At 59.4% G+C, this 57671-nt stretch carries 52 protein-coding genes (2 of these 52 only partly in view); 19 read left to right on the top strand and 33 right to left on the bottom strand.

From position 1 onward, the window contains the following. On the bottom strand, window positions 1-1585 hold the 5' portion of the coding sequence (locus R5R33_RS09065) for a serine hydrolase (protein WP_318952377.1). It extends 272 nt beyond the left edge of the window; 1585 of the gene's 1857 nt are visible here — the first part of the coding sequence; its start codon is at window positions 1583-1585; its stop codon lies beyond the left edge, outside the window. A 258-nt stretch (window positions 1586-1843) separates the two neighbouring features. Between R5R33_RS09065 and R5R33_RS09070 the strand changes: the two genes are divergently transcribed. Next, complete coding sequence (locus R5R33_RS09070; protein WP_318952378.1) at window positions 1844-3826, top strand: winged helix-turn-helix domain-containing protein; 1983 nt, start codon at window positions 1844-1846, stop codon at window positions 3824-3826. A gap of 83 nt (window positions 3827-3909) precedes the next feature. Here R5R33_RS09070 and R5R33_RS09075 read toward each other — a convergent pair whose 3' ends face one another. The 7 genes from R5R33_RS09075 to R5R33_RS09105 all read right to left on the bottom strand — a co-directional run bounded on the left by R5R33_RS09075 (window position 3910) and on the right by R5R33_RS09105 (window position 10446). Beyond that, window positions 3910-4917, bottom strand: a complete 1008-nt coding sequence (locus R5R33_RS09075) for a fumarylacetoacetate hydrolase family protein (protein ID WP_318952379.1) — start codon at window positions 4915-4917, stop codon at window positions 3910-3912. 39 nt (window positions 4918-4956) lie between these two features. Further along, on the bottom strand, window positions 4957-5505 hold the full coding sequence (locus tag R5R33_RS09080; RefSeq protein WP_318952380.1) for a VOC family protein: 549 nt from the start codon (window positions 5503-5505) through the stop codon (window positions 4957-4959). 24 nt (window positions 5506-5529) lie between these two features. After that, complete coding sequence (gene hppD, locus R5R33_RS09085; RefSeq protein WP_318952381.1) at window positions 5530-6624, bottom strand: 4-hydroxyphenylpyruvate dioxygenase; 1095 nt, start codon at window positions 6622-6624, stop codon at window positions 5530-5532. Between the two features lie 270 nt (window positions 6625-6894). Next, window positions 6895-8589, bottom strand: a complete 1695-nt coding sequence (locus tag R5R33_RS09090) for a flotillin family protein (protein WP_318952382.1) — start codon at window positions 8587-8589, stop codon at window positions 6895-6897. A gap of 15 nt (window positions 8590-8604) precedes the next feature. Next, window positions 8605-9264, bottom strand: a complete 660-nt coding sequence (locus tag R5R33_RS09095; RefSeq protein WP_318952383.1) for a YqiJ family protein — start codon at window positions 9262-9264, stop codon at window positions 8605-8607. Further along, complete coding sequence (locus R5R33_RS09100; protein ID WP_318952384.1) at window positions 9264-9932, bottom strand: PspA/IM30 family protein; 669 nt, start codon at window positions 9930-9932, stop codon at window positions 9264-9266. The genes R5R33_RS09095 and R5R33_RS09100 overlap by 1 nt, the downstream gene beginning before the upstream one ends. A 58-nt stretch (window positions 9933-9990) precedes the next feature. Further along, window positions 9991-10446, bottom strand: a complete 456-nt coding sequence (locus R5R33_RS09105) for a hypothetical protein (protein WP_318952385.1) — start codon at window positions 10444-10446, stop codon at window positions 9991-9993. Window positions 10447-10863: 417 nt separating this feature from the next. Between R5R33_RS09105 and R5R33_RS09110 the strand changes: the two genes are divergently transcribed. The 9 genes from R5R33_RS09110 (at window position 10864) to R5R33_RS09150 (ending at window position 23344) form a co-directional block, all read left to right on the top strand. Next, window positions 10864-12495 (top strand): TldD/PmbA family protein, encoded by a 1632-nt coding sequence (locus R5R33_RS09110; RefSeq protein ID WP_318952386.1) that lies wholly within the window; start codon window positions 10864-10866, stop codon window positions 12493-12495. A 32-nt stretch (window positions 12496-12527) separates the two neighbouring features. Beyond that, window positions 12528-13859 carry a TldD/PmbA family protein gene (locus R5R33_RS09115; protein ID WP_318952387.1) on the top strand — a complete coding sequence of 444 codons (1332 nt, stop codon included), beginning with the start codon at window positions 12528-12530 and terminating at the stop codon, window positions 13857-13859. Window positions 13860-13888: 29 nt separating this feature from the next. Then, window positions 13889-15520 carry a TldD/PmbA family protein gene (locus R5R33_RS09120; RefSeq protein ID WP_318952388.1) on the top strand — a complete coding sequence of 544 codons (1632 nt, stop codon included), beginning with the start codon at window positions 13889-13891 and terminating at the stop codon, window positions 15518-15520. Window positions 15521-15615: 95 nt separating this feature from the next. Next, a complete protein-coding gene (locus R5R33_RS09125) occupies window positions 15616-16329 on the top strand; it encodes a DUF4159 domain-containing protein (protein ID WP_318952389.1) in 714 nt (237 codons plus the stop codon). Window positions 16330-16335: 6 nt separating this feature from the next. Further along, window positions 16336-17337, top strand: coding sequence for an AAA family ATPase (locus R5R33_RS09130; protein WP_318952390.1), 1002 nt, complete (start codon window positions 16336-16338; stop codon window positions 17335-17337). 14 nt (window positions 17338-17351) lie between these two features. Then, window positions 17352-18272: a DUF58 domain-containing protein gene (locus R5R33_RS09135; RefSeq protein WP_318952391.1), complete on the top strand. Its 921-nt coding sequence runs from the start codon at window positions 17352-17354 to the stop codon at window positions 18270-18272. A 1-nt stretch (window position 18273) separates the two neighbouring features. Continuing rightward, complete coding sequence (locus tag R5R33_RS09140; protein WP_318952392.1) at window positions 18274-19449, top strand: BatA domain-containing protein; 1176 nt, start codon at window positions 18274-18276, stop codon at window positions 19447-19449. After that, window positions 19446-21662 (top strand): hypothetical protein, encoded by a 2217-nt coding sequence (locus tag R5R33_RS09145; RefSeq protein WP_318952393.1) that lies wholly within the window; start codon window positions 19446-19448, stop codon window positions 21660-21662. The genes R5R33_RS09140 and R5R33_RS09145 overlap by 4 nt, the downstream gene beginning before the upstream one ends. Beyond that, on the top strand, window positions 21662-23344 hold the full coding sequence (locus R5R33_RS09150; RefSeq protein WP_318952394.1) for a hypothetical protein: 1683 nt from the start codon (window positions 21662-21664) through the stop codon (window positions 23342-23344). Before R5R33_RS09145 ends, R5R33_RS09150 begins: the two co-directional genes overlap by 1 nt. Before the next feature lie 192 nt (window positions 23345-23536). Here the strand turns inward: R5R33_RS09150 and R5R33_RS09155 are convergent, their stop codons facing one another. Next, window positions 23537-24313, bottom strand: a complete 777-nt coding sequence (locus R5R33_RS09155; RefSeq protein WP_318952395.1) for a ferredoxin--NADP reductase — start codon at window positions 24311-24313, stop codon at window positions 23537-23539. A gap of 121 nt (window positions 24314-24434) precedes the next feature. On the opposite strand from R5R33_RS09155, the gene R5R33_RS09160 reads away from it, so the two are divergent. Then, window positions 24435-25316, top strand: coding sequence for a LysR family transcriptional regulator (locus R5R33_RS09160; RefSeq protein ID WP_318952396.1), 882 nt, complete (start codon window positions 24435-24437; stop codon window positions 25314-25316). Window positions 25317-25352: 36 nt separating this feature from the next. On the opposite strand, the gene R5R33_RS09165 is transcribed toward R5R33_RS09160, so the two are convergent. After that, window positions 25353-26822, bottom strand: a complete 1470-nt coding sequence (locus tag R5R33_RS09165; RefSeq protein ID WP_318952397.1) for a RimK family protein — start codon at window positions 26820-26822, stop codon at window positions 25353-25355. Between the two features lie 221 nt (window positions 26823-27043). Between R5R33_RS09165 and R5R33_RS09170 the strand changes: the two genes are divergently transcribed. Then, window positions 27044-28177 carry a GNAT family N-acetyltransferase/peptidase C39 family protein gene (locus R5R33_RS09170; protein WP_318952398.1) on the top strand — a complete coding sequence of 378 codons (1134 nt, stop codon included), beginning with the start codon at window positions 27044-27046 and terminating at the stop codon, window positions 28175-28177. Between the two features lie 249 nt (window positions 28178-28426). Here the strand turns inward: R5R33_RS09170 and R5R33_RS09175 are convergent, their stop codons facing one another. The 8 genes from R5R33_RS09175 to R5R33_RS09210 all read right to left on the bottom strand — a co-directional run bounded on the left by R5R33_RS09175 (window position 28427) and on the right by R5R33_RS09210 (window position 36211). Continuing rightward, window positions 28427-30133 carry a M28 family metallopeptidase gene (locus R5R33_RS09175; RefSeq protein WP_318952399.1) on the bottom strand — a complete coding sequence of 569 codons (1707 nt, stop codon included), beginning with the start codon at window positions 30131-30133 and terminating at the stop codon, window positions 28427-28429. A gap of 107 nt (window positions 30134-30240) precedes the next feature. Beyond that, complete coding sequence (locus R5R33_RS09180) at window positions 30241-30987, bottom strand: hypothetical protein (RefSeq protein ID WP_318952400.1); 747 nt, start codon at window positions 30985-30987, stop codon at window positions 30241-30243. Window positions 30988-31068: 81 nt separating this feature from the next. Continuing rightward, on the bottom strand, window positions 31069-31479 hold the full coding sequence (locus R5R33_RS09185; RefSeq protein WP_318952401.1) for an ACT domain-containing protein: 411 nt from the start codon (window positions 31477-31479) through the stop codon (window positions 31069-31071). Between the two features lie 25 nt (window positions 31480-31504). Beyond that, window positions 31505-32491, bottom strand: a complete 987-nt coding sequence (locus R5R33_RS09190; RefSeq protein WP_318952402.1) for a hypothetical protein — start codon at window positions 32489-32491, stop codon at window positions 31505-31507. A 180-nt stretch (window positions 32492-32671) separates the two neighbouring features. Beyond that, window positions 32672-33217 carry a hypothetical protein gene (locus R5R33_RS09195; RefSeq protein ID WP_318952403.1) on the bottom strand — a complete coding sequence of 182 codons (546 nt, stop codon included), beginning with the start codon at window positions 33215-33217 and terminating at the stop codon, window positions 32672-32674. 126 nt (window positions 33218-33343) lie between these two features. Further along, on the bottom strand, window positions 33344-34558 hold the full coding sequence (locus tag R5R33_RS09200) for a hypothetical protein (RefSeq protein WP_318952404.1): 1215 nt from the start codon (window positions 34556-34558) through the stop codon (window positions 33344-33346). Window positions 34559-34704: 146 nt separating this feature from the next. After that, window positions 34705-35382, bottom strand: a complete 678-nt coding sequence (locus R5R33_RS09205) for a thiol:disulfide interchange protein DsbA/DsbL (RefSeq protein WP_318952405.1) — start codon at window positions 35380-35382, stop codon at window positions 34705-34707. A 178-nt stretch (window positions 35383-35560) separates the two neighbouring features. Next, complete coding sequence (locus R5R33_RS09210) at window positions 35561-36211, bottom strand: c-type cytochrome (protein ID WP_318952406.1); 651 nt, start codon at window positions 36209-36211, stop codon at window positions 35561-35563. 136 nt (window positions 36212-36347) lie between these two features. On the opposite strand from R5R33_RS09210, the gene yihA reads away from it, so the two are divergent. Next, window positions 36348-37019: a ribosome biogenesis GTP-binding protein YihA/YsxC gene (yihA, locus tag R5R33_RS09215; protein WP_318952407.1), complete on the top strand. Its 672-nt coding sequence runs from the start codon at window positions 36348-36350 to the stop codon at window positions 37017-37019. Between the two features lie 714 nt (window positions 37020-37733). On the opposite strand, the gene polA is transcribed toward yihA, so the two are convergent. Continuing rightward, window positions 37734-40481, bottom strand: coding sequence for a DNA polymerase I (gene polA / locus R5R33_RS09220; RefSeq protein ID WP_318952408.1), 2748 nt, complete (start codon window positions 40479-40481; stop codon window positions 37734-37736). 190 nt (window positions 40482-40671) lie between these two features. Between polA and R5R33_RS09225 the strand changes: the two genes are divergently transcribed. Next, on the top strand, window positions 40672-41097 hold the full coding sequence (locus R5R33_RS09225) for a hypothetical protein (protein ID WP_318952409.1): 426 nt from the start codon (window positions 40672-40674) through the stop codon (window positions 41095-41097). A 12-nt stretch (window positions 41098-41109) separates the two neighbouring features. Here R5R33_RS09225 and R5R33_RS09230 read toward each other — a convergent pair whose 3' ends face one another. Then, a complete protein-coding gene (locus tag R5R33_RS09230) occupies window positions 41110-42054 on the bottom strand; it encodes a metal ABC transporter substrate-binding protein (protein ID WP_318952410.1) in 945 nt (314 codons plus the stop codon). Window positions 42055-42185: 131 nt separating this feature from the next. Here R5R33_RS09230 and znuC point away from each other — a divergent pair, with 131 nt between their 5' ends. Further along, entirely contained in the window at window positions 42186-43007 is an 822-nt protein-coding gene (gene znuC / locus R5R33_RS09235) for a zinc ABC transporter ATP-binding protein ZnuC (RefSeq protein WP_318955716.1), read from the top strand. Further along, complete coding sequence (locus R5R33_RS09240; RefSeq protein ID WP_318952411.1) at window positions 43004-43813, top strand: iron chelate uptake ABC transporter family permease subunit; 810 nt, start codon at window positions 43004-43006, stop codon at window positions 43811-43813. Before znuC ends, R5R33_RS09240 begins: the two co-directional genes overlap by 4 nt. Before the next feature lie 23 nt (window positions 43814-43836). Here R5R33_RS09240 and R5R33_RS09245 read toward each other — a convergent pair whose 3' ends face one another. The 6 genes from R5R33_RS09245 to R5R33_RS09270 all read right to left on the bottom strand — a co-directional run bounded on the left by R5R33_RS09245 (window position 43837) and on the right by R5R33_RS09270 (window position 49084). Next, window positions 43837-44628, bottom strand: a complete 792-nt coding sequence (locus R5R33_RS09245; protein ID WP_318952412.1) for a CPBP family intramembrane glutamic endopeptidase — start codon at window positions 44626-44628, stop codon at window positions 43837-43839. 122 nt (window positions 44629-44750) lie between these two features. After that, window positions 44751-45419 (bottom strand): SCO family protein, encoded by a 669-nt coding sequence (locus R5R33_RS09250; RefSeq protein WP_318952413.1) that lies wholly within the window; start codon window positions 45417-45419, stop codon window positions 44751-44753. A gap of 2 nt (window positions 45420-45421) precedes the next feature. Further along, a complete protein-coding gene (gene cyoE / locus R5R33_RS09255) occupies window positions 45422-46330 on the bottom strand; it encodes a heme o synthase (protein ID WP_318952414.1) in 909 nt (302 codons plus the stop codon). Window positions 46331-46382: 52 nt separating this feature from the next. Next, window positions 46383-47435 (bottom strand): COX15/CtaA family protein, encoded by a 1053-nt coding sequence (locus tag R5R33_RS09260; protein WP_318952415.1) that lies wholly within the window; start codon window positions 47433-47435, stop codon window positions 46383-46385. A gap of 51 nt (window positions 47436-47486) precedes the next feature. Next, a complete protein-coding gene (locus R5R33_RS09265; RefSeq protein WP_318952416.1) occupies window positions 47487-48143 on the bottom strand; it encodes a hypothetical protein in 657 nt (218 codons plus the stop codon). Between the two features lie 104 nt (window positions 48144-48247). After that, window positions 48248-49084, bottom strand: a complete 837-nt coding sequence (locus tag R5R33_RS09270) for an SURF1 family protein (protein WP_318952417.1) — start codon at window positions 49082-49084, stop codon at window positions 48248-48250. A 33-nt stretch (window positions 49085-49117) separates the two neighbouring features. On the opposite strand from R5R33_RS09270, the gene R5R33_RS09275 reads away from it, so the two are divergent. Next, window positions 49118-49342 (top strand): DUF2909 domain-containing protein, encoded by a 225-nt coding sequence (locus R5R33_RS09275; protein ID WP_318952418.1) that lies wholly within the window; start codon window positions 49118-49120, stop codon window positions 49340-49342. Between the two features lie 55 nt (window positions 49343-49397). Here R5R33_RS09275 and R5R33_RS09280 read toward each other — a convergent pair whose 3' ends face one another. From R5R33_RS09280 to coxB, 4 genes are read right to left on the bottom strand one after another with little or no spacing between them, the layout of a single operon-like run. After that, the gene (locus R5R33_RS09280; RefSeq protein WP_318952419.1) at window positions 49398-50291 is read right to left on the bottom strand and encodes a cytochrome c oxidase subunit 3; all 894 of its coding nucleotides are present in this window, start codon (window positions 50289-50291) and stop codon (window positions 49398-49400) included. 42 nt (window positions 50292-50333) lie between these two features. Next, a complete protein-coding gene (locus R5R33_RS09285) occupies window positions 50334-50903 on the bottom strand; it encodes a cytochrome c oxidase assembly protein (RefSeq protein ID WP_318952420.1) in 570 nt (189 codons plus the stop codon). Window positions 50904-50931: 28 nt separating this feature from the next. After that, entirely contained in the window at window positions 50932-52482 is a 1551-nt protein-coding gene (gene ctaD, locus R5R33_RS09290) for a cytochrome c oxidase subunit I (RefSeq protein ID WP_318952421.1), read from the bottom strand. A 24-nt stretch (window positions 52483-52506) separates the two neighbouring features. Next, window positions 52507-53667, bottom strand: a complete 1161-nt coding sequence (gene coxB / locus R5R33_RS09295) for a cytochrome c oxidase subunit II (RefSeq protein ID WP_318955717.1) — start codon at window positions 53665-53667, stop codon at window positions 52507-52509. Between the two features lie 419 nt (window positions 53668-54086). Here coxB and R5R33_RS09300 point away from each other — a divergent pair, with 419 nt between their 5' ends. Together R5R33_RS09300 and R5R33_RS09305 are read left to right on the top strand one after the other, a co-directional pair. Continuing rightward, window positions 54087-55457: an MATE family efflux transporter gene (locus R5R33_RS09300; protein WP_318952422.1), complete on the top strand. Its 1371-nt coding sequence runs from the start codon at window positions 54087-54089 to the stop codon at window positions 55455-55457. Window positions 55458-55635: 178 nt separating this feature from the next. Continuing rightward, the gene (locus R5R33_RS09305) at window positions 55636-56295 is read left to right on the top strand and encodes a hypothetical protein (protein ID WP_318952423.1); all 660 of its coding nucleotides are present in this window, start codon (window positions 55636-55638) and stop codon (window positions 56293-56295) included. A gap of 59 nt (window positions 56296-56354) precedes the next feature. Here R5R33_RS09305 and R5R33_RS09310 read toward each other — a convergent pair whose 3' ends face one another. The 3 genes in view from R5R33_RS09310 to R5R33_RS09320 are tightly spaced (at most 39 nt apart) and all read right to left on the bottom strand, a layout consistent with a single transcriptional unit that may run on beyond the window. Further along, complete coding sequence (locus R5R33_RS09310; protein ID WP_318952424.1) at window positions 56355-57161, bottom strand: hypothetical protein; 807 nt, start codon at window positions 57159-57161, stop codon at window positions 56355-56357. A 19-nt stretch (window positions 57162-57180) separates the two neighbouring features. Beyond that, entirely contained in the window at window positions 57181-57450 is a 270-nt protein-coding gene (locus R5R33_RS09315) for a YheV family putative zinc ribbon protein (protein WP_318952425.1), read from the bottom strand. 39 nt (window positions 57451-57489) lie between these two features. Beyond that, window positions 57490-57671 carry the 3' portion of a M3 family metallopeptidase gene (locus tag R5R33_RS09320; RefSeq protein WP_318952426.1) on the bottom strand. It continues 1867 nt past the right edge of the window, so the window shows 182 of its 2049 coding nt (coding positions 1868-2049); its start codon lies beyond the right edge, outside the window — the gene reads right to left on this strand; the stop codon is at window positions 57490-57492.

Consider the following 57671-nt stretch of genomic DNA (forward strand, 5'->3'; position numbering starts at 1 on the left):
GCAGCCCCGCCACCGTGAACATTGGCCAGCTGCGAAGCTGTACGTCCGCCTTTGCCAGGCCACGCCCAACGAGCTGGCGCGGCAGCCAGAAAATCAGGTATACGACTCCCAGTAACAGGCACAGCAGCCAGGCGGCCAGCAGTATCACGGGGCCTATTGCTTCAACAAAGCTGATTTTCTTCAGAGTCATTGGCCCGTAATGGAGCACGGAACCAGCTAGTGGATCCTGGCCGAGCACCAGCGCCGTGCGACCAGTATCTTGCTGCAAGAATTTACCCTCGCCGCTCGACAGCAACCCTTGTGGCTTACCACCCAAAACCGGCGACAGAAAAATGCTTCGCTCAGCAGCGGAAACCTTCCAGGGGATCAAGCTGGTCACAATCTCGTTTCTTTCCGCTATGGGACTAATCACCCGATAGTAACCGGCCACTGTCGACGGTACCGCGCCACTCGATCCAGTGACCGTATGCGATGTGGTATGGAAGTTTTCGGCCGCGTAGCTGGCCAGCAGTTTATGAATCTGGCCTGCGGCGGGGCCATCGCCATTGGTGAGAACGATATGTCCAAGTGGCCCTTCCGGCTGGTAAGCGATTAAGGCGCCGGCACCGGGTAAGGCCCCCTCATGCCCTAAGTACACCAGTCCTTCATGATGAAACGACGTAACTCCGATCCCCCAATCGATATCCAACCCTGCTGCGGCAGCGCTGGAGCCTGTTGGGACTTCCATCTTACGCACACTGTGACCATCTAGCATTGCGCCATCTGGATGCTGCATAAAGCGGACAAATTGGATCATGTCCTGCAGACTGGAATGCAAACCACCAGCCGCGCGGTTGGGGAGATGCCAATAGGGCTGCTCCCTCTGGCCGCGGTACATGGATGCGGCGCTACTGCGATATTGATCGTCGTAGTAGTAACCGCTGTGCTCCATACCCAAGGGGCCCAAGAACTGCTCCTCAATATATGCCTCATACCCTTTGCCGGTTATTTTTTCGATGATGTAAGCCGCTACGAGCGGCCCGGTATTGTTGTAGGCACTGCGCGTGCCGGGAACCCAACGGGAATACCGGGAGTGTGGATGTCGCTTTAGTGTATCGGCGATCGATTGAGGCTCACCTGCCAGCCCCACTAGCTCGGGGGCATGGGGTGCATCCCAGCCAGTGCTGTGATTGAGCAGGTGCACCAAGCGGACCGGGTGCTCCGCTTCCCAAGGATTCTCGAATTCCACTTCCGGCGCGAGGTCCGCGAGGCGGTCATCCAGCGATAGCTCGCCGGAAGCCACCAGCTTCATGGTTGCCAAGCCCACAAACATCTTGGAAATAGAGCCGACACGAAAAATCGTATCGGGGTCTACCCTCACCTTTTGTTCAATGTCTTTCAGGCCCGGGGTATAACGCCATACGCTGCCATCCGGTTCGAATAACGCCACTGCTGCACCCGGTGTGTTGGTGCGCTGCAGTATCCCGTCTATTTCTTTTTCGAGTTGTTGATACCCTCCCCCGCTCGGCGGTGGGGCCTCTTGTGTATGTGCACCATTGATGGCCAAGAGTGCGATGGAAAATATGCTAATCAGCTTTCGGAACATTGAGTCTCCCCTTTCGTTGATTTGCCACCGGCTCCGGTTCGCCATGTTGCGCGGCGGCTGTGTTTTAATGGCCTATCAATAAAGGGACGATTACTCGTTCACAAAGGAAGATTCATGACGACTTGTGACCCGGTACCCTGGAGGACTGTTCACATACAGTCATAAGTCGTGACCCAATGAATTAATCAAAGATGGAGCCATAGCACAGTGCGAGAGAGCTATCAGGTAGGCGAGTTTTTATACGATAGCCAACGCGGAATGTTGACCAGTGAGGGTGAAGACAGAAGAGTCGAACCCCAGGTAAATGCCCTGCTGAAGCTGCTGGTTGAGCACGCGGGAACGACGCTCAGCCGGGACACGATCAATGCGCATATCTGGTCGGATCGTGTAGTGGGCGACGACGCACTGCGGGCAACAATCAGAAAACTGCGCGACGCGCTGGGGGACAGCGCCAAGGCTCCTCGCTATATCCGCACCGATCCCCTGAAGGGGTATACGCTCATTGCGAGCGTGAGCACGAAGCGAGCAGCCACTCAGGAATCCACATTACTGCAACGCTACCGATGGCCATTCGCGTTTGCCGGACTCGCCGTCCTGGCAGGGGTGGTCACACTCGCTGCTTTCACTTTCGCGGCGCACACAGACAGTCCGCCCAAGATCGAGCTGCTTACCAGGATGAGTGGGTCTGAGGTTAGCCCGGACTATAGCCCTGCAGGCAACCGGTTGGTGTTCTCCCACCGCGCAAACAAGGATGACTACCTGCAACTTTATGTGAAAGACTTGCAGACCCGCCAAGTACAGCGATTGACCTGGGAACCTGTGGATTACGCCAGCGCACTCTGGTCCCCGGATGGAAAGCAGATCGTTTATTCGCGCAGTTCCGGCGAAGAATTACAGCACTTCCTCGCCGCTTTCGATCCCGACCAAGGGATAGTGCATGAACAGCCCCTGCTAGTAGACGCCGATAACAAACGCTACCTTCTGGCCTGGTCTCGGGATGGGAAATGCATCTATTTCAAGGACAATGCTGATCCGGCTTTGCCATTTGGCATCTCAAAGCTTGATCTCGATTCCGGCAAGCTGATCACGGTAACCGCACCCAGTGTACGTGGTCGCGGTGATTTCTTTGCCCGCGAGTCTGCCAGCGGAAAAATGCTGGCGCTATTGCGAGAGGTTGAGCGCGGTAAGCAGGAACTGCTGATAATGGATATAGGGACCGGCAGCCTGCTGCATACAAGGATCCTGCTGCAACCGGCAGACCGATTCGCCTGGGCAGACGACGACGCCAGCCTGGTCCTCTCCAACTTCTCAGGTGAGATGCAGGAGTTCGATCTGCAGTCCAATCAACTCACCATCCGTACCGCACTGGATGGCGGCATCAACGATATATTTTTCCACTGTGGCGATCAGTGCCTGTTCATGCGCCAACACAACGGGAACTTCCTCGATCTTCAGGAGCAACCCAATCCGTTTGAACATCGCCCACTGATGGCATCGCGGATTCTCGACCTGCCCGGTGCGGAAGATTTTCCGGTGTTCCATCGAGATGAGGCGGGCATATATTTTGTCGCCAGGGATAACACCGGCACATCTGTGCGCTACATGGATAAGCTCGGCGAGGCGCGAGTGCTTTTCAACTTGCCTGCCGGCGCAGAACTCGGATCACTGCAGCTGGACGCCAAGGGTGAACATCTCGCGGGCTTGCTGGAAGGACGAGTATTCCTGTTCAACCTCGCGCGCGGTGAGTTTGTCTACCTGACCAGTGGTGCCGACCTCGCCGGGTTCCCCCACTGGTCGCGGGATGGTAGCGGTTTGATGTTTTCCAAAACCGAAAGAGGCAACCCCACTATTTACCGCTACTCTCTGGCCTCTGACACGCTGGAACCGGTGGTACAGGATTACATCGCGATCGTGGAAATAGACCCTGAGAATTGCATTCAAGTGGATGCGCGCAATAACGCCTGGCTTGTTACCCGCAATAAACATCCTGAACTGCTGGCAACGATCACCTCCACCTCTCCCAACCGCTGGCAGGTGCGCGGGGACTGGCTGTACTTCACTGTACACGAAGGTAATCTCGCGGTAATGCAGCGAGTGAATTTTAAAACCGGAAGTCGCGAACGGCGCGAGCTTGCCAGGAATCGCTTTCGCCTCAACTTTGACCTGAATGCCCACGGGGATCGGGCACTGTTTGTGAAGTCCCTGCTGGCGGAGAGCAATCTTGTAAAAGTAACCTGGTAAAGGTCGCTTTGAATCCTTAAACATTAACCCAATAAAAAAGGCGCAGCGGATTTCTCCGCTGCGCCTTTTTTTTGCTAGCTCGCTTAAGCCTGCTCTACGGTTTGCTCGATGCGCCCGAAGATAGACTGGCCTTTCTCATCCAGCATCTCGATCGCGATCTTGTCACCGAACTGCATGAACGCTGTGCTCGGCTTGCCGTCCTGGATGGTTTCGATCATGCGAATCTCGGCGATACAGCTGTAACCGACACCGCCTTCCGCCACCGGTTTGCCGGGGCCGCCGTCGAGCTTATTGGACACGGTACCGGAACCGATGATGGTACCGGCGCCCAGCGGGCGGGTCTTGGCCGCGTGCGCGATCAGCTGGCCGAAGTGGAAGGTCATGTCGATGCCAGCATTCGGCTCACCGAATTTCTCTCCGTTCAGCTCGGACACCAGCGGCAGATGCAGTTTGCCCGCCTGCCAGTGCTCGCCCAGTTGCGCCGGGGTGACACAAACCGGGGAGAAGGCGCTGGACGGCTTGGACTGGTAGAAGCCGAAGCCCTTGGCCAGTTCATTCGGAATCAGGCCGCGCAGGGAAACGTCGTTCACCAGCATCACCAGGCGGATGTAGCCAAGTGCATCTTCCGGGGAAACACCCATGGGAACGTCGTCGGTAATCACCGCAATTTCCGCTTCAAAGTCGATACCGAAGCCTTCGCTCTGCGGCATTGTTACCGGCTCGCGCGGCGCCAGGAAGGTATCGGAACCGCCCTGGTACATCAGCGGGTCGGTCCAGAAGCTCTCAGGCATTTCCGCATTGCGCGCCTTGCGCACCAGCTCGACATGGTTGACGTAGGCACTGCCGTCCGCCCAGTGATAGGCGCGGGGCAGCGGCGAGTGGCACTGGGCCTGATCGAAGGCTTCGCCCGCGATTTCACCGCTGTTGAGTTTTGCATGCAGGGCTTCCAGCTGTACGGATTTTTCCGCCCAGTTGTCCAATGCATTCTGCAGCGTCGGCGCAATTTCTGCCGCAGACGCCATGCGCGCGAGGTCATCACTGACCACCACAAGATGGCCGTCGCGGCCGGATTTCAGGCTGGCTAACTTCACTGTGCCTTCCTCTTGCTCAATTCACGACCCACTGAGTGTTCAGGGATCTAAGGGTTTGAATTCTTGGTCGCCGTGCATCCACGCCGCGTGGCGCGGTGCCTTCTTGGTGCGCGCCCACTCGTCCAGCATCTCTTCGGCCACCCTCTTGAGCTCCTTGTGCATGCCGGGCTTGGCGGTGTTCGCGGCCAGCTCGATGCGGTGCCCGTTGGGATCGAAGAAATAAATCGATTTGAAAATGGTGTGATCGGTGGGGCCGAGCACATCGACGCCGGCATCCTCGAGCTTCTGCTTCATCGCCAGCAGCTCGTCCATGCTCTCCACTTCCAGCGCAATGTGCTGCACCCACTGCGGGGTGTTTTCATCGCGGCCCATATCCGGGGAATTGGGCAGCTCGAAAAACGCCAGTACATTGCCCTGCCCTGCATCGAGAAATACATGCATGTAGGGATCCGGTGCGCCGGTAGAGGGCACCTTGTCTTCGGCGATGGCGAGCTGGAACTCCATGCCGAGGAGATCGCGATAAAACTCGACGGTCTCTTTGGCATCACGGCAGCGGTAAGCCACGTGGTGAATACGTTGAATTGCCATTGCAGGCCTCCAGTGCGCTGCCGATCAGGCCGCGTCTTCTTTGCCTTTGCCGCCGATCACACCGCGCTGCAACTGGTCGCGCTCGATGGACTCGAACAGTGCCTTGAAGTTGCCTTCACCGAAGCCCTCATCTTCCTTGCGCTGGATGAACTCGAAGAATACCGGGCCCAGCATGTTGGCGGAGAAGATCTGCAGCAGCAGGCGCGGCTGGCCACCTTCGGTGGTGCCGTCCAGCAGGATGCCGCGAGATTTCAGCTCTGCGGTGGGCTCACCGTGGCCCGGCAGGCGCTCTTCCAGCATCTCGTAGTAAGTTTCGGGCGGCGGGGTCATGAACTGCATGCCCTGCGCCTTCAGGCGGTCCCAGCAGGCGACCAGGTCGTCACAGGCGAACGCGATGTGCTGGATACCCTCGCCGTTGTACTTCATCAGGAACTCTTCGATCTGGCCGCCGCCACCGGCCGCCTCTTCGTTCAGCGGGATACGGATCTTGCCGTCCGGTGCAGTCATCGCCTTGGACAGCAGGCCGGTGTACTCGCCCTTGATGTCGAAGTAACGAATCTCGCGGAAGTTAAACAGGTCTTCGTAGTACTTGGCCCAGTAGTCCATGCGACCGCGGTACACGTTGTGGGTCAGGTGATCCAGGGTGTGAAATCCGCAGCCTTCGGGGTGCTTGTCGACACCTTCCAGCCAGTGGAAGTCGATGTCGTAGATGGTCTCGCCTTCTTTATATCGGTCAATCAGGTACAGGGTGGCACCACCGATGCCCTTGATGGCGGGCAGACGCAGTTCCATCGGGCCGGTTTCCACGTTTACCGGCTGCGCACCCTTCTTGAGCGCCTCGTTATAGGCCAAGGTGGCGTCCTTCACGCGGAAAGCCAGACCACAGGCGGAGGGGCCGTGCTCGCGGGCGTAGTAGTCGGCGTGGCTGCCTGGCTCGTAGTTGGTGATGAAGTTGATGTCGCCCTGGCGCCACAGCTCAACGTCTTTGGTGCGGTGACGGGCCACTTTGGTGAAGCCCATGGCCGCGAACACGGTTTCCAGGATGCCCTTCTCCGGCGCGGTGAATTCAACGAACTCGAAGCCGTCCAGGCCCATGGGGTTCTCAAACAAATCGGCCATGTGATCCTCCTAATAAGGAATTTTTATAGGACCTGCTACGCGGCTTTTGGCTGCGGAGGTCACCTTGGTTTCAGGTGCAACTAATTTAGTTACGCGTGTAACCAATGTCAAGGTCTGTGCGGCGGGGCTAGTTAGTAATAGGACCGGGGACAGGATGTCGCAGAGAAAATTGGTGACCAGATACAGGATGCTGGTGCCCGTTATACAGATGGGATGAGAGACGGATAGAACGCCGGACCACCTGCGTGGCCCGGCAACATTAAAAAAGAATCAGAGCTGGGGTTCAGTCATTTTGCTGAAGTCACCTACGCCGGCCTCTTTCAGCAGTGAATCCACCAGCGGCGCCATAGCGCGGTGCTTGAGCGCGCTGCCTACAAGTGCTTCCGGCAGGCTCTGGCCCCTGGATTCGCCATCGCTGTCGAGGATGCCGCCACTGGCGCGGCCGTCGATACCATTCAGGCCTTCCACGGAAATAATCTTCATGCCTTCGATCTTCTCCATCGGGCGCACACTCTCGCGAATGATATTCGGCAGCGCGTCGTGGAGGCTGAGGATGCGCTTGAGGGCAATCTGCGCGTCACTCAGGCTGTTCAAAGCCTCGTTCATCAGGCGCTGACCCTCCGCGTCCACCGCATACTTCTCGCGATCAGCTTCCACACGGATACGCACCGCCTCGGCCTCTGCGGATGCCTGCAGGCGCAGGGCCTCGGCCTTGTCTTCGGCCGCAGCCTTTTCCGCTTCCGCCGCTACCTTGATGGCGGTGGCCTGACGCTCGGCCTCTTTCTGCGCCTCAATGATTTCGATGCGCTTGTCACGCTCGGCGACCTCCACATCCTTGGCAGTGCGCACCTGCTCTTCCGCCTTTACCGCCTCGGCGCGGGCGACGTTGGCCTGCTGGTCGGCAAGGGACTGCTCCTTGGATTTCTCGGCCACCGCGATAGCGCGCTCCTGCTCTGCCATTTCCAGAGACTTCTGCTTGGAGATGCGCTGCTCTTCGAGAATTCGTTCGCGCTCGATTTCCTGCTCCTGCAGGCGCTTTTCCTTTTCGATTTCCAGCAGGCGCGTGGCCTGTTCTGCAACAATGCGGGACTGGTCCACTTCGCGCTGGGCTTCGATTTCCGCCTGGCGTGCCGCCTTTTCCTGTGCGGCAAGTTCTTTCGCCATATCGGCTTTCTGGGCTGCCTCGCGGTTTTCTATCTCGCGCTGCTGCTCCAGATGCGCATAGCGCTTCTCTTTTTCGATTTCCAGACGCTGGCGCTCGGCTTCGAGGTTTTTGGTCTCGATCTGGACCCGGGTCTCCTGCTCGACGTCGTTCACTTCCTTGCGACGCGCTTCGATGGAACGGGTCATGCTGGCGAGACCTTCGGCATCGAACACGTTGTCCTGGTTGAAGAACTCCTTGTGGGTTTGGTCGAGGCCGGTCAGCGACACGGATTCGAGTTCGAGACCGTTTTTCAGCAGGTCTTCCGATACTACCTGCTGTACTTTCTGTACGAACTGGCTGCGCTGCTCGTGCAGTTCCGCCATTTCCATTTCCGCGGCCACCGAGCGCAGGGCGTCGACGAACTTGCCCTCGATCATATCCTTCAGCGCATCCGGGTCCAGGGTGCGCAGGCCCAGGGTCTGGGCGGCGTTGGCAATGGCGTCGTTGTCCGGTTTAACCCGCAGGTAAAACTCGGCCAGCACATCCACTCGCATACGGTCCTTGGTGATCAGTGCCTGATGCTCCTTGCGGGAAACGGCGAGGCGCAGGGTGTTCATGTTTACCGCAATGATTTCATGCAGCACCGGCAATACCAGCGCGCCGCCGTTCATGATGACCTTCTGTCCGCCCATACCGGTGCGCACAAAGGAGCGCTCCTTGGAAGCGCGGGTGTACAGGCGCGCGAAAATCGTGCCGATAACAATCAGGCCTACGAGAATTGCCCCCGCCATGATCGCTATGCTGGAAAGATTCTGAATCACTTAACTTTCTCCAATTTAATTGTTTTGTACCAGGTGCTGGCTGGTCGGGCGGGTTACGCGGAATTTGGCTCCGAGTTCTTCCACCAGCAACACCTTGTCTCCCTGTGAAAATGTCTCTCCCGCGTCCGGCTCCACCATCACATAGTGCGTGGTGCCGAACTGGTCGCTGAAGCGCGCCTCTGCCGGTGAGCCTGCGGCGGCCTGGCCGATGGTGATCACCGCCACCCGGCCGATAAACGATTGCCGGCTCACCGCTTCCGTTTCATCGCCCACGGCGAATTTGCGCAGCAGATTGCCGACAAAGCGCACCTGCGGCAGCGCGAGCAGCAATACCGGGATGGCCAGCAGCCAGCCTGGCAGCAGCTTGCCGAACAGAGATTCCACGAACATCTGGATCAGCAGGCCTGTCACCCCGAAGCCAACCAGAAAAGCCACCAGCAGGATCAGTGCGGGCACTTCGCCGAAACGCAACCAACCCAGCAGTTTGGTGAGTACACCACCGGCCTCGGTTTCTGGCCCGTCGAGGTCCACATCCACCTCGGGCAGCAGATTGTCGAGCATGTCGGAAATACCGACGCCGATCAGTGTCATCACGCCTTCGAGTACGGCAATCATCAACATCAGCACCAGCGCGCCGGTGAACAACTGATTGCCGTCTTGCAGCAGGAACGCCATCAGGCCTCCGTCTGGGTTTTGATTTTCGCCAGACGCTCCTTGATGCGATTGGAGCGCGCCAGTTCTTCCAGTTCGGCCAGTTTGCTGGCATCGGCGCTGGACTCGGATGTGGGCAGGCCCGCATTTTCCAGTACGCGATTGAAGGCGCCGGATGCCTGCTCCACCTTGTCGGAAGTCGCGCGACTACTGCCGCTCTGATCGCTGGTGGTGCCGTTGCTCACGTGCTCGCTGGCCTTGATGAAATCGCGCAGCTGCTCGCGCATATCGCGCTTCTTGCCCTGCAGTGCACTGATGTACGAATTCAGCTCGGCAATTTCGCGGTCGGTTTCCGCAAGCGCTTTTTCCAGCACAGGAATCTGCGCCTCGATGTCCATCTGCTTGGCAATCGCCGCTTCCGCCAGGTCATCGCGGCCCTGCTGCACGGCTACCTCAATCTGCTCACTCAACGCGCTGTGACGGGCATTTTCGTCATTGAGGGTTTTGCTGCTCAGGTATTTTGCTGCTTCCGCCTTGCCGAGCTGGTCGCGCACATCGGCGATGGCGTCATCGATTTCGCGGATGGCCTGCTCCATGATGAGTTGCGGGGTGGCATTTTCCACCGAGTCCACCACGGCATTGGCGGATGCGGAAATAATGCGGGAAATACGCTTGATCAATCCTTCTTTCATTTTTTTCCTTCCTCTCGTTGTTAGCGAATTTTTCCTGATTTGATAATTTCTGATGGCGTCAGCGCTGCAGCATATCCGTCAGTCGCTGCCGGATTTTTTCCGCTGCCTGCGCTTCAATCAGGCGCGGTTCACTTTGCAGCGCGATCAGCACTATTTTTTCCATAAACGCCTCCGCTGCTGGCAGCGCCTTGCGCTCGAGTGCAGGACCGATCAACTCTTCATCGGCGCACACCTGGATTGCGGCGGCACCTTCGGTGACGAAATCCAGCAGCGCTTCCACCAGCAGGCTGCGCTGGTTTTCATCGCTGTATCTGGCTTTTACCGGCAGCATGGTTTCGCCGGCGGCGAGATAAGCGCGGGCGAAACCCTCCACACCCACGGATTCACGGGCCATGGCAATGAGTTCGCGAACCTTTTCACTCTGGGTGACGGCACCGTTGCGGTCGATGGACATGAGGTAGGCGTAATCATCCGCGGAAAGGCGCGCCGATATGGACTGTGTCTTGTTGAGCATGGCAATCCCTGACTTGCGATGTATACAAAAGTACACACGCTTTCTACGAGCCGTCAATTACAAACGCTTGCACCACCACAAATAGCACCGCAGCGGTAAATGAAAGTCACAAACGCATGCTTAAGCGGCGTTTTTACTCACCTAAAACGGACAAGCGACCGCGAAAATCACCTGTGAGCAGCGCCCAATTCCCGTGCGTTTGCCGCAGCGCGCGCCGCCGCGGTGCGCAACATCCCCTGTTCCCACAGCTCGGCTCCACCAGCCCTCCACTCAACGACTTGCCGCTTTACAAATGGGCGCAGGCGCGATTTGCTCTCAGGTTCATCCGCTGTGATCCAGCGGGCAAGACAATAAGCTATCGCCCGCCAGTACCCGGTTCCAACGCGGGGAAAACATCCGGGCGTCCCGGGGAGGACAATGAAGAGAAGAAATTTCCTCAAGATCGCCGGTGTCGGAACCAGCGGCATACTGCTGCCGGTCTATGGCGCACAGGTTTCCGCGGCCCAGCTCGCGGGAAACGCGATCGATGTCGGCCATAAGAAAACACTCGCCGATGTTGCTCTGAATACCGCCCGCAAGGCCGGCGCCACCTACACCGATGTACGCATTGGCCGCTACCTGAATCAATTCGTGCTCACCCGCGAGACCAATGTCGAAAATATCGTCAACACGGAATCGTTGGGCGCCGGCATCCGTGTCATTGCCAACGGTACCTGGGGCTTTGCCGCAACCAACGACCTGAGCGCGGACGGCATCGCCAGGGCGGCGCGTCAGGCAGTGGCCGTGGCCAGGGCCAACTCGAAATACCAGACCGAACCGGTGCAGCTGGCTCCCGTAAAAGGTGTTGGCGAGGTTTCCTGGCAGACGCCGATTCAGAAAAATGCGATTGACGTGCCCATCAGCGAGAAAGTCGACTTCCTGATGGAAGTCAACAACGGCGCACTGAAGGCCGGCGCCAGCTTCATCAACTCGTCTCTCTATCTGGTGAACGAACAGAAGTACTTCGCCTCTTCCGATGGCTCCTACATTGACCAGGATATACACCGTCTGTGGGCACCGATGCAGGTGACGGTGGTCGACAAGGACAGTGGCGTGTTCAAAACCCGCAACGGTCTGAGTGATCCAGTCGGACGCGGTTACGAGTATCTGGAGGGCCGCGAGGAAGACAAGATCCACGGCCAGACCACGCTGTACAAAAACTCCTACGACATGGCGGAGGACGCCGTGCTCGCCGCCGAGCAGGCCCGTGCCAAGCTCACCGCCAAATCCATTGAACCCGGCAAGTACGATCTGGTACTCGAGCCCTCCCACCTGATGCTGACCATCCACGAGTCCGTGGGCCACCCGCTGGAACTCGACCGCGTGCTCGGCTACGAGGCGAACTATGCGGGCACGTCATTTGCAACGCTGGATAAGTGGCGCAGTGGCAAATTCAACTACGGCAGCGACAAGGTGAACTTGTTTGCCGACAAGGTTCAGCCGGGCTCCCTCGGGGCCGTCGGTTACGACGACGAGGGTGTGAAAACCAAGCGCTGGGATCTGGTCAAGGACGGCGTCCTGGTGAACTACCAGGCCACCCGCGACCAGGTGCACATGATCGACCAGAAGGAATCCCACGGTTGCTGCTATGCCGATAGCTGGTCAAGCGTGCAGTTCCAGCGCATGGCGAACGTGTCCCTGGCCCCCGGCGAAGAAAAATACAGCGCAAAAGAAATGATCAAGGATGTAGAAAAAGGTATCTACATTCTCGGTCGCGGTTCCTATTCCATCGACCAGCAGCGCTACAACTTCCAGTTCGGCGGCCAGCTGTTCTATGAGATCAAGGACGGGGAGATCGTTGGCCAGGTGGAAGATGTCGCCTATCAGTCCAACACGCAAGAGTTCTGGAATTCCTGTAGTGCCATCTGCGACAGCAGCGATTACCGCCTCGGCGGCACCTTCTTTGATGGCAAGGGGCAACCGAGCCAGGTGAGCGCCGTATCCCACGGCTGTTCCACCACACGGTTCGACAAAATCAATGTAATCAACACCAAGCGCAAGATCGGCTAAGCGAACAACAATAAATTTTTGGAGCAGAAAAAATGGCTATTTTATCCAGAAGTGAAGCCAAGCAGATTCTCGACAAGGTCCTGAAATACAGCAAGGCGGAAGGTGCGAGCGCACAACTTACCGGCGCCGAGACCGGCAATATTCGCTATGCGCGCAATAGTGTTTCCACCAGCGGCATCGTCAACGATATCGAACTGGCGGTGGAAGCGCGTTTCGGCAAAAAATCCGGCATCGCCACCATCAACGAATTCAGTGATGCGTCACTGGAAAAAGTCATGCGCCGCGCAGAAGAGCTGGCGAAACTTTCGCCTGACAACCCCGAGTCCATGCCGCTGCTGGGTGAGCAGAAATATCTCGCGGTAGACGGCTTCTCCAAGGTGACCGCCAATATTACTCCCGATCAGCGCGCCAAGGCGGCGGCCGACTCCATTATGGCGGCGAAGAAAAAAGACGTGGTGGCTGCAGGCTACCTGGAAGATGCGCGCTCCTTCGCCGCGGTGGCCAACACCAATGGCCTGTTCGGTTACCACGCGTCCACTTCCGCCAATTTCACCGTCACCATGCGCACCGAAAATGGCCTGGGTTCCGGCTGGGCGCAGGCCGACGTGACCGATTTCGGCAACATGAATACCGCCTCCAGCTCCGGTATCGCCATCGACAAGGCCGTGCTTTCCCAGGAAGCACGCGCACTGGAGCCCGGCAAGTACACCGTGATCATGGAGCCGAGCGCCGTGTCTGGCCTGGTGGCGTTTATGATGGGCAGTCTCGATGCGCGCAGCGCCGACGAAGGCCGCAGCTTCCTCAGCAAGAAAGGCGGCGGCAACCGCATCGGCGAGAAGATGTTCGACAAGCGCGTGCACCTGTACTCCGACCCGTCAAACACCGATGTACCGGTACAGCCCTGGTCCGATGACGACTACATGGCGCTCGAGCGTATCGACTGGGTAAAAGACGGCGTGGTGAAAAACCTGCCCTGTACCCGCTACTGGGCGACCCAGTCCAAGGGCACCGCCATTCCCGCGCCCAACAACCTGATCATGGTTGGCGGCGACAAGTCCACCGAAGAACTGATCAAGAATACCCGTCGCGGCGTGCTGGTAACCCGCACATGGTATATCCGCATGGTGGATCCGCAATCCCTGCTGCTGACCGGCCTGACCCGCGACGGAACCTTCTTTATCGAGAACGGCAAGATCAAGTACCCAATCAAGAACTTCCGCTTCAACGAGAGCCCGGTGATCATGCTCAACAATATTGAAGACATGGGGCGCCCGGAGCGCGTGAGCATGTGGGGTGGCCCGGCGATGATTCCCGCACTGAAAGTGCGCGACTTCACCTTCAGCAGCCTGTCTGACGCCGTTTAATTTACTGCAGCACTAATGAGGATCGAATAATGGATCGTAGAAAGTTTCTGCAGTTGAGCGGCGCCGGTATCGGTGCCTCTATGCTGCCCCTCTCCGGCAACGTGATTGCCGAAAGCAAGCTGACCCAGAGCGGTATGGATGTCGCGGTGAAAAAAGAGCTGGCGGATGCCGCTCTGAATACCGCCACCAAGCTCGGTGCGTCCTATGCGGATGTGCGTATTGGTCGCTACCTGAACCAGTATGTGGTCACCCGCGAGATGAAAGTACAGAACGTGGTGAACACCGAATCCATCGGTATGGGTGTGCGTGTGATCGCCAACGGCACCTGGGGTTTCTCCGCGACCAATGACATGACCAGCGATGGTATCGCCCGCGCTACCGCGCAGGCCGTTGCCACCGCCAAGGCCAACTCCAAGTACCAGCAGGAGCCGGTGCAGCTGGCGCCGGTGAAAGGCCACGGCGAAGTCAGCTGGAAAACACCGATTCAGAAAAATGCCATGCAGATCCCGCTGGCGGAAAAAGTGGATCTGCTGATGGAGGTGAACAAGGCCGCACTGGATGCCGGTGCCAGCTTCGTCAATTCCATGCTGTATCTGGTGAACGAGCAGAAATATTTTGCCTCCACCGATGGCTCCTACATCGACCAGGACGTACACCGCCTGTGGTCCCCGTTCCGGGTTACCGCAGTGGACAAGAAAGACGGCGGTTTCCGTACCCGCGAGGGCCTGGGTATGCCGGTGGGCCGCGGCTTTGAATATCTGGATGGTCGCGCCGAGGACAAGGTGCAGTCACAGACCGTGCTGTACGGCAACTCCTACGATATGGTGGAAGACGCGCGCCTGGCGGCCGAGCAGGCCCAGGAAAAGCTCTCTGCGAAGTCGGTCACACCCGGCAAATATGATCTGGTGCTGGACCCATCGCACCTGTGGCTCACGATCCACGAATCCGTCGGCCACCCGCTGGAACTCGACCGCGTACTCGGTTACGAAGCCAACTTTGCCGGTACTTCCTTTGCCACCATCGACAAGTGGAAAAGTGGCAAATTCAAATACGGCAGCGACAAGGTCAACCTGTTTGCCGACAAGGTACAGGAAGGCTCGCTCGGCGCCGTCGGCTACGATGACGAAGGCGTACAGACCGGCAGTTGGGACCTGGTAAAAAACGGTGTGCTCACCAACTACCAGGCAATCCGCGACCAGGTACATATGCTCGACCAGAAGGCGTCGCACGGCTGTTGCTATGCGGACAGCTGGTCCAGCGTGCAGTTCCAGCGCATGGCCAACGTCTCGCTGCTGCCGGGCGAGGAAGAACTGAGCCTCGACGACATGATCAAGGATGTGGAAAAAGGCATCTATATCGTGGGCGACGGCTCCTTCTCCATCGACCAGCAGCGCTACAACTTCCAGTTCGGCGGCCAGCTGTTCTACGAAATCGAGAACGGTAAAATCACCGGCATGCTGGAAGACGTCGCCTACCAGTCCAACACACAGGAGTTCTGGAATTCCTGTTCGCAGATCTGTGACAAGCGCGACTACCGCCTGGGCGGCTCCTTCTTCGACGGCAAGGGCCAGCCGTCGCAGGTGAGTGCCGTTTCCCACGGCAGTGCCACCACGCGCTTTGACGGTGTGAATGTGATCAACACCAAGCGCAAGCTCGGCTAATCGTCGCCCCTGCAGTCGCCATGTCGTTACCGGCACGGCGATTGCTGGCGTTGGCAAATCAAAACCGCCCCTTAAGAAGTTTCAGAGCAGTACCCGTGTCACTCACCCGCAAACAATTTCTCCAGCGCCTGTTGCTGGCCGGTGGCGGCCTCGCATTGCCGGGTGCCGTGCGCGCGCAGAGTGACACAACACCGGCCTACGATTTTTATTTCACTCGCCTGATGTATGAATCCGGCGACTGGGATGTGGACCAGCGCATGCCATCGAATGTGCTGAACTCCCTGATCGAATACACCAACCTCAACGTCGACCCCAATGAACGCATCGTGCCCCTCGCCGATGCTTCCATGTTGCTGGCCCCTTTCTGCTACCTGGCCGGACACAAGCTGGTGGAATTTACCGCGGCAGAGGAAAAAAATTTTCGCGATTACGTGAACCGTGGCGGTTTCGTGTTCGTGGACGACTGCAATCACGATATCGACGGCCTGTTTGCCAAATCCTTTGAAGCGCAGATGACGAAACTGTTCGGCGAGGGCTGCCTGCAGAAGCTGCCGGACGACCACGATCTGTATCGCTGCTTTTTCCAGTTTGACGAATTGCCAGTGACCAGTTTCGAGCTGAACGGCTGGGGTGATGACCTGGTGCACGATTACCTCAAGGCCATCGTGGTCAATGGCCGTATCGCCGTGCTCTACAGCAACAAGGATTTCGGCTGCGAGTGGGACTACGACTACCGCAACAAGCGCTGGCTGGCCATCGACAACACCAAGTTCGCCGTCAACATTGTTATCTACGCACTTACAAGTTGAATCACCATGTACACAGTAGACACCATTGAGAACCGAATCGAAGAGCAGCAGCGCGCGCTGGAAACACTGCGCGGGGAAATCGGCAAGGTCATTGTCGGCCAGCAGGATGTGGTGGAGCAGATGCTGGTGTGCCTGCTGGCGCGCGGCCACGTATTGCTGGAGGGCGTACCGGGCCTCGGCAAAACGCTGCTGGTGAAGATCCTGGCGGACGCATCGAGCCTGGCGTTCAAGCGAGTGCAGTTCACCCCGGACCTGATGCCGGGAGACATTCTCGGCAGCGAGATCCTCGAAGAAGACCACACCACCGGCAAACGCTTTTTCAAATTCCAGCCCGGCCCGATTTTCACCAACATTCTGCTGGCGGACGAAATTAACCGCACACCGCCGAAAACCCAGGCCGCACTGCTGGAATCGATGCAGGAGTATTCCGTCACGGTTGCCGGCGAAACCATGGCCCTGCCGAAACCCTACTTCGTGCTGGCAACCCAGAACCCCATCGAACAGGCGGGCACCTATCCACTGCCGGAAGCGCAGCTGGACCGCTTCCTGCTGAATATCCATATTGACTATCCGGATGAACAGGACGAGGTCGCCATCCTGCGTGCGACCACCGGGGCCTTCGGGGAAAAGCCGTCGCCCTGTCTCGACGCCACGCAACTGCTGGAAATGCAGGCGCTGGTGCGCGAGGTCTCCGTCAGCGACAGCCTGTATGAGTATGTGGCGCAACTGGTGCGCGCCACGCGCGCTCAGAACCGGGAAGACAACCTCGGCAAATGGATCAAGTGGGGCGCCGGCCCCCGCGCCGGGCAGGCGCTGATTCTCGCCGCCAAGGCGCGCGCCTTCCTGCACCGCCGCCTCGCCGTTACCCGCGCGGATATCCAGGCGCTGCTGCTGCCGGTACTGCGCCACCGCATCCTGCTGAGCTTCCACGCCCAGGCCGACGGCATCACCGTGCAGCAGGTGCTGCAGGAGTTGCTGAAGACCGTGCCGGAACCCGGTAGGGACTGACGGAGTAGTAGTCGGTGCAATTGATTGATCCGCTGACGCTGGCGAGTACCCGCGACCTGGTGTGGCTTTCGCGGCACATTGCCGAGGGCATGCTGCTGGGCATGCAACACAGCCAGCGCCGCGGTGCCGGTATCGAGTTCCAGCAGTACCGCAGTTACGAGCCCGGCGATGCCATCCGGTACATAGACTGGAAGCTGTTTGCGCGCTCCGACCGCTATTTTGTGCGCGAGGCGGAACAGGAGAGTCAGATGCATGTGTGCATCGTGCTCGATACCAGCGCGTCGATGGCGCAACCGAGCTTCATCGAGCCGCAACTCACCAAGTTGCAGTACGCGAAATGCTGGATTGCGACGCTGTGCTGGCTGCTGAAAAACCAAAACGACCGCTTTTCCCTGCTGGCACTGAACGATCGCGGCAACCGGCATGTGCCCGAGGGCCAGGGCGAAGGCCACCACCGACGCATTGCGCTGGAACTGGAATCCCTCGAGGCCGCCGGCCACTGGCCGGACAGCACGCAACTGGCACCGGTGTGGGCGCGATTTGAACAGCCCTGCCAGGTGGTGCTGGTGAGCGACTTCTTCGAGCGCGATGCAAACGGGAATGGGAACGGAGAAGCCACCGGGGAACTCAGCCGCTTTGCCGCGCGCCTGCACGCTGCCGGCAGACCCTGCCTGCCAATGCAGATACTGGTGGAGGCAGAACAGACATTCCCGTTCCATGGCGACCTCCGAATCCGCGATCCGGAAGCGCCCGGTATTACCGAGCTTGGGGCATCACAACAGCGCAACGAATACCTCGCCGCCTTTGCCTCGGCACAGAGACAGCTCGCCGCGCACTTTGCCGCGCGCGAGTGTCCGCTGATTACCACCACGGTGGAAACCCCCATAGAGCAGTCGCTGCGCGCATTCATCGGCGCACACGGGAGGATCGGTTGAGATGCCCGTGAGCGAAACCTTGTTGCTGCAGATTCCCTCCTGGCTGTGGTTGCTGTGCGCCCTCGCCGTGCCACTGCTTATTCATTTGCTGCGCCAAAGCAACCCGCAGGAAATCACCTTTGCGGCCGTGCACTGGCTGCAGCAGCGGCGCCAGCGCCGCTGGAAGCAGTGGTTTGTACGCGACAAGCTTTTGCTGCTGTTGCGCCTGCTACTGCTCACCCTGCTGGTTCTCGCGCTGGCGCAGCCACTGTTGCTGCGGAATACACAGCCTTCGGCACAACGGTTATTGGTGGACCCCGAAGTAACCCCGGCGTATCTGCAGCAGTTTCTCGCCGATCACCCGCAGATTCGTGAGGGCTACTGGTTGCAGCCATCGCCGCAGCCTGTGACCGAGTCGCGCCCTGCCGCCCGTGATCTCTGGCTGACACTGTCTCAGCTGGCGGATGCCAGCGAGTTTCGGCGCGCGCATATCCTGCTGGCGCGAGAAAACAATGCCAGCGGCCACGATAGCTTCCGCTACAGCCCGCACTGGCAATGGCACGCCGCCAATAGCGGGAATGGTGCGGACACACCAGCGCTGCCGCGTATCGCAGTGCTCGGCGGTGAGCCAGCCTGGCTGCAACCGCTGATACAACAACTGGCGGGATCCACACTGCCGCAACTTGTGCTGCAGCGGCTGCCGGCCGATGCAACTCCGGTTGTTGGCGATATCGACTGGCTGATCTACGACACACCCGGCCCCTTGCCGCAGCGGATTGCAGAATTCCTGCGCGCGGGCGGGCTGCTGATTTCCGATGCGCGGGTAACCGCGGACAGCACATTCCGTTTTATCGATATTGATGCGCAAACAGGGCTGGAAACGGCGCCCGTCGGCCGCGGCAGCTGGCTGCGCTACCGGCGCGACTGGCACAGTGCGGCGTTTTCCCATGATGCGAATTTGCCGCAACGACTGTGGCAGCAGTGGTCCACCCAGGACTGGCAGTGGCAGCACGCCAGCCGTGGCCGGTGGTCGATGGATGCGCTGCCGGGAACCGAGCTTGCGGACGAGCAGGTAATACACAGCCAACGCCAGCCTCTGCAACAGGCTCTGATATTTGCCTTTGCGCTGCTGTTGCTGCTGGAGCGCTCGCTGGCGCTGTGGCGACGTCCCGCGACGACCGGAGGTGATAAACGGTGAGTAAGCATCATCTTCTCGGGCAAGTTCTCGGACAAGCCGCGCGCCGCTGGCGCAAGCGCGCGCTGGCGCCCTATGCCTGGCTGGCCCTCGCCGTCGTTGCAGCGATGGCCGCAGCCCACCAATTTTTACCATTGCCACCTTGGGCCATGGCAGTCGCCGGTGCCTGCGTGGTGCTGGCAGTGCTGCTGGACCGCTGCTGGCGCCTGCCGCCGGCGGCGCTGTGTGCCCGGCTGGATGCGCGCTTTCCGCAGCTGGAGGATAGCTGCCATCTGCTGCTGGAAAATCCACAATCGCTGACCCCGCTCGCGCAACTGCAACGCCAGCGCACCGAGCGAGCTTTGCAGGCGTTGCTGGAACAGGGAGAACTCAAACAATTTGGCCCACGCCGTGTACGCAGCCCGTTGCTCAATGCCACCGGTGCCTGTATCGGTCTGCTGGTATTTTTTACCGTGAAGCAGCTGGGTACAGGCTCCGTTGCACAGGTACAACAGGATGCCATTGTCGACGCGCATGTAACCCAACAATCCACTGCGGCCATAATCGAGGCAAGTGCCCGCATCGAGCCGCCATCCTATACCGGCCTCCCCGCGTACTTAAGCAATCTGGAAATCGAAGCACCGGAACAATCACGTGTTACCTGGGATGTCACCCTGAACGCACCCGCCGACCGCTTGCAGATGCTCGCCGCCGAGGAGGTATTTGACTTCACACCGGTTGACTCGCTGCCGAGCAGCCGCTGGCAGCTGACGCGCGTGCTGTCGGCAACGGATTTCTACCAGCTCTCGCTAGTACCCACCACTGCTGTACCGACCGCCGCGGCCACGGAAACCACGCAACCGGTACTGTTACCGGATCTGCACAATATCGAGGTCAAGGCGGACCGGCCGCCGGAGTTTTCTTTCGATTACCCGCGGGACAATGTGACCGTGCTCGACGTACAGGGGCGCGCGCAGTCCGCGCTGCTGCAAGTCAGCGTGGCCGTGCAGGATGATTTTGCGATAACCAAAACAGATCTGCTGCTGACGCTTGCCAGTGGCAGCGGAGAGAATGTGCGCTTTCGCAATGAGCGCATAAAGCTGGAACCGCAGCGCGCACAGGGCACGCAGAAACACTACCGTTTTTCCATCCCGGTGGAGCGGTATGAAATCGAGCCCGGCGATGAACTCTACTGGTACCTCGAGGCGCGTGACAATCGCCAGCCGCAGGCAAATGTACAGAAAAGCCAGAACTTTATTTTGCGTTGGCCACAGGAAGAAATTTTCGGACTCAGTGACACCGAAGGCATGGCGATTAAGGTATTGCCGGAATATTTCCGCAGCCAGCGGCAGCTGATCATCGACACCGAAGCACTGCTCGCGGACCAGCAGACGATAACCGAGCGGGAATTCCGCAAACGCTCAGAATCACTCGCCTATGAACAAAATTTATTGCGTATGCGCTACGGGCGCTTCCTCGGTGAAGAGGATTCCACCATGGAGCACGGCGGCGACGCGCAGGGCGAAGATCACGATGGCGAAGAGCACGGCCAAGAGGGACACGGTGATCACCAGGAAGAACACACTACCAATCAGCAGTTCGGTGACGCCAGCGGTGTGATCGCCGCCGTCGGGCACGCCCACGACAGCTCCGACCACGCCACCCTGTTCGACCCCAAAACCAAGGAACTGCTGCGCAGTGCACTCAACGCAATGTGGAGTGCATGGCGAGACCTGTCGGTTGTGGAACCGCAGGCCTCCCTGCCCTATCAGCACACAGCGCTGCGTTACATCAAGGAAGTGCAGCAGGCGTCGCGAATTTATCTGCAGCGGGTCGGGTTTGAAATGCCGCCGCTGGACGAATCGCGGCGGCTTTCCGGTGAGCACGACAAAAAAACACCGCCGCCGGTCGACAGCCAGCGCGACGACGTCGAGCGCGCGCAACTACTCGCCCTGCTGGAACGGGTACAAAATATCGAAGCCATCGACGAGCAGGCAGAAGCCGCGCTGCGACAATTGCCGGCCGTGCGCGATGACACCAATACCCAGATCGCACTGGCCAAAAACCTGCGTCGCTACCAACAGCAACCGGACTGTGTCGATTGTCGCCAACAGCTGTCGGCACTGCTTTACGCCCTGCTGCCATCGCCATCTGCGCGCCCTGCACTGCCCCATGCAAAGCCAGCGGTCGGCGCATTCAGTGAATGGATGCAAATAAACGCGGAGACGACACCGTGATGTCCTGGTTTCCCCTGATTTGCCTGCTGGGTTTTGCAATTTCAACGCCGCTGGTTTTGCGCCAGGGAACTTCCATTCTGCGGCGATTTGGCAAGATCGCACTGCAGGGGGCGATCTGGCTACTGGTGTGGTCGCTGTTTACACCGCCGGCGCTGCTGCCGGTCGAATCGGAGGCACAGCTCAAAGCCACATCGGCCGCGGATGTTAACCGTCAATTTTCCGCCGCACAGATACAGTCCGCAGACACCCTGCAGATTCCCGGTGATGGCCTGCTGCGCGATGGTCTGCGAGATCTGCCACCGGTGCGCCTGCAACCCGGGGAGACATCGCCCCAGCCCGGCTGGCAAGTACAGTGGACGCGGGAAATCAACCTGGGTGAACCGCTGCGGCTACAGGTCGCGCTGGATGACGGACAACAATTACCGGCAAAACTGGTGCTCGAAGACCCGTTCGGTAGCGACGCGGGTTCTGCGCTGCTCAGTACGGAAAACCGGGAGCTCATACTGCAGGCCTGGCCGAAGCTGGCGGGCAACTGGTTGTATCGGGTGCGGATCGAAACCGAGGGCAGCCCGGCCCGCATTGAAACGCTACCAGTCACAGTGCGCGATCCACAGAGTCCACACGTGCTGGTGTGGCTTGCGCGCCCCGGATTTGAATCCGCCGCGCTCGCGCGCTGGTTGCGACAGTCGGGCACACCAACCCAGGTGGTTACACAACTGGCGCCGGAAATACAGCGAAGCGAAACCTTCAACAACCAGTCGCCGATCAAAAATAATCTTTTGGACAGCGCACATCCTATTGACCTTGTGATTCTCGACAGTCGCCTGTGGTCGCAATTTACTGCCGCGCAGCGCAAACAACTGGAGAAGCTCGCGACGAATAAATCGCTGTTGTGGCTGGTGGATGACGACAGTTCACCGGCGTTTGTTTCCTATGCCACCAGTCGCGGTATGCCGCTGGAAAAATCCGTCGCGAGCGCTGTTGCCTATGCTGAGCCGGCAGCAGACACCGAAATACCTGCCCTGCAGCTGACGGGTTTGCGACCGGTGCAGGTACACGACGGCGATGCCGCGATTTCTGCCGGCGAGCAGGTGATTTACTGGGCGCGGGTGCAGCCGCAGTCATCCATCGGTTTCGTTTTCTTCCGCAACAGCTACCGCTGGCAGACCGCGGGAAATGCCCGCGAATTCGCGCAACTGTGGAAGCAGCTGTTCGATCACCAACTGGCGCTAAGGGGTGAACACACAGGCGTCGCGGTCAGCACGGAGCTGCCGCGCGCCGGTGAACGGATCGGTTTGTGCAGCGAAGGCTTCGCGGAAAATCCGCCGCAGCTGCGCCGTGCTGCTGAAACGGGAAGCGGGATACAGCAGCCGGTTGCACTGGGTGGCGCGCCCGCCGCTAACAACGAACATGGACGCTGCTACAGTTTCTGGCCGCAACAATCCGGCTGGTACCAGCTGGCGGAGTCCGATTTTGGCTTTTACGTGCATGGGATAGATGCCTGGCCAGAGTGGCGCGCGGCGATCGAGCGGCGAGAGATACGGCTAATGGCCAGTGCGCGACTGGGCCCGCAGGTTGCGGACGACGGAGCCAGAGCGCCATTGCCGCGCTACTGGATCGCGCTCGCACTGCTGGCGGCGCTGGTGCTGAGCTGGTGGCGGGAACGCAGTAGCCTGCGCTGAGCCTGACCGAACACGGGAGTCGACACTTCAAAAACGCGCAATTCCTTTACTGTCCTTGCGCAATCCTTCACGCGGACATCCTCAAAGTACCGACTCCGGTATTCAGTCGCACTGGCTGCGGAATATACAGCGGCGGCGCCGATACCGGCGCCGCCATCTGCATAGCGGGTGCAGTTGAACCGAACCCGAAAATTATTTCTCTACAAACGCGCGCTCGATCACGTACTCGCGGGGCACGCCCGCGCGGGTTTCCTTGAAACCCCAGTCGTCGAGGATCTTGGTCAGATCCTTGAGCATGGAGGGGGAGCCGCACAACATGAAACGGTCCTCTTCCACATTCGGCTTGGGCAGCCCCAGGTCGCTGAACAGTTTGCCTGACAGCATCAGGTCGGTGAGACGACCGTTGTTGCGGTAGGCTTCGCGGGTCACAGTGGGGTAGTACAGCAGCCCCTGCTGGACCATCTCGCCGAAAAACTCGTGTTCCGGCAGCTCTTTTTCGATGTAGTCCTGATAGGCCAGCTCGGACTTGTACCGCACACCGTGGGTCAGGATCACCTGGTCGAAGCGTTCGTACACACTCGGGTCGCGGATAATGCTCATGAACGGCGCCAGACCGGTGCCGGTGGACAGCAGCCACAAGCGCTTGCCCGGCAGCAGGTGGTCGGCCACCAGGGTGCCGGTGGGCTTGCGCCCCACATAGATCTCGTCGCCGGGCTGGATTTTCTGCAGCTGTGACGTCAGTGGACCGTCCGGCACCTTGATGCTGAAAAACTCCAGCTCGTCCTCGTAGTTGGCACTGGCAATCGAGTAGGCGCGCAGCAATGGGCGGCCGTTGGACTGCTCCAGGCCAATCATGGTGAAGTGGCCGTTTTCGAAGCGGAAAGCGGGATCGCGGCTGGTCTTGAAACTGAATAGGGTGTCGTTCCAGTGATGGACTTCGAGCACCGTCTCCTTATTCAAATTAGACATATCAATAGAACCACTTATTCCTGAGCTTTTTGCTGGGTGAATTCTAGCTCTGGTTTATCCATAGGGAAAATGGGATATTTCGATATTCGTTATCTGTTTTATTGATTAACCAGGAGTGCCCGTGCGCTATTCCCTGCGCCAGCTTGAGGTCTTCCTCGCCTGCGCCCATCACGAAAATGTGAGCCGCGCGGCGGAGAGCCTGAACATGTCCCAGTCCGCTGCGTCTACCGCGCTCAAGGAGTTCGAGCAACAGTTCGACCTGCGCCTGTTCGAGCGCACCGGCAAGCGCCTGCGGCTCAATGAGCTGGGGCGACAACTGTGGCCGCGGGCGGAGGAGTTGCTGGAGCGGGCGCGGGAACTGGAAGCAACGCTACTGGCCCACGGCGACCTGGGCCGGTTGAAGATCGGCGCCACCCTCACCATCGGCAACTATCTGGCGGCGGGGATTATGGCCCGCTATATGGAGGAGCAGCCGGGTGCGCGGGTGGAACTGGAAGTGGCCAACACCTCGGCCATTGCCCAGGGCGTGCTGAACTTCGAGCTGGATCTGGGGCTGATCGAGGGTGAGCTCAACCACCCGGACCTGGAGATGATTCCCTGGCGGGACGATGAACTGGTGGTGTTCTGCGCGCCGGATCACCCGCTGGCCAGGCGCGCCCGCCTGGACGATGAAGACCTGAAGGCGGCCACCTGGATCCTGCGGGAGACCGGTTCAGGTACCCGCCAGACCTTCGAGCGCGCGATGGCCGGCTTGCTGCCGGAGCTGAACATCCGCCTCGAACTCCAGCACACCGAGGCGATCAAGCGTGCGGTGGAGGCTGGTCTCGGTATCAGCTGCCTGTCGCGCGTCTCACTCACCGATGCGTTCAAACGCGGTGCACTGGTAGAACTGCCGGCGCCGCAGCGGGATTTCCACCGCGAGTTCTACTTCGCCCTGCACCGGCAGAAGTACCGCAGCGCCGGGATTGAGCGCTGGCTGGAACTCTGCCGGCAGATGGCGTGACCCGCCACTGCGTGAGCCCTCACTGTATGTGACGCTTTACTCCGCCTGCTGTCCCGCGCGCCTGGCCTCGAGGCGGCGGATAAATTCCTGCAGGATCAGGCGGTAGAGTTCCTTGCCCAGATACTTGTCTTCCACGCTGCTGTCGATGGACGGGTTGTCGTTTACTTCGATGACGTAACCCTTGCCGCCGGACTCCTTCACATCCACACCGTAGAGGCCGCGACCAATCGGCTTGGTAGCCTTGATGGCCGCCTGCAGTACCGCCTTGGGTACTTCGAAGGTGGGCAACGTATCGAAGCCGCCACTGATGCTCTTTTTGTTGGTGTGGCTGTAGATCTGCCAGTGATTCTTGACCATGTAGTAGCGGCAGGCATACAGCGGCTTGTTGTCGAGTATGCCGATGCGCCAGTCGAACTCGGTGTACAGGAACTCCTGTGCCAGCAGCAGACTGGACTCCGCAAACAGCTCGTCGAGTTTGCCTAGCTCCGCTTCCGAGTTCACTTTCACCATCCCCTTGGAGAAGGCGCCGTCGGGGATTTTCACCACCATCGGCAGGCCCAACTCCGCTGCCGCCCGACGAACCCCTTCTTCGTCGCCGCGGCGCAGGATACGGGTGCGCGGCGCCGGCACCTTGTTGTTCTCGAACAGGTCGGCGAGGTAGATCTTGTTGGTGCAGCGCATGATGCTGGTGGGATCGTCCAGCACCACCAATCCCTCCGCCTCGGCCTTCTTGGCGAAACGGTAGGTGTGGTGGTCGATAGCGGTGGTCTCGCGGATAAACAGCGCGTCGAATTCCGACAGGCGCATGTAATCCCCGGGGCCGATCAGCTCCACCGAAAGCCCGAGCTCGCGCCCGGCGCTGATAAACTTCTTGATCGCGGGTCCGTCCGACGGCGGCAGTTTTTCTTCCGGGTTCACCAGAATCGCCAGGTCGTAGCGGGTGTTACTCGGCTTCTTGTGCTGGCGCCAGACCTTGTTGCTGAAATTGTCCAGCGCCTCGGCAAATTCGGTTTCCTCGGCCTCGTTCAGCTCCTTGTGGGAACAGACTTTCAGCTCGACGATTTCCCACTGGTGATCCGCGCGCAGGTGGATCTCCAGCACCGGGCAGGCGAAGCGGTCGAACAGTGCCCGCGCCAGCGGCTGCAGGGACGGCTCGCTGCAGCGGCCGAAGTAGGATTTCACCACCCATTCGGCACCGGGCGCCGGCGGTTTCAGTTTCGCCAGCGACGGCATCGCCTGGGCCAGCTGGAGCTTGTATAGCTGCGGTTGCCCCAGGTCATTCAGGGTGCGCACGCTTGGCAGCACATTGTGGCTGCGCGCTTCGGCCAGCAGCGAACAGTAGTAGCCCTCACTGCGGTAGTCGTAACTGCCACACAGGTTAATCACCCGCACCCGCTGCTGGCGCGCCGGCAGCGCGAGGTAATCGGCAAAAGTAATCACCCGCTCACTGGGGTAGTAGGGAGCCCAGTCTTCGGGCTGGTCGATCACTATCAGGACTTGGGACATGAAACCGGAAAGTACCTCGGCAGGATGGAGGTGGGGAGAAACAGGGTCAGGAAAAGACCCCGGTAATTTTTCGAACGATAGAAGAGTTTGGCCCCAGCGCCTACTGATTTTTTCGCGCCAACAGGTTTTTTTTTGATCAGGCGGGACTATCTTTTTTTAACCCATTTGCTAACTTTCTTGCGCCGCACTGTTGCGGTGTCCCCTCGGTAGTATGCCCGCCAATGTCTGCCCCGATCCCCGTGCCCCCCGAACCCCTTTCATTTCAAATACGCCCCGCCGAAGAGCGGGACATCGACGCCCTGTCTGAGCTGGAACAGGCCAGCTTCAGCGGCGACCGCCTCAGCCGCCGCCGCTTCCGCCACTGGGTAAAAGCGGACAACCGCGTGTTTCTGGTGGCCGAGCTGGACCAAACCCTGCTGGGTTATGTACTGGTACTGCTGCGCCGCGGCACTCGCCTCGCACGCCTCTACTCCCTCGCCGTCGGCACCGCCGGGCGCGGCCAAGGGGTTGGCAAGGCGCTGCTCACTGCGGCAGAAGATGCCAGCAGCCACAGCGGGCGCCTGTACATGCGCCTCGAGGTGGCCGAGCAAAACAGCGCCGCCATCGCCCTGTACAAACAGTTGGGTTACCGAACCTTCGGCAGCTACGCGAACTATTATGAAGACGCCGGCAATGCCCTGCGCATGCAGAAACGGATCCGCTACCGCCCGGAAAACCTACACACGGTAGCAGTCCCCTGGTACGGTCAGCGCACGGAATTCACCTGCGGCCCCGCCGCGGCGATGATGGCCATGGCCGGACTCGACCCGGGTTATGTCCCCAACGCCAGCGACGAACTCGCGCTGTGGCGCGAAGCCACCACCATTTTCATGACCTCCGGGCACGGCGGCTGCCACCCCATCGGCCTCGCGCTGGCAATGCAGAAACGCGGGTTCACCTGCGAGGTCTACCTGAACCAGAGCAGTACCCTGTTTATCGACAGCGTACGCAACCCGAAGAAAAAAGCGGTGATGGAACAGGTGGATGCGGACTTTCGCCGCGAGGCGGAAAGCAGCGGCCTGCACATCGTCGAACAGGACTTCACCCAGGGGCAGTGCCAACACTGGCTGGAGCAAGGTGCATTGGTATTACTGCTGATCAGTACCTATCGCCTGGATGGAAAAAAGGTACCGCACTGGGTGACGCTGACAGGAATGGACGCCGAGTGCTTTTACGTACACGACCCGGATGCGGACGACGAGGACAATCCACTGGACAGCCAGTATCTACCGATCGCGCGGGAAGAGATTTCGCTGATGTCGAGTTTCGGAAAGGAAAAGCTGCGCACGGCAATAGTGATAAAAAAGAAGCGCTAATGAAGTACAAAATCTGAAGCGAAGGCAAAGTGCCGGGGAGGGATTTTCAGGAGCGTCGGCGACATGGACGTCGCCGACGCAGCGTATATGGGTTAGGCAAACGTCTGCGAAGCTCTGCTTTGCGTGCTGCCTAACGACGCCAATCTGTGATTGGCGGCCGGGCCCGCTTGCGGGTATTCACAGCGGTCCTGAAAATCCCTCCCCGGTGCTTTGCCGCCACAGCAGGTCAATCAAAGCACCAATCAACTGTCACTGAGCAGAATAAAGATCCCCAAAGAAATCCCCAGCATTCCAGCTCGGCTTCCGCTCCGCATCCGCCACCTCCTTCGCAATCGCAAAATTCACATCCGCAAACTGCTTGGCGGCGACATAGCTGATCTGTGCATCCGCTTCATCGCTGGGGCGGTGGTAGCGGGTCTTGAGGAATCCCTCCTGCGCCTCGGTACCGTTGATTTCCGGATCGACCGCCTCGCGACCGGTGATCAGGTAGATTGACGGCACGCCCTGGCGCACGAAACTGTAATGATCGCTGCGCACGAAAATTACCTGCTCCGGCATCGGGTCAGGGCTCAGTTTCAGACCCGTGCTCGCCGCCGCATTTGCCGCGGTTTTACCCAGGCTCGAATGCTCTGCACCAAATGCAATCACATCGTGGAACGGGTACAGCAGCATCGGCATATCCAGGTTGATATTCGCCACCATCGCCTTAGGCGCTACCGGCGGGTGCTGGGCGAAGTAGTCGGAGCCCAGCAGCCCCTCCTCTTCCGCCGTTACCGCCACAAACAGCAGCGAGCGGCGCGGCGCCTGGCCCGCTTCCGCGAACAGCCGTGCCACTTCCAGCATGACCGCAATGCCGGCGGCATTGTCCTGGGCGCCATTGTTGATTTGGTCGTGAGCGCCTTCGCCGTCTTTGCCGTGCGCTTGCTCGTTCACCCCGATGTGATCCAGGTGCGCGGAAAACACCACGTACTCATTTTTCAGCTTCGGGTCACTGCCCGGCAGCAGGCCCACCACGTTGGGGCTCATGACCTGCTTGTGGCTCGACTGGCTGGCGAGGCTTGCGCTGGCGGACAGTGCAAAGCCCTTTGGGGTCTCCCCACTGTCCATCTCGGCAAAAACGGCTTCGAGAGTCTTGGGTGAACCGGCGAAAAGCTTTTTCGCCGCCGGCATATCCAGCACCATACTCGGATGCATGCTGGCGACCGCACTGCCGGGTATGCCGTCGGCGCCCAGCCAGTCGAAACTGGGGTCTGCCAGATGCGCAGCAGAGCGGGCGAAGGGGCGGCGGGCTTCCCGCGCCGGCGTGTTCAGCGTGATGCTACCGACAGCGCCGTGGGCGGCGGCGATCTTGCGCTTGGTGCGCGCAGAGGAATAGTGGGCACCCACTTCGTTCGGCAGCTGCGGCGGGCGGCCATCCAGCATCACCGCAATCTTGCCCTTGAGGTCGAGGCCGGCGTAGTCGTCAAGGCCGAACGCCGGCGCCTCGATACCATAACCCACGAACACCAGCTCGCCGGTTACTGACGTGTTCTCGGCCGTGGTGGGCGGCCCGGCAATGAAGTCCTCGCCAAGCTTCAGGCTGACGTCGCCGTCGCGACCGTGCAGCACGAGGCTTGCACGCTCGCCGGCCCAGCTCGCTTCGCGGAATGGCACCGGCTGGAAATAGTCGTCACCGGTGATGGACTGGAGCCCGAGGGCCTTGAAGCGCGCGGCGACATAGTCCGCCGCCTGCTGGTAGCCGGCACTGCCGGTCTGGCGCCCAGCGAGGGCATCGGCCGACAGGAACTCCACGTCCTTGCGCACTCGGGCGCTGTCGGCGCCGGGCAGGGATTGGGTTGAGGGCTGCGGTGAAGTCGCGGATGCCGATTGCAGAGACTGGGGCTGGAGGTCGCCGTTACAGGCGGCGAGCAGCGCGCTGGCCATCATCAGGCCGGTGGCGAGAGCGGTTATTTTCATGCTGGACTCTGGGAATAGATAACGGGTCGACTGGAGAACTGGCGCAGCTTAACACGCGCCGCCCGGTGCACGGACGCGGGGCACGGCCGGAGGAAGCAGTGGCGCGATCAGTGCCTTACGGGTGTGTCGACAAAGCTGCTGGCGACGGCGCGCTCGGCGAGCTCGTGGGCGCGATCGGCACAGAAGTCGCCATGGGCACCGAGCAAATGGAAGAACGGCAGGTCCAGCAGTCGCTCGAAATCCACCGCCAGCCAGCGCTGGTTGTTCTCGTGCTCGGGGGTTGCGCGCCGGCACCAGGCCGGCACCACCTGCATCCCCTGGTGAACGCCACTAAACCGCAACATCCACTTGCCCGCCCAGCTGCAACCGGTCCAGCCGTTCCAGTACTGCAGCGAGTCACAGGTGAGAAGCAGGCCGCCAGCCTGCGGTACCAGCAGTGCCGCTTCCGGCACCTGGCTGTGGCTGAATTCGAACACGCGCCCGCCGCTCACAGGGCATTTGCCGCTGTCGCTCAGCAACTGGTCGGCGGGAGGCAATGGATAGTGGTCGGAGTGGGCCTGGCGCCAGAAAAAGGCATTGAAGCGGTCGCGGTAGTAGAGATCGTCGCAGCCGTGGTAGAAGCCGAGGCGGACCACCTGGCGCACCTGCCCCAGATCGCACAGCCGTTCCTCGGTGACCGGACAGAGTCGCACCGGGTTCACCAACAGCAGGTCATCCCCGCTGCGCACTATTCCCATGTTGCGATTGACCACGACCCCCGGAGCGACCCGCGCCGTTCCCCGCACCACAAAAAAATCCGGCAGTAACTGGCGGATGCGGCCGTGGGGCAGCGGTGCGGGGTAGTCGATATGCATGGCCGACAGGGAGCTCCTTCGTGGCACTCCCTGCCGTCACTGCGATTTGTGTCGCTTCAGTTTAGTGTCGGCCGCCCGCACTCAGCTGTACTGCAGGCGGTTACTGATCCCGTTCAGGATCTGCATGGCCTGAGCGGTATCGCGCTCGCTCACGAGGATGTGCTCGTGATAGTGGGCGGACTCCACGTTGGCCTGAATCCCCGCGTCGGCCAGTTCCCGCACCACATTGGCGATAAGTCCCGGCACCTGCTGGCAGGAGGAAAAATGCAGGGTGATCTGGCGGAAGTCGCCGAGTGTCGCCAGGCGTTCCCGCGCCGCGATCTGCCGCGGCAGCAGAGCAGACAAGCCTTCGCGCTCGCGGAATATACACAGGCAGTCGCCGAGCAATTCCCGCAGCTGTTCCTCGCTCAACTGGCACATCACCAGGTGTTCCCGATTGAGGATCGGGCTCAGGCGCTGCAGTAGCTGATCAATCTTTACCTGTGCATTCATCGGCGGCCTCCGGGTTGAGCTGGGGTCAGTTGGAATTGCGTTTTTTGGGCTTGCGGTGTTGCTTGTCCGCCGGTTTGGCTGCGCGGTCTTTCACCCGCGCCTTGGCGCTGGGTTTTCGCTGTTGCGGCAGCTGGCCCTTGGGTTTGTCCTTGCCGGTATCTTCGGTGGGACCGAAACCCTCACCGGTGAACTCTTCACCTTCAAATTCCGGCTCGCCCTCCGCGGGGGTGGTATCTACCTGTTCTTGCTGGCGCACCGCCTCCATCTCCCAGCGGTCGAGGGCGAGATCGATATCTTTCTCAATGTCCATACGGGGAAATTCGGGACAGGGGGCGTCTTTTTCCGGGTTGTGCCATCCGGACAAGGGAGCGACGAATACCACCAGGGATTTCTGCAGGTAGTTGGCGCCGATGCTGGCCTCGGTCCAGGTGGTCTGCCACGCGTATTTGCCCCTCACCGCATAGTCGCTCTCATAGGATTTCAGGGTGAGGAAATAGGGATAGATCCGGCCGCCGCGGCACACGATGCGTCGCTCGGTCTTGATATTGGCCATCTGCGTGAACGGGTCGAAATACCAGCGGATGTCATAGCCGTAGGCAAATTTCATCGTGCCGCCCTGATCGGAGAAGGCGTAGGAGCGGCCGGTGCCATCGCGCTTCAGGCTCCACACGTGCTGGGCTTCACCATCGCGCGAGATGAGCCAGTTGCCCACCCACTGCTCCGCTTGCAACCGGGACCTGGCCTGCCAGCCGCGGTACTCGGCCTCGCCTTCATCCTCGTTGTGTGGGGTAGCTTGCCCGGTCAACGGCTTTGGCCCGGGTGCACCACCCTTGTCGGCGGGGTCAGTAGCTTTTTGCGTGGCGGACGCGCTGCCCCTGTCTCTGGTTACGGGATTTTTGCTCCCGGCAGCGCGGCTCTGGCTAGATGGACCCTGGGTGACAGCGCCGGCGCTCAGGGCGAGCGCGGCGAGCATTGCCATTAGCACGGTGGGAATAAAGCGTTGCTGTATCACAGCAGTTCTCCACTTGCGCTTTATTCGTCCCTGAAACTCGATTCGTCGATGAAGCTCGGTCCACTGCTTCACGCCGTCGGTGGGTAGCACCTGAACGCACGGGCGGCGAGGTGCTGGCCGCGGAGCCACTTTTGCCAATGCCCGCACGTTTGCCATTCGCCGCGTGGCCGGCACTGTAGATCAGTTACCCGTGGATGCCGTCTGCTGGGTGTCCTTGCCATCGGCTTGGTAAAGGTTGGGGCACGCGGCGCCGTGGTTTGGGGTCTCCCAGTTCGGCAGGCGGCGCTGGAACGCCAAAATACCGCCGTTGTGCTGGCGCCAATGACGACCATCGATCACGTTGAAGTCTAGGGTGACGGGACTCCAGCCGGTAAATTGCGCGTACACCATACCGCTGTTGCAGTGCAGCGTGCCGCCGGTGCGGATGCGCACGGTGTCGCCCTCGATGCGCCAGGAAATGGCGAAACCGTGGGTGAGCTGGCCGTCGGCGCGGAAGCCGTGGGCAAACCCAGTGCCGTCGGCCTTGAGCTGCCACACCAGCTGTTCATCACCCTGCCCGACCACGAGCCAGTTGCCGGCCCACTGGCGGGTTGCGGCCTGGTCTTCGGTCTGTTCCTGGGCGGAGGCGATGACGGGGAGCAGGAAGAACACTGCGAGCACGAGAATGTAGGCTTGCAGCAGGGATAGGAGAACGGGACGGAAGGACAACTGACGCAAAAACTTCATGCGGCACTCTTCTCTGTTGGGTTCTACGACTGGCGGTTATTTGCACAACCTAATTAAAAGCCTAGTCGTAAATCTCAACAGTGGCAGCGGAAACGACAAATTTCTTTGTTTCCGCGCCAAGTCACACTAAGCGCTGCCGACGCGCCGACGGCGGAGCCGGTACCAGAGCGCTGCGCCAAGCGCGAGCGCGGCGATAAACAGTAGTGCGCCCCATCCGTAGATGCCGCCACCGGAGGTGGGTTGCAGCTGCTCGCGGGCGCGCACCACATTGCCCTGCAGGCGCTGGAATTTTTCGATTACCTCGTTGGTGGGAGCCTGATCGAGGATGGCCACCCGCAGTTCCTGCCACTGCTGGTCCAACTGCGCGGCCAGCGCGGGGTTGCTCTGCGCCAGCTGTGGGCGGGATTCGAGATAACCCTCGCGCAACCCCAGCATCAACTGGTGGTAGGTGCTGGCGATGTCGCCGCCGCGGTAGGCGTTCTGCGCCAGGTACAAAAGACCGGCGGCGCGCGCCAGAGGGTGCTGCAGGTGGCGCGTTTCCGCAGGGTGGGCGCGCCACCACAGAATTGCGTCGCGCGCTTCCTGCGGCAGTTCCGCTGGGCGCAGCACGGCAATGCCCGGGAGACCCACCAGTGCCGGGTATTTTTCAGCCAGCTGCGGCGCGGGGGCGATTTCCGGGGCGCTGAAGCCCGCCACCAAAATGGCGAGGGCCCAGCGCTGGCGGCTGCTGAGGTCACTGTCGACGGCGCTGTTGTGGGCGTCGTTGCGGGTGGGTTCCAGCACATTGTAGAAATCGTAGAGACTGAGGTTTGCCATGCGCACCGGGTCGTCCAGGCGCCGCTCCGGTTGCGCTGCGCTACCGCGCTCGCCGTGGCAATGGCTGCAGCGGTCCTGATACAGCGCCTGCGCCTCTTCCCCAGACGGCAGCGATTCCGCGGGCGAGCGCGGCAACTGGTAGAGCGCGGCAAAGCGGTCGGCGGCGGTGTTGGCCCGCCGGCGTACCAGATCCGGGGCGGCGCGATCGGCGATCAGTCGGGCGAGCTCCTTGAGGCTGTCCTGCAGCTGGGCGCGACCGGGCCTGTCCGGTAGTTGCCGCAGCAGCGCGCTGGCGACCTCGACGTTGCTCTGCTGCTGACGGTACAGCTTGCGGTCGCGCACGACACTGTCGTCCACCGACTCCGGGTAGTCGACCGCGACGAAAGACAGCAGGCTCACTGCCTTTGCGGCGATGTCCTGTTCACTTTTCTTGTCCGGGAGCTGTTGCTGGGACCACGCGGGGGCAACCCAGGTCCACAGGGAGAGTAACAGGGCGATGGTGTAAAACGGGCGGTATCGGGTCATGCGTAAAGGCGCGGAACCAAAGCTGGCGGAATTTTTGACGGTACCCGGTTTCAGCGTAGCAGTGGCTGCGCCAGGTCAGCGGGTGATAGCGGGTAAGCGGATACAAAAAACCCCGCGCGAGGCGGGGTTTTTTGTATCCGGAGCGATCAGCCCTTTTCGGCGCGCTCTTTCTCGACCAGGTAGTCCACCACTTCCAGCATCAACTGCTGGGCTTCGGCCTTGCCCTTGTAACCGGGCAGGGAGCTGCTCACGCGGTATTTGCCTGCCACTACCATCTCCGGAGTGCCGGAGAGTTTGTAGGCGCGCTGCTTCGCCTGGCCCTGCTTGATCTTGCTGTTGATGGCGAAGGAGTTCATCAGCTTCACGGCCTTGGCACCGTCGGCGCCGTTCTTATCGAACAGCTCGGCGATCGCCGCATCGTCCGCCACCCAATCGCGGCCGTCGCGGTTGGCAAACATCTTGCGCTGCTGGGCGATGGCACCGAAGATCGGGTCGTGCATCTTGTCCAGCACACCCATGGCGTCCGCCACGTAGAACAGGCGCGCGTGGATCTCCATCACCGGCTGCCAGATGGCCGGGATTTTCACCAGCGCCACGTCGGCGGGCATCTCTTTTGTCCATTTTTTCAGCGGCGCCTCAAAGTGGTAGCAGTGACCACAGCCGTACCAGAAGAGCTCGGTCACTTCGACCTTGCTTTTGTCATCCTGGGCCACGGCCTGCGGCAATACTTCGTAGTACTCACCAGCGGCGAATTTTCCCGGGGTGTCCTGGGCGCAGGCCGCGAGGCTCAGCAGCATAGTAAAAAGGGCGACAACGGCTCTCATAGGTACTTACTCCAAACTTTTATTCTGTTTACGGCGGGCATTATCGGCCTGGTTAGCTGACGCCAGCCTGAATATAGACCCCGCGGATTATTGAAGTTCCGCGGATGCGGTGCAACCCGGCGCCCGCAAACGACAAGGCCGGTCATTGACCGGCCTTTACGCGTTGTTCGGCTACCGATTACTCGGTCAGACCGGCGACGTAGTTGGCAACCGCCTTGATCTCAGCATCGGACAACTGCTTGGCCACGCTGCGCATGATGCGGTTGTCGCCGTCGTTGGCACGGGTGCCTTCGCGGAATGCTTTCAGCTGAGCTTCCACATACTCGGCATACTGACCGGACAGACGCGGATAGCCGGCGGGGGCATTGCCGCGACCGGTCGGGGAGTGACACCCCATGCACGCGGGCACGTTGGTGGTGCTGTTGCCGGCGCGGAACACCTTGCGACCCAGCGCCAAGCCGTCGACGTTGTCGCCGTTGTTCAGCATCACGGAGAACGCTTCGGAGCCGGACAGCTGGATATTCTGGGAGGCAAAGAAGGCCGCCACATCCGCCATGTCCTGGTCACTCATGTTGTCCAGCAAACCGGCCATCTGCGGCACCTTGCGGGCACCACTCTTGATGTCGTGTATCTGCTTAAGCAGGTATTTTTCACCGAGACCGGCGAGTTTCGGAAAGGCTGGTGCCGGGCTGTTGCCATCCGCACCGTGGCAGGCAGCACATACGGCAGCCTTACCCTGCCCCGCAGCGGCGTCACCGGCAGCGTACCCAACCTGGGCAAATGCCACCATCCCCAAAGCCAGAGCGGCCTTCTTTATAATGCTGTTCATACGTCGTCCTGTTGCGCGCTGAAGTTTTGCATCCGATCTTCGTTGCTGGCAGCAACCATACGCCCGGCAGCCATCAGCGACGATAAAACCGCGGCATTATATACTTGCGCGCCATCTGAGTGTACCGGGAAGACTCATGTCTGAATCCAATCCAGAACAAATCAATTATCGCCGCGCGCAATTCCTCACCAGCGCGCCCACCCTCACCGAGTGCCCGGAAGATTCCGGTGCCGAAGTGGCCTTTGCCGGGCGCTCCAACGCCGGCAAGTCCAGCGCCATCAATGCGCTTACCAACAACGGCAAGCTGGCGCGCACCTCGAAAACCCCGGGGCGCACCCAGCTGATCAATTTCTTCTCACTGGGAGAGTACCAGCGGCTGGTGGACCTACCGGGCTACGGCTACGCCAAGGTCACCCGCACCATGAAGGACGAGTGGCAGCGCCACCTGGCCTTCTACCTGGAGCAGCGTCGCTGCCTCAAGGGCTTGGTGTTGCTGATGGATATCCGCCAGCCACTGAAGGAATTCGACCTGCAAATGCTGAATTGGGCGGTCACATCCGGATTACCGGCGCATATCCTGCTGACCAAGGCGGACAAGCTCAAAAACGGCCCCGCCAACAACGCCCGTTTTGCCGTGGAGAAAGAGCTCAAAGCCCTGAATCTCTTCACCAATGTTACGGTGCAGACCTTCTCCGCCCCCAAACGCCAGGGGCTGGAAAAGCTCGAGCAGCGCCTTAACCAGTGGCTGGCCCTGCCAGCGGCAGGGGGTGAGAGCGACGAATCCGGTGCGGACAAGGAATCAGAGTAGGCGCTCGGGGACGCCGGCGCCTGCCGGCAGATCTGCATGCAGGAAGCTTGCGCCGCCAGATTTCTACTAAACTGAAATTGAGCGCCCGATTTCCCGGCACTGAGCGGGAAGACGATGTGACCCGGAAGCTGCCGGCTAACACGGGGGGCGGATTGACCTGTCGGAACGACGGGCAAAAAAAAGCCGGCAGATTGCAGCTGCCGGCTAGGGGTCAGTGCCCTTGGGGATGGGCACCTGGGGAATGCGCCCAGGGGGACGGGCGCATCCTTGGGTTCTCACCCAAATTCCACTGCATCCGATGCACTTCCTTCAGTACAAAGACTAAGCTCGGCGGCGAAGGTTCCCCACTTTTTTCGCCGCTTCGGATGCCGGAACTGTATCCCACAATCACCCCAATCGGGGGCAAATTATTTCCGTTCTGAGACTTTATTCCTCGCAGGCGGAGAAAAACCCCTGCGCCCGTGCAATTAATAGTCACACGCAGTGGCCGCTGTGCAAAATTCAGGCAAAAAAAAAGCCCCGATGGGGGTAGTCTCGGGGCGAGGGGCTTCTGACTAAGCTTTGGGGATGATGTTGCAATCCAACGATCTGCTTCTTAGAGAGCCCCTTTTTCGGGTAGTTCCGCCAACTTTGAAAAAAGACGAAAAAAATTTAAAAATTTTTTCGCCAGGCGAGCGAGTAAAAACCGGTGGCGACACCGCCACCGGTCCAGATTCAGTGCGCCTCGTCCCAGTTCGCCCCCTCTCCCAGATCGGCAATCAGAGGCACATCCAGTTGCGCGGCCCCCTGCATCAACTCCGGAATCCGCTTCACCACCCGCTCGCGCTCGTCCGCCGGTACTTCCAGCACCAGTTCGTCGTGTACTTGCATGATCAAGCGGGTCTTGAGTTTTTCTTCCCGCAACCAGGCATCCACCGCGATCATCGCGCGCTTGATGATGTCCGCTGCGGTGCCCTGCATGGGCGCATTGATAGCGGTGCGCTCGGCGGCCTGACGCTGCATCGCGTTGCGCGAGTTGATCTCCGGCAGGTACAGGCGGCGGCCAAACAGGGTCTCGACATAACCTTTGTCTGCCGCCTGCTTGCGGGTGTTTTCCATATACGCGAGCACACCGGGGTAGCGCGCGAAATAGCGATCGATGTAAGTCTGCGCATCCGCGCGCGGGATATCCAGCTGCTTGGCGAGACCGAAGGCGCTCATGCCGTAGATCAGACCAAAGTTGATTGCCTTGGCGCGGCGGCGCTGCTCATCGCTGACTTCGTCCACAGGTACTTCGAACACCTCCGCCGCGGTGGCACGGTGAATGTCGGCCCCCTCGGCAAACGCATCCAGCAAGCCCTTGTCGCCCGACAGGTGCGCCATGATACGCAGCTCAATCTGCGAATAGTCTGCGGCCACAATCACACTGCCACCGTTGATCGTTGGATCGGCCACGAATGCCTGGCGGATACGGCGGCCCTCTTCGGTGCGGATGGGAATGTTCTGCAGGTTCGGGTCCGACGACGACAGGCGCCCGGTGGCGGCCACGGCCTGGTGATAGGAGGTGTGCACGCGGCCGGTAGCCGGGTCGATCATCAGCGGAAGCTTGTCGGTGTAGGTGTTTTTCAGCTTGGCCATGCCGCGGTACTGCATGATCAGCGCCGGCAGCTTGTGGGACAACGCCAGTTCCTGCAGCACCGGTTCCGCGGTTGAGGGCGCCCCTTTCGGGGTTTTCTTGATCACCGGGATCTGCAGTTTTTCGAACAGGATGGTGCCGAGCTGCTTGGTCGAGCCCAGATTGAACTCCTCACCCGCTTCCTCATACGCCAGCTTTTCCAGCTCACGCATTTTCTGCTCCAGCTCCACCGACTGTTTTTTCAGCATGGCCGCATCGATGTAGGCTCCGTTGCGCTCGATGCGCGTGAGCACTGGTACCAGCGGCATCTCGATTTCCTCGAGGACTTTCTCCAGGCTCGGCTCTTTGGCCAGGCGGTCACTCAGCTCCTGGTGCAGGCGCAGGGTGATGTCCGCATCTTCCGCCGCATAGGGGCCGGCCTTTTCCAGTTCGATCTGGTTGAAGGTGAGCTGCTTGGCGCCCTTGCCGGCGATGTCCTCGAACTTGATCGTGGTCTCATTGAGATACTGCTGGGCCAGGCTGTCCATATCGTGGCGGCCGGCGGTGCTGTTCAGCACGTAGGATTCGAGCATAGTGTCCCAGGCAATGCCGCGCAGCTCGATCGCGTAATTCGCCAGAATATGGCTGTCGTACTTGAGGTTCTGCCCGACTTTTTTGTATTGCGCATCTTCCAGAATCGGCTTCAGCTTGGCCAGTGCGGCGTCGAAATCAACCTGTGCCGGCGCGCCCATATAGTCGTGCGCGAGCGGCAGGTAGGCCGCCTCGCCCGCTTCCACCGCGAAGCTCACCCCAACCAGTTTCGCCTGCATGTAATTCAGGCTGGTGGTTTCGGTATCAAACGCGAACAGCTCGGCCTTCTTCAGCTTTGCCAGCCAGCGATCCAGCTCCTGTTCGTCGGTGATCACGCTGTAGTTGCGCTCTACCGCCAGCACTTCTGCCGCCGACTCGCCGCCGTCGCTCCCGCTGCCCAGCTCGTCCACCCAACCGCGGAATTCCAGCTCGGTAAACAGCTCGCGCAGCTTGTCCGTGTCCGGCTCGCCATTGGCCAGCGCTTCCGGGCGGTAGTCCATGTCCACATCGGTCTTGATGGTGGCGAGCACGTAGGACATATCGGCCGCGTCCTTGTGCTCCTCCATTTTTTTCGCGAGGGTTTTTGAACCGCGGAAGCCCAGCGGCGCGATCGCATCCAGGTTCGCGTAGATATCTTTCAGGCTGCCCAGGTTCTGCAGCAGCGCCAGCGCGGTTTTTTCGCCGACACCGGGCACACCGGGGATGTTGTCCACCTTGTCGCCCATCAGCGCGAGGAAGTCGATGATGAGCTCCGGGCCCACGCCAAATTTTTCTTTTACGCCGTCCACATCGAGCACGGTGTTGGACATGGTGTTTACCAGGGTCACCCCGGGACGCACCAGCTGGGCCATGTCCTTGTCACCGGTGGAGATGATCACTTCCATCCCGTGCTCCGCGCCCTGTAGAGCAAGGGTGCCGATCACATCGTCCGCCTCTACACCGTCGATGACCAACCGCGGCAGGCCCATGGCGTCGATGATGTCGTGGATCGGCTGGATCTGCGCACGCAGGTCGTCGGGCATCGGCGGGCGGTGGGACTTGTAGTGCTCGAACAGCTCGTCGCGGAAGGTCTTGCCCTTGGCATCAAACACCACCACTACCGGACTATCCGGATGCTCCTTCAGGTGCTTGCGCAGCATGGAAATCACACCGCGCACGGCGCCGGTGGGCTGGCCCTTGCTGGTGGCGAGCGGCGGCAGGGCGTGGAAGGCGCGGTAGAGATAGGAAGAACCGTCCACCAGGATCAGCGGCGCGGTGGTGCTTTTGTCATTACTCATAGGGAATCGGGGAATTCGGTTGCGGGTGAGTTGCTTGAGATTGGTTTAGCGTTGCTGGGCGACAGGATACCCGCGATCGGCATTTTGCGCTCGCTCCGCCGCCACCAGCGCGCCGGTCACCGCACTGGCACCAACCTCTACCCACGAGCTTCTAGGCTTGTATCAGGGATATCGCACAGAGGTAATCACAATGAAACCCCGCCTTTACCCCGCGGTGTCGCTGGCTGCGGTTATGGCCGCCGGCGCACGGGCCGAAGATCAAGCTATGGAGCATGTGGAAGTCATCGGCTATCCCACGCCGCAGGTTGCGGAGCGAGCCTCGGATAGCGAAAAGCTCGCTGCGAAGCAGGCCGAGCAATACCGCGAGGAGCTGCTGCAACTGTTGCGTGAAGCCCAGCGTAAACGACTGCAAGCGCTGCGTCTCGAAGGTGTCACCTCAAACAAGGAAACCCTAGCGGAGGAGACGCCAGCGGAACAGCAGCAACAACTGGCACCAGTGGGCGTGGAGACCGAGCCGGTCAAGCTCGAACAACCGCTCAGGCTGGAACAGAAAGCCGGCGAGGTGCAGCCGGCGCGGAAATCCGAAGGCGAACAGTCGCAGCAGGAGCCGTCCTGATTCGCAGCGCGATCACCGGCTGTGATCAGGAACCTTACCCAGGCACTGGCGCGCATCCGCCAGCAGTTGCTCCATCAGCTGGCGAAAGTTAGCACCCGCTGGCAGGGTTGAGCCCAGGGGGTCGAGGGCCTGGTAACCCAAATTGAGATTCGCCGCAGTCTGGCGGTCGCGATCATTGGCGGGAACTTCACCGAACAGGCAGCCGCGCACCGCGTCACCCTCTTCCGTGTCGCCGTTATCCGCCGGCAGCGCTCCGTGCTTTTCCAGCATGGCGCGCGCGCCGTGCTGGTGGCTGGCGGAACCGCCAAGGCTCTCTACTTTTACCCCGGCCGGGCCAAAGAACTGTGCGTAGGCCTTGTGGGTGGAGACGATGGGCGTGTCGCGATAGGCCCACAGCGCGCGGTCCTGCACCTTCTGCAGGTTGGCCATGGCGCGAGAGAAATCCCGCGCGCGCTCGCGGTAGGCATCCGCCTGTGCCGGATTCAGTTGGGCAAGGCGGCTAGCGATATGCGCGGCCATCACCGCCGCATTGCGCGGGCGTAGCCACAGGTGGGGGTCGTCCTGATCCGCGCCGTCGAATTCGTAGCCACCCGCTGCCAGCAGCCCCAACTGGCGCGCCGGCGGCAACAGCGACATCTGCCGCGCCAGTACCGACTCCATCGCCGGTCCCATCCAGATCACCAGCTGCGCCTTTTCCATCGCCATGCGATCGGTAACCTTGGGAGCGTAGTGGTGGGGATCCCCCCCCTGCACCAACTGCCGCACCGGAATGTCTTCGCCCACAATCTCACGGGTGATCAGTGCCAGTGGGCCGATGCTTACCACAATCTCGTCGCTGCCTGCCGGCTGGGTAGATTCCGGCTTGCCACAGGCCTGCAGGACCACCCCAAGCACAATGAAAGACAGGCGGATGGCGACGGTGTTCTTGAATGATCGCGGCGACAAAAACTTCAACATGACTACCCGGTTCGACGCCGGGCAGTGGGCCCGGGTTGGCGAAAAATAGTGCGATATAATCACACCCGGCTTACACTCGCCAGCCGAATTCACCCATCCTTTTTAAACGTTCACCCGATCTGGAGTCTCCCCTGAGCGCATCCGCACCGCTTATCCGCGCCCACAATATCGGCTTGGAAATCGCCGGTCGGCAGCTGCTGCGGGATATTTCCCTGGAGCTGCAGCCGGCGGAAATCGTCACTGTCATCGGCCCCAACGGCGCCGGCAAAACCACCCTGTTGCGCCTGCTGCTGGGCCTGACCAAGCCCACTTCCGGTACGGTGGAGCGTCGCCCCGGTCTGCGCCTTGGCTACATGCCCCAGCGGCTGCAGATTGACGCCACTATGCCGATGACCGTGGGCCGCTTCCTGCAACTGGGGATCGATGGGGTAAAGGTCGCGGACGCCCTCGCGCGGGTGGGCGCAGCGCAACTGGCGGGCGCGCGCCTTGCGGATCTCTCCGGTGGCGAGATGCAGCGGGTACTGCTGGCGCGGGCCGCCGCGCGCAAACCACAGCTACTGGTGCTGGATGAGCCCACCCAGGGCGTGGATGTCGGCGGCCAAAGCGAGGTGTACCAATTAATTGCGCAGCTGCGCGACGAACTGCACTGCGGTGTGCTGCTGGTCTCCCACGACCTGCACCTGGTGATGGCCGCTACCGACCGGGTGCTGTGCGTGAACCAGCACATCTGCTGTCACGGCCACCCGGAACAGGTGAGCAAGGATCCGGTGTATCTGGAGATGTTCGGCGACAAACTCGCGCTGTATACCCACCAGCACAATCACCACCACGACCTGAGCGGCGAGGTGGTGGATGACGGTGGCTGTAACCATGGACATGATCACGACCATTCTCACGGGCACCATCACACCTCACACAGCACTGCAGACAAACTGGATCAGGACGCACCGTGAACGAATTTTCCCAGCTGTTGCACAGCCAGTTTCTCTGGTTCGCCCTCGCCGCCGGATTGCTGGTCGCCCTGGTCAGCGGACCACTGGGCTGCTTCGCCGTGTGGCGGCGCATGGCCTATTTCGGCGATACCCTCGCCCATTCCGCGCTGCTCGGTGTAACCCTGGGCTTTGTTCTGCATATACAGCCCACCCTCGCAGTGGGTGCCACCAGCTGCCTGCTGGCACTACTGCTGGTGTACTTCCACCGCCACCAGAATCTGTCGGTGGATACCCTGCTGGGTATTCTCTCCCACTCCATGCTCGCGCTGGGTATCGTTACCGTGAGCCTGCTGAACATCAATGTGGATCTGCTGTCACTGCTGCTCGGAGACCTGCTCGCGGTCTCCGGCCGTGACCTGATCCTGATGGCGGCCGCTGCGTTGGTGATCGCCCTGTTGCTGTGGCGACTGTGGCCGAAATTGCTGGCGTTTACCCTGCACGAAGAACTGGCGGCGGTGGAAGGTGTGAAAATCGAGCGCGTGCGCCTGGCGCTGATGCTGATGCTGGCACTGCTGATTGCGATTGCGATGAAAGTAGTGGGTGTGCTGCTGATCACCGCGCTGCTGATCATTCCCGCGGCCACCGCACGGCGGATTTCCTCCACACCTGAACAAATGGCCGGCTTCGCCTCATTGATCGGCTGCGTATCGGTACTGCTCGGTCTCGCCTCCTCGGTGATCTGGGACAGCCCGGCGGGTCCGTCCATAGTGCTGGCAGCGGGTATCCTGTTTTTACTGGGACAGTTTTTTCACCGCGAGGCGGCCTGATCCCCGGCCTCAATGTCCCGGAATCAACCGGGATATTTCAGCAGCGTCATGTGCAGCAGGTTCACTCCCCAGTGGGTAAGCACGCAGGCCCAGAAGCTTCCACGTAGCTGCCATACCAGTGCGTACCCCAGGCCCGCGATACCAACCAGCGCCAGCAGGGATGGTGACGCGGCCCAGCTGGTATGCAGGCTGGTGAATACTGCCGCAACCATGAGCATGCCCACCCATTTCCATTTTTTCAGGCAGGTATCCAGCCCGCGCTGCAACACCCAGCGGAAAAATCCCTCTTCGGCAATGCACACCACCAGCAGGTTGATCAGTGCGGCAATGGCAATAGTGGCATTGAGCTTGAGATCGACGCCGATCAGGATGGCGCCGGCCACAATCGGCACGGCGATGACCGCCAACATCAACGGCAGGTCCGCGCGCTTTAGTGGCTGTGGCCGCATCAGCATGAACAACACGATGGTCAGGGCGATTACCGCCTTTGCCGGGCGGAAGCTCGCGTAAATCACATTGCCATCGGCATCACTGTAAGGTGGCAATGCAGTAATGTGCGCGTTTTCGGGAACCACACCGCTGTTGACCACCAGCATCAAAAGACCGGTGATGAAAAAGCTCACCGCTTTTTTCCAGCGCGCGGTATTTTCAATCGCCACCAATCCCAGCCAGATGGCGGGCGCAAATACGCCAACCCAACCGAAGGGAATGGCGAGCAGACACAGGAAGGCGGCGGGCAGCCACAGGCTTTTGTTGTCGAAAGGCTCCGCCGTGCGAATTACCGGCGCGCCCTGCTGGACGTTAAGCGAAAACATAGAAATTCCATTTTCGTCATTGAATTGATCGCATACACCATCTTAGCGCCAGTGATGGTTGATTTCAGAGTTGCTTGCCCGCGGTGAGACCTGCATCCATAAAACGACCAGAAATTTCTTTTCTAGCCGTTGAAGGTCGCACGCATCGAACGATAAGTCAGTTTCATTTTTGCGGGATCGAGAGGAGCTTTGAAGAAGCCGTGGTAGTGACCGCGGGGATTGATCAGCACTACTTGCGAGCCGTGATCGACGGTGTAATTACCATCTTCCAGGGGCACCTTGCTGAACGGCACATTCAGCTGATTAGCAAAGCGCTTGAGGTTGAGAAATTCACCGGTGACGGCGGAGAACTGCGGATTAAAGTAGCGCACATAGTCGTGCAACTGTTGCGGCTGGTCCCGTTGAGGATCAACCGATACCAGCAATATTTCCGTATCTTTGCGCGTGTCTTCATCCAGGGTCTGGTAAAAACTGCTCAGCGTCGCCAGGGTCGTGGGACACACATCCGGACAATGTGTAAAACCGAAAAACACCAGCGTCCAGCGGCCCGTCATTTGCGTTGTCTTGAACACATCGCCCGTGTCTGCAAGCAGCTCAAATTCATCCAGGATCCGCGGGCGTTCCAGCTTGATAGCACCATTGGCACGCAGTTCCGAATCCGTAATCACCCGCGGCTGCCCCATCTTGTGCAGGAAGCCTGCAAGCACCGCCAGCATAAACAGCACCATCACCGCGACGGTGATAAAAATACCGCGCTTCTGCTCGCGGGAGTGTTGTACGTTTTCGCCCATTGTCACACTCCGCTGGTCGGCAGCGCGACCAGGTAGTGATCCAGCAGCATGACGCAGAAAAGCGCCATCAGGTAAACGATGGAGTACTTGAAGGTCTCCATCCCCGCCTTGGGATTCCTATCGCGCAACATTTCCACCGCCCAGTACAGGAAGCCGATACCGAGCACCACTGCACCGAGCAGATACAACCAGCCGAGCATGGCCGTGGCAAACGGCAACAGGCTGACGGCAAACAGGATAATGGTATACAGCAGGATATGGATCTTGGTGTACTGCACCCCGTGAGTAATCGGCAGCATGGGAATTTCTGCCTTGGCATAATCATCCCGGCGGTGCACCGCCAGCGCCCAGAAGTGCGGCGGCGTCCAGGCAAAAATGATCAGCGCCAGCAATAGCCCATGGCCGTGAATGTCCCCGGTGACGGCAACCCAGCCGAGCAACGGGGGCGCGGCACCGGCGAGACCACCGATTACGATATTTTGCGGGGTGGCGCGCTTTAAAAACATGGTGTACACCACGGCATACCCCAGCAGCGAAAACAGGGTGAGCCAGGCGGTCAGCACATTCACGAATGCGATGAGAATGGCCATGCCGATACAGCCAAGGACCAGTGCAAACAACAGAGCCTTTTGCGGTTCAACTCGGCCACGGGCAACGGGACGGTTGGTGGTTCGGGCCATTTTGATATCGATGTGGCGGTCAACCAGGTGATTCACTGCGGCCGCGGAGCCGGCACAAAGGGCGATACCGAGATTACCCAGCAACAGAATATCCAGCGGCACCATGCCCGGCACCGCGAGCAGCATACCGATCACCGAGGTGAGGATCATCAGCATCACCACCCGCGGCTTGGTGAGCTCGTAGTAGTCGCGCCAGCCGGCACGTTGAACACTGACTGCCTGTGTACTCATGATGACACCTCGTTGTGCTTATTATTTTTCCCAAATTCCATTTGGCGATTTTCTAGGGGTAATTTTTTATTGCTGGTTGCACCGTGTTGATGCGGTAACAAAACGTCAGCAGACTCAATAACAACAACGCTGCGCCGGCGTTGTGGGCTACGGCTATCGGCAGTGGTAGTGACAGCATTACGTTGGCAACGCCCAATGCCACCTGCAGCCCCAGCACCGCGAGCAGTCCCTGCGCCCATCGCGGCGAGCCCGCCTGCCATGCACGCAAGGCCACCAGGCATACCAACAAGCTGACAATGATGGCACCGATGCGGTGAGTGATATGGATCGCGGTGCGGGCATCGCTTTCCAGCGCGCCACCGAGGTAATTCGGGCCTATCTGTTGAGCAATATTGAAACCCTGGCTGAAGTCAGCCGCCGGCCACCATTGATTGTGGCAGGTGGGAAAATCCGGGCAAGCCAGTGCCGCATAGTTGGAACTGGTCCAGCCGCCGAGGGCGATTTGCAGGGCAACAGCGACTACGGCGGCCACAGCCAACGGGCGGAGTTTCTGCAACGCGGTAAATTCGCGTGGTGGTATCAGTCGCCGACGGTAGCGAAGCCTTTCCGCCAACATCCACAGCACTGCCAGAGTCGTCATTCCACCCAGCAGGTGCGCGGTAACGACCTGTGGCCAGAGTTTGAGTGTAACCGTCCACATACCGAATGCCGCCTGCATCAGGATAATGCTCAACAGGATGTGGCTCTGATAAAAACCGCGGTGGCCGCGGCGGCGCCAGAACAGGTAAGTAAGCCCAACCACCAGCAACATCAGCGTGCCGGCAAAATAGCGATGCACCATTTCTGGCCAGGTTTTGTCGGTTTCTACCGGCGCGTGGGGAAAAGCCTGATTCGCGGCTTCAATTTCATGGCTTGCTGTCGGCCACATGAGATGACCATAACATCCGGGCCAGTCCGGACAACCGAGCCCGGCGTGAGACAGGCGGGTAAACGCGCCGAGCACCACCACCACCAGCGCGAGCCCGGTGCCGATCAGCGCAAGACGAAAGCGCCAGTCTTTCTTGTAGTTTTTCCTGAGTTCGGTGATATCGGATTCCACATCCATTGCGCTCTCCTCGCTAATCGACTCCGCCTTCCCGCGGTTATTTTTCTGACCTTATTTTTCGTAGGAGTACTTCAGTAGTCGCTTGATGTCTTTGAGCAACTGATTGCCGGTGTTGCGGTTGTCGTACACCATCATGGCGAAACCGTTCTGGTCTACCAGCAGTGCGTTGGGACCGGCAAGTTTCGGGTGATCGCTGTTTGCCAGCCAATTGTCCAGTTGTTGCCGGTCGACGGTGCTAAAGCGCAGGCGGGGGTGTTCGCTTTTCAGCTCACCCAGGCGCTGTTCACTGAGCGCGTCTGCCGTCACCAGCATGCGCTCCACGCGATGGGCCTTGTCCCCCAAACGGATGTGTACCTGGCGGGTGGTATAGAGCAGCTTCTCGCACTCGGCAGCACACTGTTCACCACCCAAAATCAGGTAGCGCCATTTCGGTGCCTCATCGGCGAGCAGGATTTTATCGCCGTTGTCGGACAACAGTTCAATGTCCGTGACATTTTTTGCAGGCGTGAGCAGCTCACCCTGATTGATGGTGCCTTTCGGCATGCCGAGGCCGGTATAGAACACGATATACGCGGCCAGCATCGGCACAGCGACGGCACTGAAAACCGCGATTCCCGCCCAGCGACTGAGCCCGGCTCCCCTGCCCTGCACGGCGCCCTTGGTGTGTTCGGTAGCCCGGGCTGTTACCGGTTGAATATTTTCTGCCACGACGTCTGCCTCGCTACGGCACTGCGCCCTCCGGATCGCGCCTCGCAGTTGCAGAGCAAGCTGCGGAATGACCGGCTGCGGTGCCCGTTATTGTTATGGATTGATTATGTCTCTTTCGCTGATTTTTTAAACCACTTTTCTCGTACCAATTGCCTCGCGTTGGTCGCAGCCAGCAGCCATAGCACCACCAGCGATGCGGCCATGGCAAACCATTGCAATGCGTAAGCGCGATGCTTCTGTGGGTCGACATTGACCAGTGGCCAGTCGGTTGTGAGCGCTGTACCCGAGTCTGCACTCAGGCGGATATGCCATGACGTACGGGTTAGATTCAGTTGCTCGGCCAGTGCCGTGTCCAGCTGCTGGATACGGCTTTGGGGTGCGATAGGTTTCAAGTCTCGCTGGTCAGGCTCCGCCGGATCACTCGCGTAGAGAAAGCCGCTGATGACCGTGCCGTAGGTTGGATAAGTCACTTCCGGCAGCTGGCTGCGCAGCGAACCGGCCGGCATCCAGCCGCGGTTGATGAGCCAGCGTGTTCGGTCACCGTGAAGGCGGGATTCGAATACCTGCAGGATCTCGTAACCGACGCGGCCGCTGCGGGTGCGGTTGTCGAGGTAAAAATATTCGTCGGTGTAGAAACCTAGCAAGCGCACTGGGGTATAGGGTTGCGCCTGTTGTAGCTCGGTTATGTTGATGGGCTGGGTACTCAGGCGCCCGTCAATGTTATCGAGAATTTGCTGCTTTTCCTGTGCACGCTGCACTTGCCAATTGCCGAGCCCGAGCAACAGGGGGAAAAGACACCAACAGAGGATGCTGAGTGGCCAGCTGCGGATAAATGCTACACTGGCGGCTCGCGATGGTTCTCCGGTTTCCTTGGAGAGGTTGGCGGTCCCGTCTGGTATTGCGTTGTCGCGTATTGCCTGCGACTTTCTGGGAGCTGTCATGCCAATAACTACTTCTATAAATGGCGTTTTATTATGTGGCTAAAAGCAATAATCGTCTTGTTATTTCTCGCCGTGCTGGCCAGCCTGACCAGCGCCCTTTTTTTTCTGTTGCGCGACATGGGTGCACCTGAGTCCAAGCGCACGCTCTACGCACTGGGTATTCGCATCACGCTCGCCGCGCTGTTGTTACTCGCTATCTGGTATGGGTTTTACAGCGGTATTCTTTCCAACACCGCTCCCTGGGCTGACAAGTATTGAGGACATCATCGGTAGCGGGAGGGAGTGAATTACCTCTCGCTGCCGATACTGAAAATTACGCGCCCAATACGTACACGAAAATAAACAGCCCTACCCATACCACATCCACAAAGTGCCAGTACCAACTGGCCGCTTCAAAGCCAAAGTGATCGTTAGGTTTAAAGTGGTGGGCGATCACCGAACGCAGCAGCATGATCAGTAGCATGATGGTGCCGAGCGTGACGTGAGCGCCATGGAAACCGGTGAGCATAAAGAAGGTTGTGCCGTAGATACCGGATTCCAGCGTCAGACCGAGATGCTTATACGCCTCCATATATTCCTCCACCTGGAAGAACAGGAATGACGCACCGAGCAGGATGGTAATACCGAGCCACAGGTTGAATGCCTGGCGCCTGTTCTTTTTCAGAAAGACGTGGGCAATGTGCACGGTGACACTGGAGGCGAGCAGCAGGAAGGTATTCAGCAGCGGTAGATGCCAGGGATCAATAATGCCTTTCGGGCCGAGCACCTTGGCGGCATTGCCACTTACCGCCTGATCCGGGGTCACCATCAGCGGCCAGGTATTCTGAAACCCCTCCCACAACATATTGGACGATCCACGGTCGCCCTCACCGCCGAGCCAGGGTAGGGAGAAGGTGCGAATGTAGTAAAGAGCGCCGAAAAAGGCGGCGAAGAACATCACTTCCGAGAAGATGAACCAGCCCATCCCCCATACATAGGAGCGCTTCAACTGATCACTGTTGAGGCCCTGCATGTTTTCCCTGATGACCGTGGCAAACCAGAACCACAGCACCGTGGCGATGGTTAGTGCACCAGCGAAGAAAATATACGAGCTGCCACCGTTGACCCAGTTGGCGGCACCGAAGGCCGTCAGGAAAATACCAATGGTGGCGAATATCGGCAGCCGGGACTGCTCGGGAACATAGTAGCTGCTGCTTTCGGTGGCCATATTTAATTATCCCTCTCGCTTGGTGCCTTTCTCAAATTGGGCTCAAATTGGGGAGGCATCCGCTTTCTTGTTTTGTGTCTGTTGCGCTATCCGGTCCGTGACATCAAACAGCGTGTAGGAGAGCGTAATGGTGTTCACACCGGCTGGCAGATCCGGGTCGACGATAAAACGAAGGCCCAGCTCGGCGGTTTCGCCGGCGGCGAGTGTTTGCTGGTTGAAGCAGAAACACTCGGTCTTGTGAAAATAGTTGGCGGCCTTGAATGGCACCAGGCTAGGGATGGCCTGGCCGACCATGTCACGGTCTGTGGGATTGTGCGCGTGAAACACCGTATCCACAGCCTCACCCGGGTGCACCTTCAGTTCCACCACCCCGGGCTTGAATTCCCAGGGCATATTTTCGTTGTTGCTGGCAATGAACTGTACTTTCACAGTCCGCTCGGCATCCACCATTGCGGGAACCGCTTCGTAGCGACCGCCGGTTTTGCCATTGAGGCCGGTGACTTCACAGAAGGCGTCGTACAGCGGCGGCATGACGAATAACGCAAAACCGAGCATGCTGACCGCGAGGGTCAGCAGCTTGGCTGTAGTTTTTGCATTTGCGCTCATTGCCATATTTGCTGCCGCTAGCACCCCTGGGATTTCACTGCACCGCCGGTGGCGTGCTGAAGGTGTGGTAAGGAGCCGGCGAAGGTACGGTCCACTCCAGCCCCTGCGGGTTTTCCCAAACTTCATCGGTAGCTTTGCTGCCACCGCGCACAGTGCGAATCACGTTGAACAGAAAGATCAGTTGTGCGGCGCCGAACAGGAAGGCGCCTACACTGGCAATCTGGTTGAAGTCGGCGAACTGCAGGGCGTAGTCGGGAATACGGCGCGGCATGCCGGCGAGCCCCACAAAGTGCATCGGGAAGAAGGTGACATTAAGGCCGATAAACGCCAGCCAGAAATGCACTTTACCCATGGTTTCGTTGTACATATGACCGGTCCATTTCGGCAGCCAGTAGTACACGCCCGCGGTGATGGAGAAGATCGCACCGGGCACCAGTACATAGTGGAAGTGCGCCACCACGAAGTAGGTATCGTGATACTGGAAGTCCGCCGGGGCAATCGCCAGCATCAGACCGGAGAAACCGCCCAGGGTAAACAGGATCACGAAGGCGATAGAGAACAGCATCGGGGTTTCAAAGGTCATCGAACCACGGAACATGGTGGTCACCCAGTTGAACACCTTCACCCCGGTGGGTACCGCAATCAGCATGGTGGCATACATAAAGAACAGCTCACCGGCGATGGGCATACCCACGGTGAACATGTGGTGCGCCCACACGATAAAACTCAGGAACGCGATACTCGCTGTTGCGTATACCATCGAGCTATAGCCGAACAGCGGTTTGCGCGCAAAGGTGGGGATGATCGCCGACACGATACCAAAAGCCGGCAGGATCATGATGTACACCTCGGGGTGGCCGAAGAACCAGAACACATGCTGGAACAGTACCGGGTCACCACCGCCGGCGGCGCTGAAGAAGCTGGTGCCGAAGTGAATGTCCATCAGCATCATGGTTACCACGCCCGCGAGTACCGGCATTACCGCGATCAGCAGGTAGGCGGTGATCAGCCAGGTCCATACGAACAGTGGCATCTTCATCAGAGTCATACCCGGTGCGCGCATATTCAGGATGGTGGCGACGATATTGATCGCCCCCATAATGGAGGACGCACCCATGATGTGAATCGAGAAAATAAAGAAAGTTACGCTCGGTGGCGCATACTCGGTGGACAGCGGTGCGTAGAAGGTCCAACCGAAGTTGGGCGCACCGCCTTCCATGAACAGGGTGGATGCCAGCATCGTGAATGCGAAGGGCAGTATCCAGAAGCTCCAGTTGTTCATGCGCGGCAATGCCATATCCGGAGCGCCGATCATCATCGGTACCATCCAGTTGGCCAGGCCGACAAACGCCGGCATTACCGCGCCGAACACCATGATAAGGCCGTGCATGGTGGTCATCTGGTTGAAGAAGGCCGGCTGTACGATTTGCAGACCGGGCTGGAACAGTTCGGCGCGGATTACCAGCGCCATACATCCGCCAAGCAGGAACATCGTAAAACTGAACCACAGATACAACGAACCGATATCTTTGTGGTTAGTGGTGTAGAGCCAGCGGGTTAAACCGGGTTTCGGACCGTGTGCCATAACTAAACTCCTTTCGGCTCCTGCTTACTTATTCTTGAAATTGAGAATGTCGATGGGCTGCACGGTGTCGCCCATATTGTTACCGAAGGCATTGCGCTGGTAGGTAATAACCGCAGCGATATCCACTTCACTCAGTTGTGCTCCAAACGCCTGCATCGCGGGGTTCTTCGAGGAACCATTTACCACCATGCTCATGTGGCCGTTTAGTGGACCAGTAGCGACTTTTGAGCCGGCGATCGCCGGGAAAGTACCGGGTATGCCCTGGCCACCAGGCTGGTGGCACGCGGCGCAGGTACTGTTGTAGATTTTTTCTCCGCGCGCGTAGAGCTCGTCGAAGGTAAAGGTTTTGTTGGTGAGCTCTTTGATTTTGGCTGCCGCAGCCTCGCGGTCACTCAACCAGGAGTGGTATTCATCTTCCGGCACGGCCTTGACCACAATCGGCATGAAGCCGTGATCCTTGCCGCAGAGCTCCGCGCACTGACCGCGGTAAAGACCGGGTTCATCGATACGTGTCCAGGCTTCGTTCACGAATCCCGGGATCGCATCTTTTTTCACCGCCAGGTCCGGCACCCACCAAGCGTGGATTACATCGTTGGCGGTAATCAGAAAACGGATTTTTTTGTTGACTGGCACCACCAGCGGCTCATCCACTTCCAGCAGGTAGTGGTCGCTTTTCGGCTGTTGGTTATTGATCTGAGCGTGTGGGGTAGCAAGTGTGGAGAAGAAGGCAACATCGGAACCCAGGTAGTCGTATTTCCACTTCCACTGGTAGCCGGTGATCATGATATCGAGATCGGCCTCCTTGGTGTCGTAGATATCGTAGAGGGTTTTGGTGGCGGGAATCGCCATGCCGATAAGAATCAGGGTGGGAACTATGGTCCACGCAAGCTCCACCAGGGTACTTTCGTGAAATTGTGCCGCCTGGTAACCCTTGCTCTTGCGGTGACGCCACATGCTGTAGAACATCACCCCGAACACCACAACACCGATCGCCACGCAGATCCAGAAAATCAGCATGTGCAGATCGTAGGTAGTACGGGAAACCTCGGTTACCCCTTGGGTCATATTGACCCCCCATCGCTCCACACTCTCACCGGTTTCCTGCGCAGTATCCTGGGCAAGAATTCCCGGTGCGATGGCCGAGAGGGTCAGGAAGGCGAACAGCCGTTTGAAGCCCATCAACATCGCCTGCAGATCTCCATGTTTGTTATTCTCGCGAGCCGCTTTCCTGCGGTCACAATGCTGCGGAATGCCATGCAGAATCTGCATGATGTACACGCTCGCGGCACGCTAACCAACAAGATAGCAAAACCCTGTGACAGCCGTTGGCTGCCCGGAGGACTGGAGTCTGCCCCGATCGTGGGATCGGGAAATATCCACACACTAAAATGTGGACATGCTGTAGTAAATCAAGACTACATACACTGTTCGCACAACCGGGGAAGGCCGCAGCTGCGCGATACTGCTGTCAGTGCAACTTGTTATTTTTACTTCAGATGTCGTCGCCCGGAAGGTACAACCAACAACCTGTGTCTTTTTGTCGCATCTAGCACTGACCAAAAGAAACACATCACTAGAAAAAAGTCAATTCACCGCCAGGTTGCATGAAAAGATTTCCGGCGTTTTTGCGCCCACTCCCCAGAGGAATTTCGCGCCGCGCCGCTGCCCCCTATAGACGGGTCTGGTATCTCGCCTGGCCCATGATCCTGAGCAACATTACTGTGCCTCTTCTCGGCGCCGTAGATACCGCAGTGCTCGGGCACCTGCCCAGCCCGGAATATCTTTCCGGCGTTGCCATTGGCGCGAGCGTGATTTCCATGTTGCTGTGGGCCTTCGGTTTTCTGCGTATGGGGACCACCGGATTGGTGGCGCGAGCGGACGACTGCGGCGCGCGCTGGCTGCTGCGCTCGCTGTGTCTTGCCGCTGTGCTGGGCATTTTGCTGTTGCTGCTGGCTTCGCCATTGGTGCCGTTGTTCACCCACTGGATGAATGCCAGCGCGGAGGCCACTCCCCACGCCCGTGACTACCTGCAGATCCGCCTGCTGAGCGCACCCTTCGCACTGGTGAACTTCGCCCTGCTGGGGTTTTTTATCGGCCGCCAGGATAGCCGCACTCCGCTTGCCATTCTGGTCACGGCCAATCTGTTGAATATCCTGCTGGACCTGCTGCTGATCCTGGGATTTGGCATGGGCGCGCGCGGCGCCGCCTGGGCCTCGGTGTGCGCGGACTTGTGCAGCGTTACGCTGGGCTGGTGGTTACTGGTCAGGCGCCACGGCGACACACGGCGTGAAATGGCTCGGGTGTCACGGGAGCCGGATTTCTGGCCGTGGCAGGGCGCTGCCCCGTGGCGGGAACTGCTGCGAATCAACAGCGACCTGTTCTTTCGCACCTGCCTGCTGTTGTTCACCCTGACATTTTTCACTGCCCAGGGTGCCGCCCTGGGTGACACCATGCTGGCGGCCAACGCGATCCTGCTACAGCTGCTGATGATGACCTCTTACGCCCTGGATGGCTTTGCTCACGCTACCGAATCGCTGGTGGGGCGCGCGGTCGGGCGCGGCTCCACAGCGCAGTTCCGGCGCACTACCACCGCCGCCGGTGTCTGGGCCCTGGGGTCGGCGCTGCTGATTACACTGGTGCTGATCTCAGGAAGAGCGTGGATATTGCCGCTGTTCACGAATATTCCCGCGGTATTGAGCGCAGCCGGTGCGTATTACCCGTGGCTCTGTGCCCTGCCCTTGATTGCGGTTTGGAGCTATCAGCTGGACGGGGTTTTTATCGGCGCCGGCAAGAGCCGCCAGATGCGCGACACCATGTTCGTCGCCACTGTGATGGTATTTTTACCCTGCTGGTGGATTACGCGACAATTCGATAACGCTGGCATCTGGCTCAGCCTTTTTTTGTGGTTTGTCGCACGCTCTGTCGGATTGATGGTCTATTTTTACAACTACACTAAAAACAACAATTGGCTGTAATTGGAGCTACGCCAGATTCCTCTTCCAACGTTAAGCAGTTTTGTCCGCCCTATTGGACGCGGCCCATTTACGGGCCATCGCGCGGGTCCAGCAGGTATTGATCGGCCCGGGAAAAAGTGGGTCGAGCATATTCAGACAAAAAAACGGGGAGGCGGTTTCGCCGTATTCGTTTTGATGTATGCCTGACCATTACCAACTGATCCAACAATGCATCGACCGTGCAGTTGCCGCAGAACAGGCCAGGGGCCGATTCCGGCGCTCCCTGCACGACACCCTGCCTAATCTGCACCGCAGTATCCAGTTGCCGCAGCGGGATGCACCCCTCCACATTACCTGTTTCGTGATCCGCTATATCCAGGTGATTCCGGCCTGGCTGCAGCGGATGGATCAGCTGTGCCAGGCCGGAGGCATCGATTTTTATCCGGTGCGCGAACTTATCCTGCACAGCTTCAGCGAAATTCCCGAGCGCCAGCCGTACGAACACGGCCTCGGATCAATCCTCGATGAGGCCTATCTGGCCCACCGCACCATGGAAGAAATCAATGATCTGCTACAGGCCCTGTGCGGCACCCCGCTGCTGCCCATGGACCCGCTGGTAGCGAATCTGGTGGTACGCGAACTGCTGGGTGAAACTCTGGGGTGCCAGCTGGACGATCTCACCAGCGTATTGCTGCAGCGGTTTGCGCCAGCGGAACTCGATCCCGCGAGACTGGTTTCGATGATTCTGTATAAACAGCGCTACGACGATGCGCCGGGCGAATGGCCGGATTTTGCCAGCCACATGCAGATTGCCTTGCGCACTCAAACCATCGCGCAACAGGTTGACCTATCCCATTGATTGCTCTCGCCGCTGAGGCAACGGTGATTTTCCGCGGGAGATCAAACCACACTCCGTAATCAGTGCTGGACGATCAGGCGCCAGTTACTGAAAAAATCCACTTCTCCCTGCAACAGCGCACGATTGAGATCGTCTGCCTGCCTGTGGAGGTTTTTATTGTAAAAATAAAGGCTGCCACCGCGCAGGGTGAACCCCTTGGGGTTGTCTGTCAGCAGTTGGTAAAACGTTTTCTGTCGCTCGAGATACTGCAAAACCCGGCTCTTGCTGAATTGCCCTTTGCGGTATTTTGCGAAAATGGATTCCTGCAGCTGCTGATCCGTGAGTGCGCGCGCCTCCGCTGAAATCCGGCTCACGTCCAGCAGGCTTTTCACGTCGGCCTGCAGATCGTCGAGATAGCGATCCGCGGCTTCAGCGGCGATCTTGGTGCGGTAAATTGCTCGTTTTCGCCGTTCCTGAAACTGTTCGCTCTTGGCGGTTTGCAGGCTCCAAATTTCTTTTTTTGCCATCTCGGTGAGCGGCCGGAAAATGGTACGGTGCTGGCGATTGGAGTTGAGCGTGAGCTGTTCGCAAACTTCCAGGGCACCCTGCCAGTCAGTAAACGGCTTTTCCACGCCCACAGTTTCCGGCAGCGCCGCCACCCGCTGTTTCAGGCGCTTTTCTTCAATATCCAGCTGCCCGGGGTTGCTCTCCCAATCATTGGCCTGCAGTGCGAATAGCGATAACAAGCCCTGGTTTACACAGCGTGAAATGAGATAGGCGGTCTGCGCCTGCTGCTGCTCGCGCATCTTGCGGTAGTGATCCAGACCGTAAAATCCGGCAATTACGAGCACGATCGTCAGCGCGATCAGCGGATAAAGTTTCTTCAAGGGAATCCGTTTCTGTGGATTATTTTTTATTGCCCGTCCCACTGGACGGCAGCAGTATTTTTACTGCAGTTTCCTCCACTTCCCTGTCGGCGGTCTGGTTTACGCGGGTATCCAGTTCCCGCGGTGAGGCATGCAAGCGGATTTCATCCTTGAAGCCACAGGCCACACACTCGCGATAATTTTTATCGCCCAGTTTGTAATTTACGATCTTGTCCATTTCGCTGCAGCGCGGACACACAGCGCCAGCAATAAACCGACGCTTTACGGGTTTTTCAAATTCTTCGCTCAAGGTCTACCTCTATAAAAACCTGATTGGCCTGATCCCGATTCACTCGATACCGGAGTGACGCAGCAGCGCGTCTATTTTAGGGCTGCGCCCGCGAAAATCTGTGAACAGGTCCTGCGCGTCGCGACTGCCGCCCTGCTCCAGTATTGTGGCGAGAAATTTTTTGCCCGTTTCCGAATCGAAGATGCCCTTTTCCTCGAACAGAGAGAAGGCGTCTGCACTCA

Origin of the sequence: Microbulbifer pacificus (genome assembly GCF_033723955.1) — a bacterium.
In the GTDB taxonomy this organism is placed as follows: domain Bacteria; phylum Pseudomonadota; class Gammaproteobacteria; order Pseudomonadales; family Cellvibrionaceae; genus Microbulbifer; species Microbulbifer pacificus.

Bases quoted from the DNA above. Each gene is read 5' to 3' on its own strand.
- R5R33_RS09070 (WP_318952378.1), top strand. From the start codon at position 1,844: ATGTTGACCAGTGAGGGTGAAGACAGAAGAGTCGAACCCCAGGTAAAT.
- R5R33_RS09080 (WP_318952380.1), bottom strand. From the start codon at position 5,505: ATGGCAATTCAACGTATTCACCACGTGGCTTACCGCTGCCGTGATGCC.
- hppD (WP_318952381.1), bottom strand. From the start codon at position 6,624: ATGGCCGATTTGTTTGAGAACCCCATGGGCCTGGACGGCTTCGAGTTC.
- R5R33_RS09095 (WP_318952383.1), bottom strand. From the start codon at position 9,264: ATGGCGTTCCTGCTGCAAGACGGCAATCAGTTGTTCACCGGCGCGCTG.
- R5R33_RS09100 (WP_318952384.1), bottom strand. From the start codon at position 9,932: ATGAAAGAAGGATTGATCAAGCGTATTTCCCGCATTATTTCCGCATCC.
- R5R33_RS09105 (WP_318952385.1), bottom strand. From the start codon at position 10,446: ATGCTCAACAAGACACAGTCCATATCGGCGCGCCTTTCCGCGGATGAT.
- R5R33_RS09110 (WP_318952386.1), top strand. From the start codon at position 10,864: ATGAAGAGAAGAAATTTCCTCAAGATCGCCGGTGTCGGAACCAGCGGC.
- R5R33_RS09115 (WP_318952387.1), top strand. From the start codon at position 12,528: ATGGCTATTTTATCCAGAAGTGAAGCCAAGCAGATTCTCGACAAGGTC.
- R5R33_RS09120 (WP_318952388.1), top strand. From the start codon at position 13,889: ATGGATCGTAGAAAGTTTCTGCAGTTGAGCGGCGCCGGTATCGGTGCC.
- R5R33_RS09130 (WP_318952390.1), top strand. From the start codon at position 16,336: ATGTACACAGTAGACACCATTGAGAACCGAATCGAAGAGCAGCAGCGC.
- R5R33_RS09140 (WP_318952392.1), top strand. From the start codon at position 18,274: ATGCCCGTGAGCGAAACCTTGTTGCTGCAGATTCCCTCCTGGCTGTGG.
- R5R33_RS09150 (WP_318952394.1), top strand. From the start codon at position 21,662: ATGTCCTGGTTTCCCCTGATTTGCCTGCTGGGTTTTGCAATTTCAACG.
- R5R33_RS09155 (WP_318952395.1), bottom strand. From the start codon at position 24,313: ATGTCTAATTTGAATAAGGAGACGGTGCTCGAAGTCCATCACTGGAAC.
- R5R33_RS09165 (WP_318952397.1), bottom strand. From the start codon at position 26,822: ATGTCCCAAGTCCTGATAGTGATCGACCAGCCCGAAGACTGGGCTCCC.
- R5R33_RS09170 (WP_318952398.1), top strand. From the start codon at position 27,044: ATGTCTGCCCCGATCCCCGTGCCCCCCGAACCCCTTTCATTTCAAATA.
- R5R33_RS09175 (WP_318952399.1), bottom strand. From the start codon at position 30,133: ATGAAAATAACCGCTCTCGCCACCGGCCTGATGATGGCCAGCGCGCTG.
- R5R33_RS09180 (WP_318952400.1), bottom strand. From the start codon at position 30,987: ATGCATATCGACTACCCCGCACCGCTGCCCCACGGCCGCATCCGCCAG.
- R5R33_RS09185 (WP_318952401.1), bottom strand. From the start codon at position 31,479: ATGAATGCACAGGTAAAGATTGATCAGCTACTGCAGCGCCTGAGCCCG.
- R5R33_RS09195 (WP_318952403.1), bottom strand. From the start codon at position 33,217: ATGAAGTTTTTGCGTCAGTTGTCCTTCCGTCCCGTTCTCCTATCCCTG.
- R5R33_RS09200 (WP_318952404.1), bottom strand. From the start codon at position 34,558: ATGACCCGATACCGCCCGTTTTACACCATCGCCCTGTTACTCTCCCTG.
- R5R33_RS09205 (WP_318952405.1), bottom strand. From the start codon at position 35,382: ATGAGAGCCGTTGTCGCCCTTTTTACTATGCTGCTGAGCCTCGCGGCC.
- R5R33_RS09210 (WP_318952406.1), bottom strand. From the start codon at position 36,211: ATGAACAGCATTATAAAGAAGGCCGCTCTGGCTTTGGGGATGGTGGCA.
- yihA (WP_318952407.1), top strand. From the start codon at position 36,348: ATGTCTGAATCCAATCCAGAACAAATCAATTATCGCCGCGCGCAATTC.
- polA (WP_318952408.1), bottom strand. From the start codon at position 40,481: ATGAGTAATGACAAAAGCACCACCGCGCCGCTGATCCTGGTGGACGGT.
- R5R33_RS09225 (WP_318952409.1), top strand. From the start codon at position 40,672: ATGAAACCCCGCCTTTACCCCGCGGTGTCGCTGGCTGCGGTTATGGCC.
- R5R33_RS09230 (WP_318952410.1), bottom strand. From the start codon at position 42,054: ATGTTGAAGTTTTTGTCGCCGCGATCATTCAAGAACACCGTCGCCATC.
- R5R33_RS09245 (WP_318952412.1), bottom strand. From the start codon at position 44,628: ATGTTTTCGCTTAACGTCCAGCAGGGCGCGCCGGTAATTCGCACGGCG.
- R5R33_RS09250 (WP_318952413.1), bottom strand. From the start codon at position 45,419: ATGGGCGAAAACGTACAACACTCCCGCGAGCAGAAGCGCGGTATTTTT.
- cyoE (WP_318952414.1), bottom strand. From the start codon at position 46,330: ATGAGTACACAGGCAGTCAGTGTTCAACGTGCCGGCTGGCGCGACTAC.
- R5R33_RS09260 (WP_318952415.1), bottom strand. From the start codon at position 47,435: ATGGATGTGGAATCCGATATCACCGAACTCAGGAAAAACTACAAGAAA.
- R5R33_RS09270 (WP_318952417.1), bottom strand. From the start codon at position 49,084: ATGACAGCTCCCAGAAAGTCGCAGGCAATACGCGACAACGCAATACCA.
- R5R33_RS09275 (WP_318952418.1), top strand. From the start codon at position 49,118: ATGTGGCTAAAAGCAATAATCGTCTTGTTATTTCTCGCCGTGCTGGCC.
- R5R33_RS09280 (WP_318952419.1), bottom strand. From the start codon at position 50,291: ATGGCCACCGAAAGCAGCAGCTACTATGTTCCCGAGCAGTCCCGGCTG.
- R5R33_RS09285 (WP_318952420.1), bottom strand. From the start codon at position 50,903: ATGGCAATGAGCGCAAATGCAAAAACTACAGCCAAGCTGCTGACCCTC.
- ctaD (WP_318952421.1), bottom strand. From the start codon at position 52,482: ATGGCACACGGTCCGAAACCCGGTTTAACCCGCTGGCTCTACACCACT.
- coxB (WP_318955717.1), bottom strand. From the start codon at position 53,667: ATGTTGATGGGCTTCAAACGGCTGTTCGCCTTCCTGACCCTCTCGGCC.
- R5R33_RS09300 (WP_318952422.1), top strand. From the start codon at position 54,087: ATGAAAAGATTTCCGGCGTTTTTGCGCCCACTCCCCAGAGGAATTTCG.
- R5R33_RS09305 (WP_318952423.1), top strand. From the start codon at position 55,636: ATGCCTGACCATTACCAACTGATCCAACAATGCATCGACCGTGCAGTT.